The 56,909-nt window shown below is 68.8% G+C and carries 52 protein-coding genes and 1 pseudogene (1 of these 53 cut by a window edge); 25 read left to right on the forward strand and 28 right to left on the reverse strand.

The features are described 5' to 3' along the window. The 4 genes from HEB94_RS34110 to HEB94_RS49720 form a co-directional block, all read right to left on the reverse strand. On the reverse strand, window positions 1-1,169 hold the 5' portion of the coding sequence (locus HEB94_RS34110; RefSeq protein WP_192753648.1) for a flavin-dependent oxidoreductase. It extends 124 nt beyond the left edge of the window; only the first 1,169 of its 1,293 coding nucleotides appear in the window; its start codon is at window positions 1,167-1,169; its stop codon lies off the left edge, out of view. A 97-nt stretch (window positions 1,170-1,266) separates the two neighbouring features. After that, the gene (locus tag HEB94_RS34115; RefSeq protein ID WP_192753649.1) at window positions 1,267-2,040 is read right to left on the reverse strand and encodes an ATP-binding cassette domain-containing protein; all 774 of its coding nucleotides are present in this window, start codon (window positions 2,038-2,040) and stop codon (window positions 1,267-1,269) included. 11 nt (window positions 2,041-2,051) lie between these two features. Beyond that, window positions 2,052-2,876 (reverse strand): ABC transporter permease, encoded by an 825-nt coding sequence (locus HEB94_RS34120; protein ID WP_192753650.1) that lies wholly within the window; start codon window positions 2,874-2,876, stop codon window positions 2,052-2,054. After that, window positions 2,873-3,124, reverse strand: a complete 252-nt coding sequence (locus HEB94_RS49720; RefSeq protein ID WP_202896720.1) for a hypothetical protein — start codon at window positions 3,122-3,124, stop codon at window positions 2,873-2,875. Before HEB94_RS49720 ends, HEB94_RS34120 begins: the two co-directional genes overlap by 4 nt. 170 nt (window positions 3,125-3,294) lie before the next feature. Between HEB94_RS49720 and HEB94_RS49725 the strand changes: the two genes are divergently transcribed. Continuing rightward, the gene (locus HEB94_RS49725) at window positions 3,295-3,468 is read left to right on the forward strand and encodes a hypothetical protein (protein ID WP_202896721.1); all 174 of its coding nucleotides are present in this window, start codon (window positions 3,295-3,297) and stop codon (window positions 3,466-3,468) included. A gap of 181 nt (window positions 3,469-3,649) precedes the next feature. Here the strand turns inward: HEB94_RS49725 and HEB94_RS34130 are convergent, their stop codons facing one another. The 5 genes and pseudogenes from HEB94_RS34130 to HEB94_RS54935 form a co-directional block, all read right to left on the reverse strand. Continuing rightward, window positions 3,650-4,630 carry an ABC transporter substrate-binding protein gene (locus HEB94_RS34130; protein ID WP_192753651.1) on the reverse strand — a complete coding sequence of 327 codons (981 nt, stop codon included), beginning with the start codon at window positions 4,628-4,630 and terminating at the stop codon, window positions 3,650-3,652. A 213-nt stretch (window positions 4,631-4,843) separates the two neighbouring features. After that, complete coding sequence (locus HEB94_RS34135) at window positions 4,844-6,847, reverse strand: ABC transporter substrate-binding protein (protein WP_192753652.1); 2,004 nt, start codon at window positions 6,845-6,847, stop codon at window positions 4,844-4,846. A gap of 175 nt (window positions 6,848-7,022) precedes the next feature. Further along, entirely contained in the window at window positions 7,023-7,910 is an 888-nt protein-coding gene (locus HEB94_RS34140) for a phytanoyl-CoA dioxygenase family protein (RefSeq protein WP_192753653.1), read from the reverse strand. Between the two features lie 251 nt (window positions 7,911-8,161). Next, the gene (locus HEB94_RS54930; protein WP_420481614.1) at window positions 8,162-8,524 is read right to left on the reverse strand and encodes an aromatic-ring hydroxylase C-terminal domain-containing protein; all 363 of its coding nucleotides are present in this window, start codon (window positions 8,522-8,524) and stop codon (window positions 8,162-8,164) included. Window positions 8,525-8,605: 81 nt separating this feature from the next. Then, window positions 8,606-9,585: pseudogene (locus HEB94_RS54935) on the reverse strand (FAD-dependent monooxygenase); the annotation flags it as partial. 47 nt (window positions 9,586-9,632) lie between these two features. Between HEB94_RS54935 and HEB94_RS34155 the strand changes: the two are divergent. The 3 genes from HEB94_RS34155 to HEB94_RS34165 all read left to right on the forward strand — a co-directional run bounded on the left by HEB94_RS34155 (window position 9,633) and on the right by HEB94_RS34165 (window position 14,522). Beyond that, a complete protein-coding gene (locus HEB94_RS34155; protein WP_192753655.1) occupies window positions 9,633-10,235 on the forward strand; it encodes a TetR/AcrR family transcriptional regulator in 603 nt (200 codons plus the stop codon). A gap of 221 nt (window positions 10,236-10,456) precedes the next feature. Continuing rightward, window positions 10,457-11,209: an orotidine 5'-phosphate decarboxylase / HUMPS family protein gene (locus tag HEB94_RS34160; protein WP_192753656.1), complete on the forward strand. Its 753-nt coding sequence runs from the start codon at window positions 10,457-10,459 to the stop codon at window positions 11,207-11,209. 310 nt (window positions 11,210-11,519) lie between these two features. Further along, entirely contained in the window at window positions 11,520-14,522 is a 3,003-nt protein-coding gene (locus HEB94_RS34165) for an eCIS core domain-containing protein (RefSeq protein ID WP_192753657.1), read from the forward strand. A gap of 145 nt (window positions 14,523-14,667) precedes the next feature. On the opposite strand, the gene HEB94_RS34170 is transcribed toward HEB94_RS34165, so the two are convergent. Beyond that, window positions 14,668-15,504, reverse strand: coding sequence for an SMP-30/gluconolactonase/LRE family protein (locus HEB94_RS34170; RefSeq protein ID WP_192753658.1), 837 nt, complete (start codon window positions 15,502-15,504; stop codon window positions 14,668-14,670). A gap of 266 nt (window positions 15,505-15,770) precedes the next feature. Here HEB94_RS34170 and HEB94_RS34175 point away from each other — a divergent pair, with 266 nt between their 5' ends. Continuing rightward, window positions 15,771-16,559, forward strand: coding sequence for a nucleotidyltransferase domain-containing protein (locus tag HEB94_RS34175; protein ID WP_192753659.1), 789 nt, complete (start codon window positions 15,771-15,773; stop codon window positions 16,557-16,559). A 203-nt stretch (window positions 16,560-16,762) separates the two neighbouring features. Here the strand turns inward: HEB94_RS34175 and HEB94_RS53830 are convergent, their stop codons facing one another. Then, entirely contained in the window at window positions 16,763-17,263 is a 501-nt protein-coding gene (locus tag HEB94_RS53830; RefSeq protein ID WP_202896722.1) for a DUF302 domain-containing protein, read from the reverse strand. Window positions 17,264-17,639: 376 nt separating this feature from the next. Between HEB94_RS53830 and HEB94_RS34185 the strand changes: the two genes are divergently transcribed. The 6 genes from HEB94_RS34185 to HEB94_RS34210 all read left to right on the forward strand — a co-directional run bounded on the left by HEB94_RS34185 (window position 17,640) and on the right by HEB94_RS34210 (window position 21,562). After that, window positions 17,640-18,050, forward strand: coding sequence for a lipocalin-like domain-containing protein (locus HEB94_RS34185; protein WP_192753661.1), 411 nt, complete (start codon window positions 17,640-17,642; stop codon window positions 18,048-18,050). Window positions 18,051-18,059: 9 nt separating this feature from the next. Beyond that, a complete protein-coding gene (locus HEB94_RS34190) occupies window positions 18,060-18,899 on the forward strand; it encodes an MBL fold metallo-hydrolase (protein WP_192753662.1) in 840 nt (279 codons plus the stop codon). A 117-nt stretch (window positions 18,900-19,016) separates the two neighbouring features. Continuing rightward, a complete protein-coding gene (locus HEB94_RS53835) occupies window positions 19,017-19,574 on the forward strand; it encodes a WHG domain-containing protein (protein ID WP_192753663.1) in 558 nt (185 codons plus the stop codon). Window positions 19,575-19,606: 32 nt separating this feature from the next. Then, entirely contained in the window at window positions 19,607-20,296 is a 690-nt protein-coding gene (locus HEB94_RS34200) for a hypothetical protein (protein WP_192753664.1), read from the forward strand. Between the two features lie 123 nt (window positions 20,297-20,419). Further along, complete coding sequence (locus HEB94_RS34205) at window positions 20,420-20,980, forward strand: dihydrofolate reductase family protein (protein WP_192753665.1); 561 nt, start codon at window positions 20,420-20,422, stop codon at window positions 20,978-20,980. A gap of 201 nt (window positions 20,981-21,181) precedes the next feature. Then, window positions 21,182-21,562 (forward strand): VOC family protein, encoded by a 381-nt coding sequence (locus HEB94_RS34210; RefSeq protein WP_192753666.1) that lies wholly within the window; start codon window positions 21,182-21,184, stop codon window positions 21,560-21,562. 39 nt (window positions 21,563-21,601) lie between these two features. Here the strand turns inward: HEB94_RS34210 and HEB94_RS34215 are convergent, their stop codons facing one another. The 8 genes from HEB94_RS34215 to HEB94_RS34245 form a co-directional block, all read right to left on the reverse strand. Next, a complete protein-coding gene (locus HEB94_RS34215; RefSeq protein WP_202896724.1) occupies window positions 21,602-22,132 on the reverse strand; it encodes a hypothetical protein in 531 nt (176 codons plus the stop codon). Continuing rightward, window positions 22,132-22,338: a hypothetical protein gene (locus HEB94_RS49730; RefSeq protein WP_202896725.1), complete on the reverse strand. Its 207-nt coding sequence runs from the start codon at window positions 22,336-22,338 to the stop codon at window positions 22,132-22,134. The genes HEB94_RS34215 and HEB94_RS49730 overlap by 1 nt, the downstream gene beginning before the upstream one ends. Then, window positions 22,335-23,243 carry an ATP-binding cassette domain-containing protein gene (locus HEB94_RS34220; protein ID WP_192753667.1) on the reverse strand — a complete coding sequence of 303 codons (909 nt, stop codon included), beginning with the start codon at window positions 23,241-23,243 and terminating at the stop codon, window positions 22,335-22,337. The genes HEB94_RS49730 and HEB94_RS34220 overlap by 4 nt, the downstream gene beginning before the upstream one ends. Before the next feature lie 59 nt (window positions 23,244-23,302). Then, window positions 23,303-23,974 carry a response regulator gene (locus HEB94_RS34225; protein WP_192753668.1) on the reverse strand — a complete coding sequence of 224 codons (672 nt, stop codon included), beginning with the start codon at window positions 23,972-23,974 and terminating at the stop codon, window positions 23,303-23,305. Further along, complete coding sequence (locus HEB94_RS52890; protein WP_192753669.1) at window positions 23,971-25,116, reverse strand: histidine kinase; 1,146 nt, start codon at window positions 25,114-25,116, stop codon at window positions 23,971-23,973. Before HEB94_RS52890 ends, HEB94_RS34225 begins: the two co-directional genes overlap by 4 nt. Before the next feature lie 906 nt (window positions 25,117-26,022). Further along, window positions 26,023-27,201: a glycoside hydrolase family 5 protein gene (locus HEB94_RS34235; protein WP_337918576.1), complete on the reverse strand. Its 1,179-nt coding sequence runs from the start codon at window positions 27,199-27,201 to the stop codon at window positions 26,023-26,025. A gap of 529 nt (window positions 27,202-27,730) precedes the next feature. Then, window positions 27,731-29,095, reverse strand: a complete 1,365-nt coding sequence (locus HEB94_RS34240; RefSeq protein ID WP_192753671.1) for a hypothetical protein — start codon at window positions 29,093-29,095, stop codon at window positions 27,731-27,733. Between the two features lie 198 nt (window positions 29,096-29,293). After that, window positions 29,294-32,374, reverse strand: coding sequence for an AfsR/SARP family transcriptional regulator (locus HEB94_RS34245; protein WP_192753672.1), 3,081 nt, complete (start codon window positions 32,372-32,374; stop codon window positions 29,294-29,296). A gap of 142 nt (window positions 32,375-32,516) precedes the next feature. On the opposite strand from HEB94_RS34245, the gene HEB94_RS34250 reads away from it, so the two are divergent. The 6 genes from HEB94_RS34250 (at window position 32,517) to HEB94_RS34275 (ending at window position 40,328) form a co-directional block, all read left to right on the forward strand. Then, window positions 32,517-33,413, forward strand: coding sequence for an NAD(P)-dependent oxidoreductase (locus HEB94_RS34250; protein ID WP_192753673.1), 897 nt, complete (start codon window positions 32,517-32,519; stop codon window positions 33,411-33,413). Next, window positions 33,406-34,296: an NAD(P)-dependent oxidoreductase gene (locus HEB94_RS34255; RefSeq protein WP_192753674.1), complete on the forward strand. Its 891-nt coding sequence runs from the start codon at window positions 33,406-33,408 to the stop codon at window positions 34,294-34,296. Before HEB94_RS34250 ends, HEB94_RS34255 begins: the two co-directional genes overlap by 8 nt. 305 nt (window positions 34,297-34,601) lie before the next feature. Further along, window positions 34,602-35,738 (forward strand): 3'-5' exonuclease, encoded by a 1,137-nt coding sequence (locus HEB94_RS34260; RefSeq protein ID WP_192753675.1) that lies wholly within the window; start codon window positions 34,602-34,604, stop codon window positions 35,736-35,738. A 367-nt stretch (window positions 35,739-36,105) separates the two neighbouring features. After that, window positions 36,106-38,388 (forward strand): tetratricopeptide repeat protein, encoded by a 2,283-nt coding sequence (locus tag HEB94_RS34265; protein ID WP_192753676.1) that lies wholly within the window; start codon window positions 36,106-36,108, stop codon window positions 38,386-38,388. A gap of 169 nt (window positions 38,389-38,557) precedes the next feature. After that, on the forward strand, window positions 38,558-39,040 hold the full coding sequence (locus HEB94_RS34270; RefSeq protein WP_192753677.1) for a hypothetical protein: 483 nt from the start codon (window positions 38,558-38,560) through the stop codon (window positions 39,038-39,040). 46 nt (window positions 39,041-39,086) lie between these two features. Continuing rightward, the gene (locus HEB94_RS34275; RefSeq protein WP_192753678.1) at window positions 39,087-40,328 is read left to right on the forward strand and encodes a serine hydrolase domain-containing protein; all 1,242 of its coding nucleotides are present in this window, start codon (window positions 39,087-39,089) and stop codon (window positions 40,326-40,328) included. Window positions 40,329-40,388: 60 nt separating this feature from the next. Here the strand turns inward: HEB94_RS34275 and HEB94_RS53840 are convergent, their stop codons facing one another. The 3 genes from HEB94_RS53840 to HEB94_RS53845 form a co-directional block, all read right to left on the reverse strand. After that, the gene (locus HEB94_RS53840; RefSeq protein WP_337918100.1) at window positions 40,389-40,514 is read right to left on the reverse strand and encodes a hypothetical protein; all 126 of its coding nucleotides are present in this window, start codon (window positions 40,512-40,514) and stop codon (window positions 40,389-40,391) included. A gap of 113 nt (window positions 40,515-40,627) precedes the next feature. Next, a complete protein-coding gene (locus tag HEB94_RS34285; protein ID WP_192753680.1) occupies window positions 40,628-41,440 on the reverse strand; it encodes an SAM-dependent methyltransferase in 813 nt (270 codons plus the stop codon). 69 nt (window positions 41,441-41,509) lie between these two features. Continuing rightward, complete coding sequence (locus HEB94_RS53845) at window positions 41,510-42,433, reverse strand: restriction endonuclease (protein ID WP_202896726.1); 924 nt, start codon at window positions 42,431-42,433, stop codon at window positions 41,510-41,512. A gap of 487 nt (window positions 42,434-42,920) precedes the next feature. Here HEB94_RS53845 and HEB94_RS34295 point away from each other — a divergent pair, with 487 nt between their 5' ends. Beyond that, window positions 42,921-43,940: a protein kinase family protein gene (locus tag HEB94_RS34295; protein WP_192753681.1), complete on the forward strand. Its 1,020-nt coding sequence runs from the start codon at window positions 42,921-42,923 to the stop codon at window positions 43,938-43,940. On the opposite strand, the gene HEB94_RS34300 is transcribed toward HEB94_RS34295, so the two are convergent. Further along, on the reverse strand, window positions 43,937-44,083 hold the full coding sequence (locus HEB94_RS34300) for a hypothetical protein (RefSeq protein ID WP_192753682.1): 147 nt from the start codon (window positions 44,081-44,083) through the stop codon (window positions 43,937-43,939). The two genes, HEB94_RS34295 and HEB94_RS34300, sit on opposite strands and share 4 nt — an antisense overlap. 645 nt (window positions 44,084-44,728) lie before the next feature. After that, a complete protein-coding gene (locus HEB94_RS34305) occupies window positions 44,729-46,615 on the reverse strand; it encodes a calcineurin-like phosphoesterase C-terminal domain-containing protein (RefSeq protein ID WP_192753683.1) in 1,887 nt (628 codons plus the stop codon). A 296-nt stretch (window positions 46,616-46,911) separates the two neighbouring features. Between HEB94_RS34305 and HEB94_RS34310 the strand changes: the two genes are divergently transcribed. After that, on the forward strand, window positions 46,912-47,481 hold the full coding sequence (locus HEB94_RS34310; protein ID WP_192753684.1) for a 3'-5' exonuclease: 570 nt from the start codon (window positions 46,912-46,914) through the stop codon (window positions 47,479-47,481). Between the two features lie 154 nt (window positions 47,482-47,635). On the opposite strand, the gene HEB94_RS34315 is transcribed toward HEB94_RS34310, so the two are convergent. Then, a complete protein-coding gene (locus HEB94_RS34315; RefSeq protein ID WP_192753685.1) occupies window positions 47,636-48,190 on the reverse strand; it encodes a hypothetical protein in 555 nt (184 codons plus the stop codon). 273 nt (window positions 48,191-48,463) lie between these two features. On the opposite strand from HEB94_RS34315, the gene HEB94_RS34320 reads away from it, so the two are divergent. The 5 genes from HEB94_RS34320 to HEB94_RS34340 all read left to right on the forward strand — a co-directional run bounded on the left by HEB94_RS34320 (window position 48,464) and on the right by HEB94_RS34340 (window position 52,901). Then, window positions 48,464-49,504: a sensor histidine kinase gene (locus HEB94_RS34320; RefSeq protein WP_192753686.1), complete on the forward strand. Its 1,041-nt coding sequence runs from the start codon at window positions 48,464-48,466 to the stop codon at window positions 49,502-49,504. Further along, on the forward strand, window positions 49,501-50,154 hold the full coding sequence (locus HEB94_RS34325; RefSeq protein WP_192753687.1) for a response regulator transcription factor: 654 nt from the start codon (window positions 49,501-49,503) through the stop codon (window positions 50,152-50,154). The genes HEB94_RS34320 and HEB94_RS34325 overlap by 4 nt, the downstream gene beginning before the upstream one ends. Window positions 50,155-50,277: 123 nt before the next feature. Then, the gene (locus HEB94_RS34330) at window positions 50,278-50,883 is read left to right on the forward strand and encodes a TetR family transcriptional regulator (RefSeq protein WP_192753688.1); all 606 of its coding nucleotides are present in this window, start codon (window positions 50,278-50,280) and stop codon (window positions 50,881-50,883) included. Next, window positions 50,883-51,479, forward strand: a complete 597-nt coding sequence (locus tag HEB94_RS34335; protein WP_192753689.1) for a GNAT family N-acetyltransferase — start codon at window positions 50,883-50,885, stop codon at window positions 51,477-51,479. Before HEB94_RS34330 ends, HEB94_RS34335 begins: the two co-directional genes overlap by 1 nt. Before the next feature lie 252 nt (window positions 51,480-51,731). Continuing rightward, complete coding sequence (locus tag HEB94_RS34340; RefSeq protein ID WP_192753690.1) at window positions 51,732-52,901, forward strand: hypothetical protein; 1,170 nt, start codon at window positions 51,732-51,734, stop codon at window positions 52,899-52,901. 6 nt (window positions 52,902-52,907) lie between these two features. On the opposite strand, the gene HEB94_RS34345 is transcribed toward HEB94_RS34340, so the two are convergent. Next, window positions 52,908-53,180 carry a hypothetical protein gene (locus HEB94_RS34345; protein WP_192753691.1) on the reverse strand — a complete coding sequence of 91 codons (273 nt, stop codon included), beginning with the start codon at window positions 53,178-53,180 and terminating at the stop codon, window positions 52,908-52,910. 19 nt (window positions 53,181-53,199) lie between these two features. Here HEB94_RS34345 and HEB94_RS34350 point away from each other — a divergent pair, with 19 nt between their 5' ends. Then, entirely contained in the window at window positions 53,200-56,304 is a 3,105-nt protein-coding gene (locus HEB94_RS34350) for an alpha-mannosidase (protein ID WP_192753692.1), read from the forward strand. 74 nt (window positions 56,305-56,378) lie between these two features. Here the strand turns inward: HEB94_RS34350 and HEB94_RS34355 are convergent, their stop codons facing one another. After that, window positions 56,379-56,549 (reverse strand): GMC oxidoreductase, encoded by a 171-nt coding sequence (locus tag HEB94_RS34355; RefSeq protein WP_202897564.1) that lies wholly within the window; start codon window positions 56,547-56,549, stop codon window positions 56,379-56,381. Continuing rightward, window positions 56,512-56,673 (reverse strand): methyltransferase domain-containing protein, encoded by a 162-nt coding sequence (locus HEB94_RS54940; RefSeq protein WP_420481554.1) that lies wholly within the window; start codon window positions 56,671-56,673, stop codon window positions 56,512-56,514. Before HEB94_RS54940 ends, HEB94_RS34355 begins: the two co-directional genes overlap by 38 nt. Window positions 56,674-56,909 lie beyond the last annotated feature (236 nt).

Here is a 56,909-nt window from a genome sequence, read left to right on the forward strand (position 1 = left end):
TCCTGCTCCGACAGCACCTCGTCCACGCGGTCGAAGCCGTCGGGCGCCCGCCGCGCGACGGTCTCCATGATGGTGTCGCCGCGGTTGGTGCGGTTGGCCAGCACGATCGCGTTCACCGTCGTGCGCCGTACCGCCTCGTAGGCCGCGAGCCCGGCGGCCGGGGAGTCCGCCCGGGTGAGCTCGTAGGCGAGCGCCCGGGCGTCGAGGATCGCCTGGGATCCGCCGTTGGAGCCGACCGGGTACATCGGGTGCGCTGCGTCGCCCAGCACGGTGACCCGGCCCCGGCTCCAGAACGGCAGCGGGTCCCGGTCCACCATCGGGTACTCGAGGATCTCTTCGGCGCCGCTGATCAGCCCGGGCACGTCGAGCCAGCCGACGTTCCAGTCCGCGAAGTGCGGGAGCACGTCCTCGAGCCGGCCGGCTCGGTTCCAGTCGGGCATCTCGGTGAGCGGCCCGGTGGCTGATTGGACCTCGCCCAGCCAGTTCAGCGAGGCCCGGGCTCGCTCGTCCGGCCGGGAGATCGGATAGACGACGAACTTTGCCAGGAACCTGGTGCCGAGGATGGCCATCGTGTGGCCGTCGAGGAACGCGTCGGCCTCGGTGACGCCGCGCCACAGCCGAACGCCGTTCCACAGCGGAAGGCCCTCGCCAGGATGCAACTGGGCGCGCACCGCGGAGTACAACCCGTCCGCGCCGACGAGGGCGGCGGCCGTCTCGACGAACTCTTCGCCGGTGGCCTGGTCCCGCAGCGTGGCGGTGAGCTGGTCGGGTCCGTCGGTGAACCGGACGAACGCGGTGCCGGTCCGCACCGCGTCATGGCCCAGCCGCTCCCGCACTGTCGCCAGCAGGAGCATCTGGAGTTCGCCGCGGTGGATGCTGTACTGCGGCCACCGGTAGCCGAGGGTGAGCCCGCGCGGCTCGCCCCAGACCCGGTTCCCGTGCCGGTCGAAGTGCGCGAACGACTCCACGGGCAGGCCCGTCTCGGCGAGCGCGTCGCCCAGGCCGAGTTCGATGAGCTCCCGGGTGGCGTGCGGGAGCAGATTGATGCCCACGCCGAGCGGGCGCAACTCCCGGACGGAGTCCACCACCTCGACGTCGACTCCGGCGGCGTGCAGGCTGAGGGCGGTGGCGAGCCCTCCGATCCCGGCGCCCACGATCAGCACTCGCATGGTGGCGGACCTCTCATCGATCGGAGGGGCCGCGGCCGCCGGAACGGTCGGAGGTGCGGCCCGGGGACGGGCGGTGCGGCGGTGCGGCGGTGCGGTGTCAGGACGTCGGCTCGTCGACCGCTTCGCGGCCGCGTACCAGTCGGCCCACCTCGGCGCGCAGGTGGACGAACTCGGGCAGCTCACGGGTGGTGATCTGGTCGCGCGCCGTGGGCAGCGCGACGGACAGGTCCGCGCGGATGCGTGCCGGCCCCTTGCTGAGGACGACGACCCGGTCGCCGACATAGACGCTCTCGTCGATGTCGTGGGTGACCAGCAGGATCGTCATGCCGCTGTTCCCGCGCACCCGCAGCAGCAGGTCCTCGAGGTCCTCGCGGGTCTGCGCGTCCACGGAGCCGAACGGCTCGTCCATGATCAGGAACTCCGGTCCGTAGGCCAGGGCGCGGGCGATCGCCACGCGTTGCTGCATACCGCCGGACAGCTGCCAGGGATACTTCGCCGCGGCGTCGGGCAGCCCGACCGATTCGAGCGCCTTCAGGGCGTTCTCCTGGCGCTGCGCCCGGTTCATGCCGCGGCGGCGGAGCGGCAGCGCGACGTTGTCGCGCACCGACATCCATGGGAACAGCGAACGGCTGTAGTCCTGGAAGACCACGGCGAGGTTGTCCGGGACCCGGGCGACGGGCTTCCCGTCCAGCCGGACCTGTCCCCCGGTGGGTGCCTGCAGCCCGGCGACGCAACGCAGAAGGGTCGACTTTCCGCAGCCGGAGGGGCCCACGATGCTGACCAGCTCGCCCGGCTTGACCTTCAGGTCGATGCCGGAGAGGACGGGGGGCGCATCGCCGTAGGCGTGGGTCAGGTTCTCCACCTCGAGCACTCAGACCACCCTCACGCGTCGAGTCCGCGGGCACTGCTGTGCCAGGACAGAAGGCGGCGCTCCACCAGGACGAATGCCGCGTTGAACAGGCATCCGAGGATGCCGAGCAGCAGGATGCCCGCCCACATCTCCGGCAGCTCCATGCCCTGTTGGGAGCTGATCAGGTGCGCGCCGATTCCGGTGGTGCTGCCGATGAGCTCGGAGATGACCATCAGGATCAGGGCGAACCCGAGGCTGACCCGCAGGCCCGCGAAGATCTTGGGGGCGGCGGCGGGCAGGATGATTCGGCGCAGTCGGACGGCGCCGGTGATGCCGAACACCTCGGCCGTCTCGAGCTGCAGCTTCTCCACAGTGCTCACCCCGTCGGCGGTGTTGAGCAGCACCGGCCAGAGCACGCCGAAGGCGATCGTCGAGATCTGCATCTGGGCGCCGAAGTCGAACACGACGATGAAGAACGGGATCAGGGTGGGCGGCGGGACGGACCGGCCGAACTGGAGCACCGGGTCCAGGATCTCGCGCGCCACGCGTGAGCGGCCGAGCAGGACGCCGAGCGCGAGGCCGACGACCGCGGCGAGCGCCCAACCACAGAACAGGTTGACAAAGCTCGGCGCGAAGTCGTCGAGCGCCTTGTCGGTGAGGAACAGGTGCGTGGCCGGCCCGGAGAACCACAGCTCGTGGAAGACCCGCACGATCGTGGACGGCGGGGGGAAGTAGGCGTCCTGCTTGATCCGGGTGAGGATCTCCCAGCAGCCGACCAGCAGCGCGACCAGCCACAGCCGGGCCACGCCGCCGGTGAGGATCCGCAGGCCCGGCACGCTGTTCTCCCGCCTGGTCATGCCGACGCCTCGGTCCGGACCGTGTGCCACCGGAACGCCCGGCGTTCCAGCGCGACGAGCCCGACGTTGATGAGTGCGCCCAGCACGCCCGCCCAGACCGCGCCGGCCAGCATCAGGTCGCGGCGGCCGCCCCCGGACTGGGTCTGCAACAGGTAGCCGCCGATCCCTTCGCCGTTGCCCGCGACGAGTTCGAAGCTGACGACCACGACCAGGCCCACCACGGCGGAGATCCGGACGCCGGTGGCCACGAACGGCGCGGCGCTCGGCAGGCTGACCCGCAGCAGGATGGCCGCCTTGCCGAAGCCGAAAGCTGCGCAGCGTCTCCTTGGCCAGGGGGTCGACGTCGCGCAGAGCGTAGAGGGTGTTGATCAAGATCGGCCAGCAGGCCGAGTAGAACACCAACGAGACCTTCGACCCGGTGATCGAGCTGAAGCTCACGATGGCCAGCGGGATCAACGCCACCGACGGGATCGGCCGCATGAACTCGACCAGCACGCGGGTGGCGCGGTTCAGCCAGGGCGTGGTGCTGAGTGCGATCCCGACCGCCACCGCCGCCACGGTGGCGAGCAGCAGCCCGAGGACCCATGCCTGAAGAGTGCTCGCCACGGCGGTGAGGAACTCGGTGTCGCCGAAGAACTCCGCGGCCCGCAGCAGCACGGTGGACGCGGGTGGCAGCGTGGTGGGGTCGGCGAGCCCGGCCCTGGAGACCAGCTCGGCGACCGCGACCACTCCCGCGACCCCGATCGCGCCACGGGCGATTCGCGCCCGGTTCATCATCCGTTCGGCAGGACCATCGACTTCACGTCGACGTCGTTCTCCAGGTAGTCGAACTGTTTCATCACGTCCGCGACCCGTTGGATCCGGGAGGCGCTCGTCGACGTGGGGAAGTTGTTCAGCGTGACGACGCTGATGACGGCCGGTGGGAGCTTGGTGTACTTGGGCACGACCTCCTGGAGAACGGCGCGGTCGGCGGCGTCGGCCTGGGCCTTGACGATCGCGCGCTGGAAGGCCGCCACCGTCTTGGGGTTCTCCTTGACGAAGTCCTCGGTGGCCGCGTAGCCGGTGATCGGGATGTCCTTGGTGGCACCGGTGGAGAAGTCGGTCAGCAGCCGCGCGCCGAGGTTCTGCTGGATCTGGGTGACGAAGGGCTCCGGGACGACGACGGCGTCGACCTTCTTCTCCTTCAGCGCCGCCTCCTGGTTGGGAAACGGGATGATCTGAAAGTCCTTGTCCTCATCGATCTGGACCCCGTAGGGCGCGAGGGCGGAGCGGACGAGCAGGGCGATCTGGTCGTGCTTGGCGTTGGTGGCGATCTTCTTGCCGACCAGGTCCTTCGGGCTGGTGATGGTGGAGTCCTTGGCGACGAGGATCGCGTTGAGGTTCTTCGTCATCGAGGAGGCCTCAGCGACGATCTTCGGCTTCAGCGTGCCGCGGTCCGCCGCCAGCAGCCAGCCCACGTGCCCGCCCTGGCTGATGTCGAGCTGCCCGCTCTTCAGCTGCGGGATGGCCGCGGCGCCACCGGTTATCTGCTTGAGGTTGACGGTCAGTCCCTCGGCCTTGAAGTAGCCCTTGGTGATGGCGATCTGGACCGCGGCGCCCTCGATGATGGGCATGACGCCGACGTTGAGGGTTCTCTTCTCCAGCCCGTTGGCGGACTTCTCCGAGTCGCTGCCGCCGCAGGCGGCACTCGCGAGGGCGAGCGCGACGGCCAGTGCCCCGACGAGTGAGGCGCGGCGTAGACGAGCGAACTTCATGAACGCTCCTTCGAAGGAAGGTAGGGGGAAGTAGGCCGCCCTGGGCGACTCTAACCGTCGGCTACTTTCTCGGGAAGGTTACCGAGGCCGAGACAGGCATAGGTCATGTGTCGCGCGTGTTCGGTCGACAGCCGCGGTCACCGCGCAGTCCGGTACGGCTGACGCCGCGCAGCCGTGACCAGGGCGAGGCACCATGCCTGCCGCGAGGTGGTCTCAGGTCGCGCTGGTGAAGTACTGCTCCGGATGCGTCGGACCGGGTGTCAGGTAGCGGTAGGACGCGATCATCGACTTCGGCACGTTGTGGAAGTCGTTCTTCACCAGGCCGAAGGTTCCGACGGGGAGGGCGACACCGATGACCCAGAAGTGTTCGGCGGCCGACTCCAGGAGCTGCACGAGCAGTGTCCGCTGCTTGTCCGGGTCGGGCTCCACCCTGATCTGGTCGTAGATCGCCATCTGGCGCTGGGCGTCCTCGGGCGGCTCCTGTCCTGCCGTGCCGTCGGAGTTGTACCAGTCCGACCAGGCGATCGCGTAGTTCGACTCGCTGGTCACCGGGACGTACCAGCGTGGGTCGATGAGGGCGTCGGCCAGGCCGCCGTCTCCGGTCCACACGCTCGCGTCCGGCTCGTAGCTCGCCTTGCGGGTGTAGAAGAGGTCGCGGTCCATCGTGTTGACGTTGATGTCGATGCCGACCGCCTTCCAGTACCCCTTGATCAGCTCGACGGTGCTGATCTGATTGGGCTCCTGGGTGACGACGTCCACCTGGAAGAAGAGGCGTTTGCCGTCCGGACGGAGGCGGAAACCCTCGCTGTCACGTCGGGTCAGGCCGGCCTTGTCGAGGTGCTCGTTCGCCGTGGCCGGGTCGTAGGCGGTGTACTGCTTGGCCAGCTTCTCCGAGTACAGGTCGGACTCCTTGCGGGGAGCGGCCTGCCACGGTTCGCCCTGGCGCTGGAAGACCGTCTTGATGATCTCCTGGCGGTTGATGGCGTGGGACAACCCGATCCTGAAGTCCTTGTTCTGGAACACCTGGCGCAGGTTCTGGTCCTTGTGCGCCAGGTTGAACGCGATGACCGCGTAGTTCATGGAGGAGGACACGCCCTCGATGAAGCGGTAGTCGCCGGACTCTCGGCTGCGCGCCAGGACGGGCTTGTTGCGGACCGTGCAGATGCCGCCGGTGAACGTGGGGACGAGCAGATCGAACTGGCCGTCGGTCGACTGCAGGAGCGCGGTCTCCAGGTTGGTGACCGCGACGAAGGTGACGCCGTCCAGGTAGGGCAGCTGGCGGCCGTCCGGGTCGGTCTTCCAGTAGTACGGGTTGCGCTCGAGCACGAGCCGCTGGCCCTGCTCGGCCACTCGGGCGGTGCGCCACGCGAACAGGTTGGGAACCTCTGGCTGCCAGAAGTCGGTACTGGAGATGCTGCCCGCGCCCTTGGCGGGGAACATCTCCACCCAGCTGGCGAAGCCTTCCTTCTTGGCAAGGGCTTCGACGTCGGGGTTGTACTTCGGATGGAACTGGGAGAAGTGGTGCTTGGCGGCCGAGAGGAGTTCGTGTGCGCCGGCCGAAGCGAGGAGCGTGAGGAACAGCCCGTGCGGGGTGTCGAACACGAACCGGACGGTGTGGTCGTCGATCTTGTCCAGCCGTCCCGGCTTGCCTCCGGAGGTGTACAGCGACGGGGGAACCGGGAAGAGCTCCTTGTTCATCACGACATCGTCGAAGGCGAACTTCAGGTCGTCGGCGGTGAACGGTTCACCGTCGGACCACCTCACGCCCTCGCGTAGGTGGAAGGTGTACTCGCGGCCGCCGTTGCCGATCTCCCAGGACTCGGCGAGGTTGGGGAGGATCTTCGTCCAGTCCGGGCTCCAGCGGACCAGGTAGTCGTAGCCGCACTCACGTGCCGCGTTGATCGGCGGGTTCTCCTCGAACAGGGTCCAGGAGCCACCGTAGGTTCCGGGTCGCTCCAGGGTCTGGACCACGACCGGCTTGGCGGGAAGGCGGTCCTTGAGGGGTGGCAGCTTGCCGGCCTTGACCTGTGCTGCCAGCGCCGGTGCTTCCTTCTCCTCGGTGGTGGCCTGCTCGCCGCTCTCCTTCGAAGGGTCGGTCGAGAGCAGGTCGCAGCCGGTGAGCGACCACGCCGAGACCGCGGCGAGGCCTCCGGCGCCGGCCTGCAGAATCCTCCGCCGTGACACGAAACTGCGTGACATTCCCGTCCCTGCTGGCATGCTTGGACACCTCTCGCGCGTGGGTGCCGTGCTGCGCCCTCGATTGCTCGGTGACTGCGCGGCGGCTTGTCAGGAAATGCCTCGAGCACCTGCTTCGTCGAATCGCACCGGCACCCCCGCGCACCAGCGTCACGTCATGAGTCAGCGGCCTGGTGATCCCCGTCGGGCCAGGAGGTCAGAGCTTGTCCTGGTAGGGGCTCATGTCCATGCCCGGGTAGCGGAGTCCGACGTTGGCGATGGTGTCCTTGTCCCAGTAGGGGTCACCGACGCGCGGGAAGCCGACGAACTCGCGTTCGCGGGGAGTGGCGTTCTCCAGGAAGTGGTTCATCTCGGCGCTGCCACCGTCGTGCTGGAAGGTCTCCTGACCGGCCCAGGATGTGTCGACCCGCTTGAAGCCGATGTTCTGGGCGTACCGAAGCCCCTCCGACGCCTTCAGTGCCGACCCCCGGTGGAAGGTGTTCATGGAGTAGATCAGCACCGAGCCGGCGGGGACGACGACGGGGAACTCGTGTGCGTAGAGCTCGGGGTGGTCCTCCCGGCTGCGATGGCGCGGCTCCCGCGGTTCGTCGCGGGTGTACTCCTGGGACACGACGTAGGTCGGGCTCAGGTCAACCGTCACGTCGGTGTAGTAGATGATCGCCGGCAGGTCGACGATCTCCTCGTCCGGCTTGGGGCAGACCAGGGTGTTGTTGCCGTAGTCCAGGTGCAGTCGCTGTTCGAAGTCACGGGTGCCGGCATACTTCCCGCCGAGCTGGCCGTGGCTGAGCATGAGCCGGTCGGTGCCGATGACCCGTTCGGCGAAGGCGATCAGCTCCGGATGCAGCGTCGACGCGTTCAACGCGTCCCCGACGAAGGGGAACGTGGCACGAGTACGCGAGCGGCGTCCGCGGTAGGCGACGGAGTCGGCGTACCACCGCGGGTGGCGGACGTACTCCTCCCAGGGTGGCATGTACTCGTGGATGTTCTCGACGGTCGCACGGACCTGGTCATCGTCGAGCAGGCGCACGATCACGTACCCGTGCCGGCGCCAGTGCTGGTAGTCCTCTTCTGAGATGCCGGTCATAGCTCGATCTCCCTTGCATCGGGGGGACGTGCGGTCAATGTAACGACGGGTCCGTGAGGAAAGAAACAGCGCTGTGACTATTCGGTCAGGATGCGGACGCCTGGCCGGAAGAGGCCGCGAGCGCCGGCCACGCGGCGGGTGATGTGTGTGTTGCGCTTCCACCATGGCGACGTCGGAGGCCATTGGCGCGTTCCCTGCGTAGAAGCCGATGTGGGACACCGCTGCCGTGGGACCGGGGAATGCCCCACTGGTTACGACGCAGCTCCGAACCAGGTCGTGAGGGCGTCCTCGAGTCCGTCGCTGCCGGCCCAGGCGACGATGCCGTCCGGACGTACGAGCATGCCGGAATGGTCGGCCTTCACGCTGTCGACGCGGTCGGCGTATCCGTCCACCTCGGCGCTGACCAGGAGCCCCTTGCCGTCGTGGAGGTGCTCGCCGAGTCGGGTGCCGTCAGCGAGTACCAGGTCTGGAGCGGTCCGGCCGATGACCGGGTCGTCGCCGTAGCCCTGCCAGTAGCCGGAGATCTTCCTGGCCATGTAGGTGGTTCCGGTCGTGGTGTCCAGGAGGTCGGAGACGATGTCGCGGAGGGCGCGGCTGCGCGGATCGGTGCGCATCAGGGCGACCTGGGCGCTGGTCCAGTTCAACACCCACGCGCCGATCGGGTGACGTTCGCTGGTGTAGGTGTCGAGCAGCCCGTCGGATGACCAGCCCTGGACGGCGGCCGCGAGTTTCCATCCGAGGTTCATGGCGTCACCGATGCCGAGGTTGAGTCCCTGGCCACCGAACGGGGAGTGCACGTGTGCCGCGTCACCGGCAAGAAGTACGCGGCCCAGACGGTAGGTGGTGGCCTGGCGGGCGTTGTCGGTGAAGCGCGTGGCGGACCTGACCGCCGTGATCCGCACGTCGGCGCCGGAGACGTGGCGCAGGCTCTTCTCCAGCTCCTCGCGCGTGATGGGTGCGTCACGGTCGATCGGAGGGCCGTCGAACTCCACGGTGAGGATGCGGCCGGGCCCGGACCGTGGGCGTACGTCCCGGTCGGGGTGGTGTTCCAACCTCTCCCCAGCTGGTCCGAGCCCTCCATGTCCACCACCGCCTGGTGGCCGGTGATCTCGGGGTCGGTTCCGGGGAACGCGAACCCCGCCAGCTTGCGCACCAGACTGCGGCCACCGTCGCAACCGACCAGCCATCCCGCTCGAAGCCTGAGGTCGCCGGCATGCACGGTGATGCTGTCGTCGTCGGTTTCGAAGCCCGTCACCTCGACGCCGCGGCGCAGGTGAACGCCAAGCTCGCCGGCGCGCTCGGCGAGGATCGCCTCGACCTGCTGTTGGGAGACGATGCCGAGGCCGGCCGCGGGACCCTCGATGGCGAAGACGGTCTCGTCCAGCTTGTCGCTCCACATGAAGATCCCGGCGAAGTGACCGACGGGCTTCGGGCCCTCTGGCAGGGAGCCACCGAATGCCTTCAGCATCTCCTGCTGTGCCTGGTTGACCTTCGACAACAGGCCGCGGCGGTAGAGCGCCTCGAGTGTGGGCAGGTTGATCGATCCTGCCTTGATGGTCAGGTCAGGCTCGGCGAGCCGTTCGAGGACGGCCACCGCGACCCCGCGCAGCCGCAGCTCGCAGGCGAGCATGAGGCCGACCGGACCGCCCCCACAAATGATCACGTCGTAGTCCATGCCGTTCACTTTACTCGACTCAATTTTTAGTTAGGTAAAGTAGGCCCATGGATTCTCTACGGGAGCGGAAGAAGGCAGCCACCCGCCAGCGCATCGCCGACGTGGCCACCGTCCTGTTCCTCCAACGCGGCTTCGACAACGTCACGATCAGTGAGATCGCCGAGGCGGCGGAGGTGTCGAAGGTGACGATCTTCAACTACTTCCCCCGCAAGGAGGACATCTTCTTCGACCGCGCGCCCCAGGCCGAGCAACTGCTCACCGCGGCCATCCGCGACCGCACGCCCGACCAGTCACCGCTGCGGGCGTTGCGCCGGCTCCTGCTGGACCTCGCACAACAGCACCACCCGCTCGGCGGCTTCCGGGAGACCTACGCGCACTTCTGGCGGACCGTGCAGGACTCCCCCGCCCTGCGCTCTCGCGCCCGGGAAGCAGTCGAGGAGCTGGAAGCCCACCTCGCCGCCCTGCTGGCCGCGCACAGCGACGACCCCCACCCCCGTCTGACCGCGGCCCTGGCACTGGCCGCCTACCGCAGCGTCTATGTAACCGGCATGGCCCGGATACTCACCGGCGACGATGCCGCCGGGGTCACCCGCGACCACATCGCCGCCCTCGACCGCGCCTTCGACGTGCTGGAGAACGGGCTACGGTGAGCACACCCCGACGCGGCTCCAAGCACCAGGGCCTGCTCAGCTCGAGCTTGGTTCGGTCAGTCAGTGCACGACTGGCCAGATGAGGCCGAGGGCGCCGCCACCGTTCGCACCGATCCAGGCCACGGTGATTCGATGCGAGGAAGCCGGTCGACGAGCGGTCCGTGCGCGTCCGGACATGTCGGCTCCGCAGTCGGTCCCCGAGCCCACCGAAGGGAAGACAGATGAGCGGCACGAAGATACGAGGCCTGAGTCGCGAACAGCTCACTCACGGGCTGGTGCAGGTCTCACTCGACCTGACCACGATCGACGAAGCGCTACGGACGGCCGCGATCGCGGTGGAGGCCGGCGTGGACTGGCTCGAGGTGGGGACCCCGCTGGCACTGGCCGAAGGTACCCGCGCCGTACGTGCCCTGCGCAAGGAGTTCCCCGACCATCCCCTCGTCGCCGACCTGAAGATCATGGACGGCGGCTACGGCGAGTCGAGAATGTACGGCGACGCCGGCGCCAACGCGGTCGTGGTCATGGCCCGCGCCCATGACGCGACCATCGAGCGCGCGTGCGCGGCCGGTGAGGAGTACGACCTACTCGTGATGGCCGACGACATGGGCTCCACCGACCACGCGGCCGAAGCCCGTCGCGTCGAGTCGCTCGGGGTCGGGATGGTCATCCATCACCTCGGCCACGATCACCGCTCGGTGAACCGGCATCTGAACCTGTCGCCGCTGACCACCCTGCCCGACGTGGTGGCGGCGACGACCGTCCCCGTCCAGGCCGTGGGTGGCCTGAGCATCGAGCAGGCGGTGGGATGCCCCGCCATCGGCGCGGGCGTCGTCGTCTTCGGTGCGCCGCTCGTCATCAGTGAGGAGAGTGCCCGCACCGTGCCGACTGAGGACCTGCTCGGGGTGCTAAGTGGCGCGGTGGCCCGTGTGCACGCGGCCGTCGTCGCGCATCCCACACCGACCAGTACGTCGTGAGAGTCGGCGCCACTGCTGCCCTCCTGGGCGGCGAACCCTGCCCGTTCGGTCGTACGTGCGGACCACGACAGCCTCTCGGTGACGAACTCAAATAGCGGAAAGCGGCGCGGCACCCGGCCCGGGGTCTCGTGACTCGTCAAGCACGACGACGAGGTCCGGGCGGTGGTGCCGGCGCCCGGCGGTGGCACGGGGGCGTGCTGGCCAGTCCGCACCTTCGACGACCAAGGTCAACGGCGGACCCGTGCACTCCCCCGCGCCAGCAGTTTCCGCACCTTCGGCACTGCTAGGTGTTTCGGGAAGGTCCAGCCATATGACTGAGAACCACATTCGCGGCCTGCTGGGTGGCGGCGACATGCTCGACGCGCGCCTGCGGGCGGGGTTCGAGCGCGCGTACGGAACAGACCTGTCCGCCATCCGGATCCACACCGACGAGCGGGCCAACGCCCTCTGCCGCAGCTTCGCGGCCGAGGCGTTCACCGTCGGCTCGGACATCTTCTTCGCTGCGGGCGCCTACGCCCCGCACGCACCCGCGGGCCTCGAACTACTCGCGCACGAGATCGCGCACGCCGTCGACCAGGGCGGCGTCCGTCTGCCCGCAGCGGCGGGCGCGACCGTATCGGAGCCCGGCGACGCCTGTGAGGCGGACGCGCGTACGCGTGCCGCGGCGTTCCTGCGAGGGACGGCTGTGACCCCGTCCGCGTCGCGTGTCCGTCCCCTCGCAGACGACGAGCGGCTGGTCCTGCAGCGGCACGCCTCCTGGGAACACCGGCTGCTCGGCGACGCGCCGCCCGCCGACCTGAACGTGCTCACCACCACGCGGGGTCAGGACCGGATCCTGAAGCTGCAGCAGCTCCGGGACTTCCTGGCCATGTGGAAGGACAACCCCGACAGCGTCACCCCCGACCGGATCAAGGCCAGGTACCCGACCATCCGGACGGTTCAGCTCGGGACGAGCGGGCTGCTCGTGACCTACGGCGAGCTCAACACGCTGGCCGACTACCTCGCCACCCCGGCCGCCCTCGACAGCCAGCCCAGGGCGATCCTCGAACCGATCCTGCAGTCGGTGCGGCAGGAGTCGTTCTACTGGGTCAACAAGCTGCTCGGGACCGACGTGAGCGGGGCGGCGGGGAAGTTCAGGAACTCCGTGGTCTCCAACATCGGTTGGGAGTTCCTCGACCTGCTGACCGAGACGAAGGCCATCGACAACCTCACCGTGAACGTCGGGTGGAAGGGGATCGACCACTACAGCGCGCTCGTGGGGCGCAACGCGTGCCACTTCGCGCCGTTCTCCTGGTACCGGTGGGAGCAGTCCCATCTGATCGCCCGTGACTACGCGACGCAGGCGTACCACTCAACAGGTTCGGCGAAGGAGAAGCTGACCCACCTGGCGTGGATCAACCACGGCTACGCCGACCACTTCCTGCAGGATTCCTTCGCCTCCGGGCACCTGGTCAACAAGACCCTGATCATGCAGTGGTTCCTCGAGTGGGCCAACACCGGGATTCTCGGCAACGCCATGCCCGTCGCCGACTGGCAGATGGTCCGGCGGATGATGACCACCGCCGACCAGGACGGGCTCGCGGCCCGTGCCCTCTACGACGGTTTCGCCGACCCGGCCAAGCGTGGCGTCGTCCGCGACCCGCAGACCGCCGAGGAGCAGTGGGCGCTGGAGCGGCGGATCACCGTCTCCGGGGTGCGGCGCGCGGACTTCAGGAGTGACGTCGACGCCTACAAGCACTACCTGCGGCTGATCAACAACGCGGGCGTCCAGCTGTCCGGCGGGATCCTGCACGACCACTACACCGAGGAAGGTCTCTACGTCGCCTCCGTCGACCACCCGACGGCGTTCCAGATCTTTGGCGACTGCACGATGATGAACGGCGGTGACGGCGTACGGGTCGCCGCCGAGACGGCGCAGATGTCGCAGGCCGCCCTCAACGACCTCCTCGCGCGTGGCACCACCAGCATCACCACCCAGCAGATCTTCAACCGGTTCCCCACCCGCGTCCGGGGCGCGAGAAGAGCCGGCGCGGCGGAGGAACTGCTCTCGCTGCAGGAGTGGAACGAGACCCGGCGCGACACCGCGATCTCGCTGTTCCCCAGCCCGAAGATCGCCGCCGCCCGCGGCCTCGTCCAGCGCATCGGCAAGATCTCCATCGACGTCACCGGTGGTTGGGGCTGGCAGCAGGTGACCGGTGCGAGCGCCAACGACATCGCCGTCGGCGGTGACGGCTCGGCGTGGATCATCACCACCACCAAGGTGGCGGGCGGCTACACCATCAAGAAGCTGCAGGGCAGCACCTGGACACCCGTCGACGGCGGCGCCACCCGCATCGCTGTGGACGGCGCCGGAACCCCGTGGGTCGTCAACGACGTGGGCGCGATCTACCGCCGGGTCGGCGGCAAGTGGGAACGCGTCGCCGGCGACGGGATCCTCAGCGGGAAGAACACAGCCGGCCAGGACGTGAGCGGCGCGAGCGACATCGGGGTGGGCACGGACGGAACGGTCTGGGTTCTCGGCAGGACGGCCGTCGTAGGCGGCCACCTGATCTACCGCTGGAACGGCCAGAAGTGGGAACAGTCCCCCACCGGAGCCGCGGTCTCGATCTCGGTCGCCCCCAACGGGCTGCCGTGGGTGACCAACGACCAGAACTCCGTGTACCGGATGAAGTCCGGTGCCACCCTCGGCACCGGATGGGAACGCCTCCCCGGCAAGGCGATCGACGTCGGCGTCTCCACCGGGGTGATGCCCACGGCGTGGTGCCTCGGTGACACGAAGATCAACGACGGCGGCAACACCATCTGGGCGTGGAACGGCGAGGGCTGGGACATGACCAGCGGCGCGGCGACCAGGGTCGCGGTCGGCCCCGACGGAATCCCCTGGGTCGCCAACGGGCTCGGCAACATCTACCACCTCGTTCCCACGAACGCGTCGGTGGTGGAGTTCACCACCCAGGACGCCGGGACGATCCGGGGCAGGGCCGTGGCCAAGGCCGGCTCCCTGTTCCCCGGCGACACGGTGATGATCAACGGGTCCACGGACCTGAGCAGGGTCATCGTCGGGAACAGCCGCGCCTGCATCTACTCCCTCACGATGGACACCACCGCCGCGTACTACGACTTCATCGTCCAGGCCGACGGCAAGGGACCGAGCGGCCCGTTCTCCGGCATGCTGTGGCTGAAGTTCGTCGACGAGACCGGCGACACCTACAGCCTCAGCCTGTTCCTGTCCGAGCGCAACACGCACGTGGTCCGGTTCGACAGCGCCAAGCCCGGTATCCGGGAGATCCAGTGGAGCGACAGCATGTTCTGACCCGCCGGGTCGCTCGCATCGCCGGGCTCGTCCTGATCGGCCGGCTCACTTCGGCGTGACGGCGACGTCGCGGTACCTCGAGGGTCGTGCCCCCTTCGGTGGGGGCACGACCCTTCGCCGTATCTCGTTGGGCAGCGGCCCGGGCCTACGGCCTCCCGGCGCCGGGCGCGGGTGCCGGGAACGCCACCACCTGCCCGCTGGGTTGCGTCTGCTCGGGTCCGCCGTAGTTCTGGCCCACGACGTAGAGGTGCGGGTCGTCTCCGCGGCTGAGTGCGCAGGCGAACGCGCCCCGGTCTGATTTGACGGTGTCGAGGACCTCGCCGCCCTCCCGAACCCGTACGCAGTGCTGGTGGGCGACGTCGGCGTACCAGACCGCACCCTCGGCATCCACGCAGATCCCGTCCGGGTGGTCGCCCGGAGTTTCCGCCCACACCCGGGGATCTCCCAGGTCACCGTTGGCGGCGATGTCGTAGCCGGTGAGCCGGTTGGCGTAGGACTCGGCGACGATCAACGTCGCGCCGTCTGCCGTGATGGCCATGCCGTTGGGGAACGCGAGCTCGTCGGCGACCTGGCGGACGTCCCCCTCGGGGGTGACGCAGACGACCAGGCCGGGCGCGAAGTCACCGCCGGGGAAGTCGAAGCCGATGCAGTTGACGTAGGCGTTGCCGTGGTCGTCGACGACGATGTCGTTCCACGGCTTCTCCGACACCTTGGCCAGGTCGGCGTGCGGGACCAGCGACCCGTCCCGGTCGCGGCGCAGCAGCCGCCGCTGAGCGGAGTCCACCACCAGCAGCCGCCCGTCGGGCAGGAAGTCGATGCACATCGGGAACGACGGGACACTCGCGACCACCTCGTGGCTCCCGTCGGCGTTCACGGCGATGACCTGGTTGGCGCCCCAGTCGGAGAACCAGAGCCGCCCGTCGTGCCAGCGCGGCGACTCGCCGAACACGACACCCTCCATCACGACCGTCGGTGCGCTCATGTCGTACTCCCTCTGCTCGGTGGTACCCCAGCAGACCGACCGACGACCCGAAACTCATCGCTCGGTGGCCCTCCGGGCGAGAACTTCGGGCGTGCGGTTCGCACCCGACGACAACCGACTGAGCGCTCCGCCCTTTGCGGGGAGAAGCGCTCAAGCGCCTGGGTGCAGCCCAATCGATTTGGTCCAGGGTTCGGCCGGACCGACTGGATCAGGTTGTGTGCCCGGATCCTGTACCGGGAGCGGCAACCTGGATACCTTGACCCTCCATGCAGCATCATCAGGATTCGCTGGACACATACGTCCGAAGGGTGAAGGACGACCCTGACGCGATCGCGGTCATCCTCGTCGGATCGGTAGCTCGTGGCACGGAACGACCCGACTCGGACGTCGACGTCTACCTGGTCGTCCCCGACGACGTATTCGATTCGGCCATTGCCGCTCATCGTGTGATCGTCGAAGAGCGCTCCGACGCGACGTATCCAGGCGGCTATGTCGACGTCAGGCTCGCCACCGTCACGTTTCTGGATGCTGCCGCCGAGCGTGGGGACGATCCTGTTCGCGCATCGTTCGAAGACGCCCGGGTAGCCTGGGTCCGCGATGGCTACGACATCGCTGGGCGGGTCGCAGCGATCCCCGTGCTTCCGCCGAAGATCTGGGAAAGCCGAGCGATCTCGTTCATGTCCGAGGTTTGGTGGCACGGAACCGATTTTCTGCCACAAGCTCTCGCCTTGGACAACACGTTCCTGCTGCATCACGCCGCGGTACATACGGTGAACGCCGGCGGGCGGGCCCTACTCGCGTTGAATCGGACGCTCTTTCGCGGACCGAGGTATCTCGACGCCACGCTCGCCACGCTGGACCGAATACCGGACGGATACAGTGACCTCGCTCGACAGCTCATCACCCAACCCAGCCGAGAAAGCGCTGACGCATACGTGCAGGCACTAGAGACCTTCCACCCCTGGCCAGTGGATCGTGCAGCGAGTGCCTCGATATTCATTCGAGACAACGAACTCGCCTGGCTCACCGGGATACTCCCACCCGAGCTGAGCTGACCGGGACATCGCATTCGCCGCAGCCGAGCGCTCGACCAGTCTCTGAGTCGCTGGGTGAACAAGAAATCCCGAGAAGGACTCAGCGTGATCGCCGACCAGCCGCGTGTCCGGGACGACCTGCGACGGAACAGTGTGGCCGCGAGCATGACATCGCGTCGCGTGTGCTGACAGGTTCGAACACGTCCCCGGTCGGGTGTTCGACGTCATGCGTTGTGGGAGGTCAGTGCTTCCGGTACCGGCAGGTCGAGGTACTCCAGCAGGGCGGCGAGTTTCTGGTCGAGTTCGATTCCGACCTTGGCGATGTTGGGATCGCCGAAGCTGGAGAACCGGGTGCTTGGCTGGTCTACGGTGAACCAGGTCCCGCCTTGTGTGTCGTCGTAGATGGCCGTGCGGAGCGGGGCGTAAAGCAGGATCGCGGGGTTGTGGTGGAACATTCGCTGTGCGATCGTGTGGTTTCCCATCAGGTACTCCTTGCAACGCCGCTCATCACCGGCAAGCCGCATGACCGGACCAAAGTCTTGGCTCCAATAGATGATGAAGTCGTGCGGGGCGTTCTCACTCGTCGCTTGGAGGACTGTGTCCCAGTCGGCCTTGTCCTTGGCGAGTTGCGCGAAACGTTTGGCGTCGAATTCAGGCACGGCACTTTCGTATCGAGCGCAGAAGACGTCGAAAGGTTCGCCGACCGCAACCTCGAGGCGGTTCACCTCGTGGGGGACGCTCCTCACCCTGTCCTGCACTGATTGGGTCATTTGGTCTCCAAAACGTTGAATACGCATTGATTGCGCGTCGACCGCTGGTCGAGGTGACGCGAGGACCACCACTACGATGGCGAGCGGCCCAGTAGCCGACCATCCCCCATGAGTCACCAGCCCTGTTGCGAAGTGCACCACCAAGGCGAACTCGACCGCACCGACCAGGTGACCGACTCTCTCAGGTATGCAACCTGCACGTGTTACAGCAGGGGGCAGAGAATGAGAGAGAACGGCGACACCGGGGACACCGGGGCGCACAGCCGGGTCAGCGAACAAGCCGATGAGTAGCGCTCGTACCGCGCCCATCTCGTGATCAACGGGAGTACCGATGGCTGAGCCGAAGATTCGCGACCGCCTGATAGGGGGTTGGCGACTGACAGGGTACGAGGAGACCGCCGACGGCAAGCCCGAGCACCCGCTGGGCGACGACCCGTTGGGGGCGATCCTGTACACGCCGGACGGCTACATGTCTGCCCAGTTGGCCCGGCCGGGACCCTACGAAGATGACGACAAGCCGGATGCCTACTACGTCGCCTATTCAGGGCCATACGACGTCGACCAGGCCAACCAGACCGTGACCCATCACGTGCAGGTGTGGGTCATACCGAGTTGGAAGGGCACGACGCAGATCCGGCAGGTCCGCTTCCCTGACCCGGACACACTCGTGTTGTCCGCCGAAGGGAGCCCTCGCGAGGGTGAGACGACCACGATCACTTGGTCGCGCCGGCCGCCACGATAGGAGGAACCCATGCCCGCCACCCGATCGGCGCTGAGCTACGACGTGTTCACCGCGCCAGAAAAGCCGTTCCGCGCCCCGCCATCCAAAGTCGGAGATCCGCCCGCGTGGGACCCGACGACATCGACGTTGATCTTCGGCGACCGCGATGCTGTGCTGGTGGACCCGCTGATGACCGTCGCGGAGGCAACCGCGCTGGCACAGTGGGTAGCGCTGCACGACCGCAACCTCACCACGATCTACATCACGCACGGGCACGGTGACCACTATCTCGGCCTGCCGGTAGTCCTCGAACGGTTCCCGGACGCGCAGGTGGCTGCCGCCCCCGGGACGGTGCAGCACATGCAACAGCAGGACAACTTCCCGCCGGAGAACTCGATCAGAGCGCTGTTCCTCGATCAGGTCGCCGGCGATGTTCCCCTACCCGAACCGCTCGAATCGCGAGAAATCCCGCTTGAGGGTTCGGTCATCAGGGTGATTGAGACCGGTCACACCGACACCGTGGACACGACCTCGCTGCACGCGCCTGACCTTGGCCTGATCGTCTCCGGCGACGTCGCCTACAACCACTGCCACATGTACGTCGGGGACACCACGGCCGACGGCCGGGCCGAGTGGATCGCCGCGCTCGACCAACTGGCCGCACTCAACCCCGACTCCGTCGTCTGCGGGCACAAGGACCCAACCCAAGGCAACCCGCCCAGCGTGCTGGCCGAGTCCCGCGGCTACCTCGAGTACTACGGGCAACTACGCGAGGCAGCCCTGTCCGACGAGGAACTGTTCGACGCCCTGGTGGACCGCTATCCGGACTGGGTCAGTCGGCAGCAGTTCCTGATACTCGGGGTCGGCTGACACAACGCACGCACCGCGCCGCCGGACGCGCATCAAGGGGCCGCGGCCGGTTGACATGCGAAGCTACGCCTATTAGCTTTGCAGCTATGTTAATTAACCATCCTCGGCGGTCCCTTCGTGCCTAGAGCGGGACTCGGCACCGAAGCGGTTGTCGGGGTCGCGCTCGAGGTCGTCGACGAGTGCGGCGCAGACGCCCTGACGCTGTCCGACGTGGCCGCCCGGGCCGGCGTCGCGACACCGTCGCTGTATCGGCACGTCGGCAGCCTCGCGCTGTTGCGCTCGCGGATCGCCGCGCGGGTGCTGTCGGAGATGACAGAGATCGCCACGAGCGCGGTGCTCGGCCTGAGCGGCGACGCCGCGGTCGCCGCGCTGATGCGGCGGATGCGGGCGTACGCGGTGGAGCACCCGGCCCGGTACGCGTCGGTGCCGTCCGATCCCCTCCACGATCCGGCGCTGGTGCAGCCGGCCACCTGCCTCGTCGAGGTGTTCCTCGCCGTGTTGCGCGGCTACGAGCTCGAAGGTCCGGCCGCGGTGCACGCGACGCGATGCCTGCGCGTCATCGTCTACGGCTTCGCTGCCATCGAATCCGGCGGCAGCTTCGGCATGGCCGAGGACCCGGCGGACACCTACGAGGACCTCATCCAGATGTACCTCGCATACCTCCACCGGCGCTGAAGCGCCGTACCCACCCACCACGGGAGGACCCGATGTCCACGTTCCATGCCCGCACCCGTCTCGGGGCGGTCGCGCTGGCGGTCGCCGGCGTGCTCTTCCTCGCCTACCCCGCCCTGCGGCCCTGGCACGACGAGGCCACCGTCAGCGGCGCGACGGCGGCCCTGAGTTCGGCTGCCTGGGTGGCCGCTCACCTGTTCGCGATGATCGGCTTCATCCTGCTGCCGCTGGGCCTTCTCGCACTGCTCGGCGTCGTCGCGACGACGAGGTCGCAGCGCCTGGCGCTGGTCGCGACCGTGATCACCTGGATCGGCGCCGGGCTCACGCTGCCGTACTACGGCGCCGAGGACTTCGGACTGCACGCGATCGCGGGTCCGAAGGGCAGCCCGTCGCACGTGCTCGACCTCATCGACGCCGTTCGCTACCAGCCGGTGGCGGTCACCATCTTCGGCACCGGCCTCATCCTGCTCGCGATCGGCGCGATCGTGGCGGCGGTCGCCGTGTGGCACTCGGGTGTGCTTCCCCGATGGAGCGGCATCCTGTTCGCGGCCGGGCTCGCCCTGTTCCTGCCGCAGTTCTTCACACCCGCGCCGGTACGGATCGCACACGGTGTACTGATGGCGGTCGGCTTGATCGTGTTCGCCGTCGCGCTGTGGCGCAGCGCCGACCCGGCGCGCGCGGCCGTCGACCCTCACGACAAGATCGTGTTGCGCCCGACTCGCTGAGCGAACCTGCCCGCAAGCCCCGTTTGACGCGTGACCCTGTCGGCGCGGCCTCGTAGTGTGTGCAGTCATGGCTGCACGATGCCCAACGAGCGGCCAGAGCTCAATGACGGTGGAGGTTCTGACGTGGCCAAGCTGATCTACTCTGCTCTCGCGTCTCTGGACGGATACGTCGCGGACAAGAGCGGCAACTTCGACTGGGCGGCGCCCGATGAGGAGGTGCACGCGTTCGTCAACGACCTCGAGCGGCCGATCGGCACGTCCCTCAACGGGCGTCGGATGTACGACATCATGGTGTACTGGGAGACCGAGGGCACCGGAGACGACGACTCGGCGGTGAGCAGGGACTTCGCGCAGATCTGGCGAGCGGCCGAAAAGATCGTGTACTCGCGGACGCTCCAGACGCCGTCGAGTGCGCGGACCCGGATCGAGCGCGATTTCGATCCGGCGGCGATCAAGCAGCTCAAGGAGTCCTCGACCCGCGACATCTCGATTGGCGGCGCGGAACTCGCTGGCCAGGCACTGGCCGCGGGCCTGGTCGACGAATGCCACCTGTTCCTCAACCCGATTGTCATCGGTGGTGGGACGCGCGCACTGCCGGATGACGTTGCCGTCCAGCTCGAACTCCTGGACGAGCACCGCTTCCGAAGCGGTGTCGTTCACCTCCACTACGGGGTCCGCGTCTGACCAGCAGACCCAACGCGACGGGGCACGGGAGCCGGGTCGCCCCATCGGATGATGACCCCGGCTCCCCGGACAGGGTCGGCGCTGACCTCATTTCGGCCGTGCTCGCCTCGTCGGGTACGGTCGCCGGGTTGTCTTCACTGCTGGGAGCCCATGAGGTTCGCGTGTGGCACCGGCAGTTCCAGACTGAGAGCAGGTTTCGTTATGGCATGTCGTATCAGTGAGCTCGTGCTCGGTTGCCGCGACCCCGAGGTGCTGGCGCGGTTCTGGTGCGAGGTCCTGGACTTCGTCGTGCTCGATCGCGAGGACGACGGCACGCTGGAGATCGGGCCGCGCGAAGGGTTCGGTGGTCCGCAGCCGACGATCATCCTCAGTCGCAGGGATGAGCCGGAGAAGGGAAAGTCCCGGCTGCACATCGACGTCAACGCCACCGACCGCGATCAGGACGCCGAGCTCGAACGCCTTCTGAAGCTTGGTGCGCGCCCGGTCGACATCGGCCAGACGGGGCAGGAGTCATGGCATGTCCTGGCCGACCCCGAAGGCAATGAGTTCTGCCTGCTCAGGACCCGCCTCGACCCACTCTGATGATCATCGGTCACGCCTCGGCACCGGGTACCTGTTGCCCTAGGCGTCGCGGGAGCGCAGTAGCCACCCTGCGATCCCCAGGGCGATGATCGTGTACCCGCACACCAGCGCGAGCGTGGGCCAGGCGCCGATGCCTCCCATCGTCTCGGCTGTCGCGTCTGAGCTCTGGGCGAGCTTCTGCAGCGCGGTCGTCGGTGCGGCGGCGACGACCCACCGACCCCAGGCGCCCAGGATCGGTCCGAGTATCGCCGGCAGCAGGACGACGCCGATCGCAACGGTGAGGGCGCCCGCGGTGTGCCTGAGGATCACCGCGGCGGTGAGTCCCAGCAGGCCGGTGGCGGAGAAGGTCAGCGCTATTCCGAACAGGGCCGGCACCGGTTCGCCCGGGCGGTAGCCCTCCTCGGCGAGCAGGACGCGACCAGTCGCGTACCCGAGCGTGCCGGCGAGAAGGCCTCCGACGTACGTCAGGGTCACGACCACGGTGGCCTTCGCGCCGAGCACGGTCAGGCGGCGCGGTGTGGCGGTGAGGGTGGTGCGGATCAGGCCGGTGCTGTACTCCCCCGACATCATCAGGACACCGAGGACGCCGCGCCGAGTTGCCCGACGACGGCTCCGGTCAGGGCGCCGCCGAGGATCGTGTCGTCTGGTTGCAGGCTTCGGGTGAGCGCCACGAGCGCGGCGAGGGCCGGTACGGCCGTGAAGGCGGCCACCGGGGCCCACCGCGTCGCCGAAACCGTGCGCAGTTTGGTCCATTCGCTGGCCAGCACGCTCATCATCGCTGCTCCCCGCGGAACTCGACGCTCGCTTCGGTCATCCGCAGGTACACCTCCTCCAGGGTGGAGCGTCTGGTGCTGAGTTTGTGCAGCGTGATCTGGTGGGCGGCGGCGATGTCGCCGATCTCGGCCCGAGGAAGTCCGCGGATCTCAAATTCCCCGTCCACGCCCGGTCCTACGGTGGCGCCGGCCTGCGCCAGCTGCTGGATCAGGATGGCTGCCTGGGGTGAGCGGATGAGGGTGGCCGACGGGGAGTTGACCTCGATGAAGTCGGTCATTGGTGCGTCGGCGAGCAGCCTGCCCTGTCCGATCACGACGAGATGGTCCGCGGTGAGTTCCATCTCGCTCATCAGGTGGCTCGACAGGAGGACGGTGCGGCCCTCGCGGGCGAGTCCGCGCATGAGGTCGCGGATCCATCGGATGCCGTCAGTGTCCAGGCCGTTGGCCGGCTCGTCGAGGATCAGCACCGCCGGGTCGCCGAGCAGTGCCGCCGCGACGCCGAGGCGTTGGGCCATGCCGAGCGAGAACTGCCGTGCCGGGCGGTGGGCGACGTCGGCGAGTCCGACGAGTTCGAGGACACGGGCGACTCGGCTCCGGGTGATGCGGTTGCTCTGGGCGAGCCACAGCAGGTGGTGGTAGCCGCTGCGGCCGCCGTGGACCGCGCGGGCGTCGAGGAGGCAGCCGACCTGCCGCATGGGGTCGGTCAGGGAGGCGTAGGCGAGGCCACCGACGGTGGCGGTGCCGGAGTCGGGGGTGTCCAGGCCGAGGATCAGCCGCATGGTGGTGGACTTGCCGGCTCCGTTGGGGCCGAGGAATCCTGTCACCCGCCCGGGTTTGACCTGGAACGACAGGCGGTCGACCGCGACCGTGCGGCCGTAGGTCTTGGAGAGCTCGTTCACCTCGATCATGTGGCCAACCTAGGAAGGACGGCGGTGTTGGGCATCCGCCGCGAGGAGTTGGCTCGTACTCAGTCGGGAGTATCGCCCGCGCGGGCCAGTCCGGTCTCGTAGGCCAGGACGACCAGCTGGGCGCGGTCCCGCATGCCGAGTTTGATCATCGAGCGGCTGACATGGGTCTTGGCGGTCAGCGGGCTCATGAACAGTCGTGCGGCTATCTCCTGGTTGGACAGTCCCGCGGCGACGAGCCTGACCACGTCACGTTCCCGGTCGGTCAGCACATGGAGCCGGTCTGCGCCGAGGACCTGCCCGCTGAGCCGGGTGAACTCGGTGACGACCGTGCGGGTGACGGTCGGCGACAGCAGCGCCTGGCCGGCGGCGACGAGGCGCAGCGCCGTACGCAGGTCATCGGGTTCCACGTCCTTGAGGAGGAAGCCGCTCGCGCCGCTGCGCAGCGCCTGGAACACGTACTCGTCGATCTCGAAGGTCGTCAGGACCAGCACGCGTACGTCGGCCAGGTCCGGGTCGGCCGCGATCTGCCGGGTCGCCTCCAGCCCGTCCATGCCGGGCATCCGGATGTCCATGAGTACGACGTCGGGTCGGGTTCGGCGGGCGTGCGCCACGGCCTCCTCGCCGTTCCTCGCTTCGGCGACGACGACGAGATCGTCGGTCAACTCGAGCAGCGCCCGGAATCCGGCCCGGACCACCGTCTGGTCGTCGGCCAGTACGACCCTGACTGTCACACCGTGCTCCCCGCCACCGCGTCCATCCCGTTCGTGGGCAGGATCGCGCGTACCCGGAAGCCGCCTTGCGCGGTTCGTCCGTACTCCGCTGTGCCGCCGACACTGGCCGCGCGCTCGGTGATCCCGGTCAACCCGAATCCGCCCGCACCGGTACCGGTACCGCGGCCGTCGTCGGTGACCTCGACGAGGAGACGGTGACCGTCCTGGCGTACCCGGATCTCCACGCGGCGGGCATCCGCGTGGCGGATGACGTTGGTGAGCGACTCCTGCACGATTCGGTACGCGGCCAGCTCGACCCCGGGTAACACAGTGGTGGTTGCGGCATCGTGATGCAGGACGGCCGACAGGCCGCTGTCGCGGACGCTGTCCACGAGACGGGCGAGGTCGGCCAGGCCGGGCGCCGGGGCGGTGGAGACACCGGTGTGCCCGTCACGTAGGACGGCCACCATGCCGCGCAGCTCCGCGACCGCGCCACGGCCCAGCATGCGGGCCTGGGCCAGCGCTTCGCGGGCGACGTCGGGGCGTCGGTCGAACGCCTCTGCCGCGACGCTCGCCTGCACGGTCATGGCGGCAACGGTGTGCGCGACCACGTCGTGGAGTTCCCGTGCGACGTGCAGGCGTTCGTGTTGTGCGCGGCGTTGGGCCTCGGCTTCCCGCTCGGCTCGCTCCTGTTCGGCTCGCCTCGCCTGTTCGGCTACCAGTTCCCGCCGCCCGCGTACGGTCTCACCGAGCAGGAGCGCGGCTGCGGGGAGCGCGACTTCGGTCACCGGCAGGCCGGCGTCGCCGACAGCGATCGCCAGCGCCCCGAAGAAGACGACCGTGCAGGCCCCGGCCAGCAGAGTGCGACGCCGGTCGCCCTGGACCGCGATCGTGTAGAGCGCGACCATCGTGGGCAGCCCGGTCAGCTCACCGCGGTGACCCACCGCGTACCAGGTGGCCAGCGCCGCCGCGCAGACAACGGCGACTGCGACCGGGAAGCGCCGACGAACCAGCAACGCCACGGCGGGGACCAGCACCAGCGCGTAGGAGGGTGCATCTGCCTGCCGGGTCCCAGCCACGTTCCACCACGCGTCCAGGCAGGTGGGCACGGCGACCGCAACCGCGACCACCACGTCGACCAATCTCGCTGGAGTGCGTTCCACGACAGCAACCGTATGGTCGAGGCGCCACGGTCCGCGTACTCCTGCGGGAGTACGTTCACGTGGCGGGCCGCCACATCGGGAGATAACGGACACCTCTCGATGGCACCAGGAGCCCAGGAGTGCACGTCAGCACGGCGACCAGCGCCGGTAGGTCTGGGCAGCCGAACGAAGACTTCACGCCAGACGTACGGCCGGCACCGAGGACTCTCCGGCTGGGACGATCAAAAGGGTACGGGGGGGAGCCACACCCCCTACCGAGGAGCTGGCGTGATGGTTCGCCCGCTGTGGCGCTGGCATCGTCTGGGATATGCCTCCCTCTTCAGTACGCGTGGCCACCGTCGGATGGTCGGTGGCGGTCGGCGCGGGCGTGGTCGAATCGGCGCTCGCCGTGGCTCAGATCGTCGCGCACGGCCAGCTCACCGCCGGCGAATGGGCGAACATCGGCCTGCGTGCCGTCGTGTACGCGTTGGCGATGCTGCTTGTCGTGCAGTTCAACCGGGGCCGCCGCTGGGCCCGGCTCGCGCTGACCGTGTTGCTGAGCTTCATCGGCCTTGGCACTCTGGTGGTACCAGCGGTCGCGGACTCGCCGACGGGCAGAGCGTCGTCGCGGCACTCGGCGACAGTGGCAGGCTCGGCTGGGCCTTCGTCAGCGTCCGACTCCTCCACATCGCCTGCGTGCTCACCGCCTCCGTTGCCATGTACCTCCCCTCCGCGAACCACTTCTTCACCTCCACCCGAGGCGCCGCTGTCCCGGCCCACTGACGCGGGCCTGGACGTTCCTCGGCGCTGTCGTAGTCATCCCGGTGCAGCAGGATCACGACGTCGGCGTCCTGCTCGTTCCAGCCGTCGACGAACACCTGGATCGCGGGTTCGGGTGAAGTGCAGCTTGATCCGGGGTGAGGGTTCTCACCTGCATGAAGGCAGGTGGATCGGCTGCCAATCGCAGTAGACGGCGAACTGGTCTGCTTTCAGGGAGCCGTCACTGTCGAGTGTGCCATCTGGCCCTTGGCCTGGCCGGTATCCCCATCGCCACCAGGTTGTGCTGATCCCCTGCTGGTTGCGAGCGAAGGTTGGCCCACCCAACGCGCCGTCGTTGCCGTTGACGTAATCGGTGAGGGTTGTTGCCCAGTTCGTGTCGTCGGGGTTGTTCTGCATCGATGAGCCGGCCTCACCGATCCACACTGGTGCAAGGTTCTTGGTGACGACGTAGCCCCAGGCTCCGTTGAAGCGAGCGACCGCAGCTGGACCGCTGTCGGGGTCGACGCCGCTGATCTCGTTCGGGTACTCGTGCACCGAGTAGACGACCTTGTCCACAACCCGGTGTCCGTTGACGGTCAACGTGACCGGCTTCGAAGCGACCGCGGTCAGGTCGCCCTCGGGCGTTGTGATGCCGGGCTTACCCGCGAAGTTGCCGCCGTAGTTTTGCGGTCCCTCGCAGATGATCAATACCCCAGGGTCGATCGCCTCCAAAGCGCTGCCAACCGTGGAGTACATCGCTTGAATGTCAGTGACGCTGCCGTCGCCCCAGGTGCTCATCCCAGGGTAGGCGAGCGGCTCGTTGTGCAGGTCGAACCCGATGACCGTGGTATTTCCGGCGTAGTGGAGGGCGATCTGCTCCCAGTCGGCGCGGAACACCTCCTGGGTAACGGTGCCCGGATTTCCACACCCGTCGGTGCCGTCGGTGCCCGGACCAGAGTCGAACCACAACCCGTTCGCCTGCTGCGCAAGACAGTTGCCGTTACCGGCGAGCCCCTCGTCGGCGTGATGATTCAGGATGACCTTCATGCCGGTGTTGCCGGCGGCCCGCACCACGGCGTCCAGTTGCCGCCAAAACGTCGCCGGATCACGGTCCAGGTCACGGTTGTACCAGCCAATCGTGATCGTGTTGAACCCGGCCCGCCGCATCTCCGCGACGTTCCGCGCACGGGTCTGGAACGGAGCGATCTCTCCCATGTCCCAACCGACCGCGGCGATTCGCACTGATGGCTCTCGCCGGCCCTGCGGCACGAGCTGATTGCCCGCAGTGCTCAGATACCCTGCCGGTAACAAGACCGCCGAGTCGGCGTGAGTCGACGTACCGGCCATCGCGCCAGTACTGGCCAAGCCCGTCAGTACCCACGCGAAAAGCGTCACGATGAAGCTGAACAGAACTCGCCGCACCACGATGGACTCCTCTTGTTCGGCACGGTAAACGACCAGACCGTGGCTCAGTACCAGCAGTCCGTCCGGACGATGCCGGCGTACGACCGTGACGACCGGCCAGCTCCCAACCTCGAGGTAGCGCTCTTCGAAGGCGAAGGCTCCTCAACGTCCTGCCGCGTCTGATCGTAGACTTCAGGCTCTGACGGTAGAAACACTTCTGGATGGCCGACTTCTCCCAGGTGTCTATAACAGCTCGATGCCTGTCGAACCGCCTGCGGCGGGCCAGGCGTCGAGATCGCCCGGGCTGCACTGACTGGCCGAGCCCCCGGAAAATGCGAAGGCCTCCAGCACAACAGCGTCGCCGAGGCTGGAGACCTTCATCGTGTTCGAACTGGTCAGCACACCAATCGGGGCCTGCGGAGGTTCAGCGAGAGGGCGACCCTCGCCCTTCTCCTGTTTCTTGACCGCGATCTCATTGACCCTGGGTCGGCCTGTACTCCCGCAGCCTGGTGGCCATCGACTCGGGCACGACGCGAATCCAACTGCGGAGGAACCTGCGCGGTACGTCGTCGGGCAGCGGCGGCGGCTGGTCCTTCTTGAAGTCCGCGGTGCTCGCCTGTCGCTTGAGCGGCGGGCTTCCCGGTTCGTTGACCGGGGAGAGGGTCGGCGCCTGGGGGATGCTCGCCGCGTAGAACCCTCCGACGCCCCTGCGCTGGGCGCCCGGCCACGAGCCGACCGTGTGGAGCATGAGATCGATCTCGTCGGACGTCATCGTCGCCGCGAAATGCACGCGCGTGTACAGGTTGGCGTCGCCGGTCATCCCCAGCCAGTTCAGCCACTTCGCGATCTCGCCCTCGGCGATGATCGTCTTGTTCACGTACGTCGAGTACGCATACAAGGCGGCCGGCCAGCGGGAGGCCTGGTACTCCTTGTCGGCCCGAGTGATCTCCGCGAGCTCGGCGGGGTACTTCTGCGCCAGGTACGCCCTGAACTCCTTGCCTGTGATGAAGCGATGCCCGTAGAGGGGCGTCGCGTGATGGATCGCCTCGTCGACGAACGCGACGTATCCGTACGGGTTCACGATCCCGGTCCTGATCTCCGTCGGCTTCCCCAGCGTCCGACGGATCTCGTCGAGGTCGTCTGTGAACACCTTGGGCAGCGTGCCCGGCTTCCCGTCGGTGCCCTTGATCAGCGCGTCGTGCTCCGGGGATGGGGCTGGGTTGAGCACGTACTCCGGGCCCATCACCTTGTTGTCGCCGACGTGGTAGTTCAGGTTCACGAAGAGCGTCTCGCCTTTGGTGTCCTTGTGGAGCCCCGTCGCGTCCTTGGGACGCGAGCGGATGTAGTGCACCTCGACAAGGATCTTCCATTCGCCGTTGGGCAGTCCGACGAGGCGCAGGTACTCGAGCTGCTTCGCGTCGATCATGGTCTTCAGGGTGTTCTCGATCAACGCCGGGCCGAGTCCGGCCTGGATGACCAGACCCGCCCGTTCGCTTCCGCCGGAGCGGGCCCCCAGGATCGTCCCCGGTAGCTGCACGAGCTTCGCCTGCTGGACCGCTTTGGTGAAGAGATCGTCGTTCCCGTCGTATCGGTCAGGGAGACGCTCGATCAGGATGCCGCCGAGGTTGATCTCAGTCGAGGCCTCGCTCTGGAAGAGCTTCTCGAGGTCCTCGACGAGCTTCTTCTGGACCGCGATCGCCGGTCCGTCTGCGATCTTGGGGACGGCGAGCTGCTTCAGCAGCGCCACCGACTCCGCGTTGCGTTGCGTTGCCCCCTGCGATTCCCTGCCCTGCGGCGCTCCTGAAGCGCGACTCACCTGAGACGAATCGTCGTCCATGCCGACCCCCCTTGTCCTAGATCGAGAGTGACTCGAAAACCCGGGTCCGACAAGGTCGATCTCGCCTTCACCTAGGCCGTGGACGCCGATTGGCGGCAGGGCTCCTACCGGGGCTGTTCCCAGGGCGCCGGCGCCGCAGGAGAGGGCGATCCCCCGCCCCTGGCGATCACAGTGCCCTGGACAGGGCCGCCGTCGAGGTCAGGAGCGCTCGTCGGCACCCGCTGAGAACGCCGCGGCGAACGCCTCCGCGCCCAGTGCCCCTCGTGCCCTCGCGGAGATGCGGTCCACGTCGCCGCGTTCGGCCTCCGGCAGCGGAGCGCCGACGGATTCGCGGGCGCGGGTGGCGGCGCCCAGCAGGCGGGCGGCCCGTACCGGCTCTTCCATCAGGGCATAGGCACCTGCCAGCCCTTCCTCGGCGAGGGCCACCGCGCGCGGGTCCCCGGTGGCGCGGGCGGCCTCGGCGCCCTGGTGGTGCAGGGCGAGGGCGCCGGCGGCGTCGCCGCGCTGCTCGGCCAGGAAGCCGAGTTCGGCGAGCAGCAGCGCGGGTCCTGGGCCGAACTCGACCTCGCGGTGCCAGGCCAGGGTCGCGCGTAGGTGCCGCTCGGCCAGGTCGAAGTCCCCCTGGCGCCGCGCGCCGAGCGCGAGGCCGATCTCGGCATGGACCTTGCCGGCCGGGTAACCGTGCTCGGCGGCCATGGTCATCGCCCTGCGATGCAGTTCGGCGGCGCCTGCGAGGTCGCCGGTCAGCAGGGCGACCCTGCCGAGCGCGGTGAGCCGGTCGGCGGCGTCGGTCCAGAAGCCCAGCTCCTCGGCCAGGTCGAGACCGCTCTGGTGCAGTCGCGCGGCGTGTGGGTAGTCGCCGGCGATCGTGGCCAGCGCCGCCAGCGGATAGGCGGTCTGCAGCCGGCCCCAGCGGTCGCCGAGCGCTTCGAACAGTGCGTGGCCGTCGGCGGCGCTGGCACGGGCCGACGCGAGGTCGCCGCGGAGCAGCGCCTGCGTCGCGCGGGTGCTCTGTGCCGCTGCGGTGCCCCAGCGGTCGCCGTCCGCGCGCAAGTCGGCGAGTGCGCGCTCCACCAGGCTCTCGCTACGGGCCAGGTCCTCACCTGCGCTCAGCAAGGCGTAGCCGAGGAACCACCTGGCCCGGGCGAGACCGGCGCGGTCGTCAGCGGCCTCCTCGGCGGCGGGGAACCGACCGCCGCCCCCGGCTCCGGCTCCCGCTCCGGCCAGCAGGGTGAACCCGTCGCGCCAGCGGACGGCCTGCGCATGCGGGGAACCGTGGTCGTCACCGGTGATGAGCAGGGTCTCGTCCAGCGACCGCCGGGCCTCGGCCAGCCGTCCGCGCAGGAACCAGTACCAGGTCAGGTCGAGTGCCATCCGCAGCGCTCCGGCGCCGTCCCCGTCACGCACGGCCTGCTCCAGGGCGGTGCGCAGATTGGCGCTCTCCTGGTCGAGACGGGTCAGCCGGTCCTGCTGGTCGGGGCCGTGCAGCGCCGCCGCCGACCGCTCGGCCAGCTCGGCGTAGTGGGCGCGGTGCCGTAGCCGCAGCGCGTCGGACTCGCCCGCCTCGGCCAGCCGCTCCACCGCGTAGGCGGCGACTGACTCCGGCAGGCGGTACCGGGGGCCTTCGGCCACGGTGACCAGTGAGCGGTCCACCAGTCGAATCAACGGGTCCAATACGTCGTGGCCGCCGCACACCGCCTCGGCCGCGTCCAGGGTGCAGCCGTCGGCGAAGACGGCCAGCCGGCGCAGCACCATCCGCTCGTCGTCGCCGAGCAGCTCCCAGCTCCAGTCGATCATCGCGCGCAGGGTCCGCTGCCGCGGCGGCACACCGCGGTTTCCCCCGGCCAGCAGCCGGAACCTGTCGTCGAGCCGGGCCGACAGCTCGTGCACGCCCAGTGCGCGGACCCGGGTGGCGGCGAGCTCCAGCGCCAGTGGGATGCGGTCCAGGCGGCGGCAGACCGTCGCGACGGCCGCCGCGTTCTCCTCGGAGACGGAGAATCCCGGCACGGCCGCGGACGCGCGCAACTCGAACAGGCGCTCGGCGTCAGCCTGCGGCAGCGGCGGCACTGTCCACACGGTCTCACCGGCCAGCCCGAGTGGCTCTCTGCTGGTGGCCAGGACACTCAGGCCTGGAGCCGTGGCCAACAACCGCCCTACGACGTCGGCCGCCGACTCGATGACGTGCTCGCAGTTGTCCAACACCAGCAGCAGCCTCCGGGGACGCAGTGCGTCCTCAAGCCCGACCGATGCCTCCTCGCGAATGCCCAGCGCGGCGCTCAGCTGCTCGGCCACCTCCGCCGACCCGGCAAGGCCAACCACCCGGACACCGTCGGGGTAGGCGCCGGCCGCCTGACCGGCCGCCTCCTCCGCGAGCCGGGTCTTGCCGACCCCGGCCGGGCCGGTGAGCGTCACCAGCCGGTGGGTGGTGAGGAGCTCGCGCACCGCCGCCACCGCCTCCGTCCTGCCGACCAGGTCGGTGAGCGGACGGGTGAGATTTCCCTGGCTCCGCCTGGGCGGGGCCGAGGCCGCCGCCAGCGCCGTGTCGTGTTCGAGGATCGCCTGGTGGAGGGCGGTCAGCTCCGGCCCGGGATCCACTCCCAGCTCGTCGGCCAGCCGTCGGCGCAGCTCCGTGTAGGCAGCCAGCGCCTCGGACTGGCGGCCGGCCAGGTACAGCGCGCGCAACTGCAGGGCGCGCAGCCGCTCGCGCAGCGGGTGGCGGACCGCCAGCTCGCCGAGCTCACCGATCAGAGCATGGTGCTCGCCCAGGTCGAGACGGGTCTCGGCGAGCGCTTCGAGCGCGCTCAGCCGCTGCTCGGCGAGCCGCTCGGCCGCGGTCCTGATCGACTCCGCGTCGCCCACATCGGCGAAGGCGTCGCCCTTCCACAGCGCCAGGGCCTCGGTCAGCAGCTCCGCCCTGACCCTGAGGTCCTCGGTGCGGTGTGCCGCCGCTGTCAGATCGGCGAACCGGTGGACGTCCACGTCCTGGCGGGCGGCCCGCAGCAGGTATCCCGGCGCCCGCGACTCCACCAGCGCCTCGGCTCCAGGTTCGGCCAGGGCCAGCGCGCGACGCAGCCGGGAGACCTTCGTCTGCAGCGCACCGGCCGGGTTGGCGGGGAGCCGGTCGCCCCACAGGTCGTCCACCAGCCGGTCGACCGAGACCGGGCGCCCCTCGTGGACGAGCAGCGCGGCCAGCAGTGCGCGGACCTTCGCCTCGGGAACCTCGACCGGCCGCCCTTCGGCTGTCGAGGCCGTGAGCGGCCCGAGCACGGAGAAATACATGGGTGCACGGTATCCGCCCCGCCGCACCGGGTCCGCCTACGAACCGACAGCGGCTCGACAGCATCCCGCCAGCCGCGATCGACACAGTGAGGATCACGCCGAGCGCACGGGCTCAGCGGCCGAGAGATACGGGAGCACGAACATGCCGGAGAACGAGAACCACAGGCGGTCCACGGTGTCGGTGATCGGCCTTGGCCAGATGGGGTCCAGGCTCGCCCGGGCGTTCCTCGCCACCGGACACCGCACGACCGTATGGAACCGCAGCGGCGCGAAGGCTGACGCGCTTGTCGCCCAGGGCGCCGTCCGTGCGGCGAGCGCCGAGGCGGCGATCGCGGCGAGCCCGCTGGTCGTGGTCTGCCTGCCGGACTACGCCACGGTGCGGGAGCTGCTCGACCCGCTGGCCGAGGGCCTGCGCGACCGGGTCCTGGTGAACCTGACCTCCGGCACGCCCGAAGAGGCCTCGCAGACCTCCGAATGGGCCGCCGCCAACGGCGCCGACTACCTCGACGGAGCAGCGATGAGCGGCACCCGGCTGGTCGGGCGGCCCGAGGCGCTGTTCGTTTTCAGCGGTTCCCCGCACGCCTTCACCACGCACCGCGAGGTCCTGGCGAGCCTGGGCAAGGCCATGCACCTGGGCGCCGACCCGGCCCTGGCCTCGGTATATGACACCGCGCTGTTCGGCCTGGCCTGGGGCGCGCTGGCCGGCTTCTACCACGCGGTCGCCCTGGTTGGGGCGGCCGGCGTCGAGCCGTCCGCCTTCGCTGCGGTGGCCACCGGGCACATGCCGTTCGTCACCTCGCTGATGGCCGACCACGCCCGTCAGATCGAGGGCGCCCGCTTCCCCGACGACGACGGCACCGTGGAGGTGCACGCGGCGGCGATGGGGCACCTCGTGGAGGCCGGCAGGTCCCAGGGCATCGGCACCGAGGTGCCGGAACTGATCTCCGCCCTGCTGGAGCGGGCCGCCGTCGGCGGGCACGGCGCCGACGGGATCGCCAGTGTCATCGAGACGATCACCAAGGGGAAGCAGCATGTCTGAGCGGGAGAAGCCGCAGGTGACGGTCGTCGGCCTCGGCCGGATGGGGGTGCCGATCGCCACCGCCTTCCTCGACGCCGGATACGCCACGACCGTGTGGAACCGCAGCGCGGAGAAGGCCGACGCGCTCGTCGCGCGGGGCGCCGCCCGCGCGACCACCGCGGCAGAGGCGGTGCGGGCCGCGCCGCTGGTCATCGCCCCGCTGCTCGACCACGACGCCGTACGGCAGGCCCTGGAGCCGGCCACCGAAGCGCTGCGCGGCCGGACCCTGGTCAACGTCGCCAACACCAGCGCCGGCCAGGCCCGCGACCTGGCCGCCTGGGCGGCCGGGCACGGCGCCGACTACCTCGACGGCGCCATGATGGCCCTGCCGAGAACCGTCGCCACCCCGGACGGGTTCTTCCTCTACAGCGGTTCCGAGCGGGCGTTCACCGCCTACCGGTCCGAGCTGGAGGTGATGGCGCCGGCGCACTACTTCGGGACCGACCCCGGCGCGGCCGAGATCCACGACCTCGCCCTGCTCGGCACCGGATACGCCGCCCTCACCGGTTTCCTGCACGCCGCCGCCCTGCTGGACTCGGTCGGCACTGCCCCGCAGGTCTTCGCCCCGCTGGCGGCACGGTGGCTGTACGGGATGGCCGACTTCCTGCCCCAGCTGGCGGCCGAGGCGGGAGCGCGTACGTACACCGAGGGCGTCTCCACCATCGACCTGAACAGGGCCGGGGTCGACAGCCTTGTCGGACTCAGCCGCGCCCACGGCATCGCCACCGACGTCCACGAACCCCTGAAGGCCCTGCTCGACCGCCGTTCGGCCGACGGCCACGGCCACGACAGCTTCTCCAGCGTGTTCGAGCTGCTCAGGGCCACCGGGCACCCGGTGACCTGAGCACGGTCCGCCCCTTGATCATTTTGTCGGTGGCTTCCAGTACATTCCCTCCGCACGCCCCTCGACGCGAGGTCGACGGGCTGATCCACAGACCCGGGGGGGACTGCATGGAAGTAGTTGTTGGCCTGCTCGCCTTGGTATTGCTGGGCTGGCTGTGGTGGCGGCACCGTGCACGGAAGGGTAAGGCGCTTTCCACTTCGTCTGAGAAGACAGTGGCCCGCCGTCCGCCTACCAGGACGATCGCGCGGCCCGATTTTGCTGCCTCACCACCGCGCTCGGAGGGCCCGAGGTTCGCGGTTCCGGGAATGCGGGGGCCGCTGTTCATGTATGGGGGTCCAGCGGCTGGTGCGCCGGGCTATCGACATGACGGCCCCTACGCCATCGTCGATGTGGAGACCACCGGGTTCTCTCCGAACCGTGGCGACAGGGTCATTGAGATCGCGATCGCTCGCGTCGACGCCTTCGGCCGGATCGAGGACGAGTATGCGACGCTGCTCAGTCCGGAAGGCCGAGACACCGGCCCCGTGTTCGTCCATGGCATCAGCAACGAGTCCGTACGAGACGCACCTACCTTCCGCGATGTCGCCGGGGACATCCTGGCTCGCCTGGAGGGTGCCGTCCTGGTCGCTCACAACGCCATCTTCGAGGAGCGCTTCCTCGCCGCCGAGTTCGCTCGCGCGGGCATCAAGACGGGACCGGTTCCCGCGTTGTGCACGCTGTGGCTGGCGCAACGCACATTGGCCATGCCGAACTACAAGCTCGCCACTCTCGCCAGACATCGGAATATCCCGTTGGCCGACGCACATGCGGCACTTGGGGACGTGCGAGCTGTGGCAGGTCTGCTACCGGACATGTTGTCTCGTCACCGCACTCCCCTTATTTATGGCTGCGGTCCGCTCATCGGTGCCCAGCTGACGGCTTGGCCCCGAGGAATCGTCCGCCCGCGCACGCGTGCGGTGGCCATGCGTAGAGGCACTGAGGGATGGATGGCGTCGTTGGTCGCTCGGCTACCGATGAGCGGTGCCGACGTCTCTGACGTCGACGCCGCGGCCTATCTGGACGCACTGTCCGTCGTACTCGAGGACGGAAAGATCATTGGGGACGAGGCGAAGTCACTCGCTCGACTCGCAGGCTCGGCCGGCCTGGGTGCAGCCCAGGTTGCCGCACTCAACGAGCGCTATCTCGAAGCTATGCGTGAAGCTGCCCTCGACGACCAGGTCTTGACCGTCACCGAGTTGCGTGAGCTCCGTAACGCGGCAAAGGCGCTGGGGGCACCCGACTACTTCGACGACCTGCATCCCCACGACACGACTCAAGCCCAACATGCAGCGTCTGCGCATGGCCCGAACCCTGCCAGCACGCCCCGCCCGACTAAGCAGCGACGCTGCGGACACTGCCGCGAGGTCGGTCACTACCGGCCGAAGTGTCCGCAGTTGGTGTAGCCATCGCGTGAACGATCACAGGCGCTGCGCGGCGTCAGGACGACGTTGACGCCACGGATCTCAGCGTTCGTCGACGACCTTGAAGATCATCTATTCGGTGAACTGGCGACCGTAGGAGCTGGTGGCCTTCACGGTCGCGCGGTGCGTGCCCGCCTCGAGGTCGGTGGGAGCTTCAGCCCCGCAGGTGGATCATCCGGTCGGCCAGTCTGCCGCCGTTCACCAGTTGCTAGTTGCTCGGCGACGCACCAGGGACTACTTTGCGTGACCGACGGCAGAGGTCAACATCTCCTCGTACTCGGCCACGGCTTCGGCGTCGCGCGCGTGGATCCTAGGATCAGCGCGTGAAGTTGGAGAAGGACTGGCAAGGGTGAGCGAGGAGTTGGCGTGGAGGCTACGGCAGCTGCGTGACCTGACCGGACGGAGCCTGCGCGAGCTCGCCCGCGACGTCCACGGCAGCAGCTCCTCGTTGTCGCGCTACTTCGCCGGCCAGGCCGTTCCACCCTGGCCGACGGTGGTGGCGCTGTGCAGGACAGCCGGTCGTGACCCCAGGCCGCTGCGCGAGGTGTGGGAGCAGGCCAAGGAGGGGCCCCAGACGAGCACGGCTGTCACTGCGCCAGTGCGTAACGATCTGCCACATGACATCACCGCCTTCACCGGTCGCCGGGCGGAGTTGGACGCCCTCCTCGGCGCCGCGCGGAGCACGTCGGTGGTCGCGATCGACGGCATGGGCGGGGTGGGTAAGTCCGCGTTGGCCGTACACGCCGCGCATCTGCTGACCGCCGACTTCCCCGGTGGTCAGCTCTACCTGGACCTGCATGGGTTCACGCCTGGCCGGGAGCGGGTCGAGCCCGCGGAGGCGCTGCGTGTGCTGCTGGCCGCGCTCGGGTTGCCACCCGGCAGGATTCCCGACGGCGTCGCGGAGCGGGCCGCGCTGTGGCGGTCGGAGCTGGCGACGCGGCGGGTGATTGTGCTACTGGACAACGCCGCCGACGCCGATCACGTGCGCGATCTGCTGCCCGGCGCCGGCCAGAGCTTCGTGGTGATCACCAGCCGCCGGCGGATGGTGGAGCTGGACGGCGTCCAGCCGATCTCGTTGGACGTCCTGTCGACCCAGGAGGCGGCGCAGCTGTTCGTCACATCCGCGGGCGGGGCACGGCCCGGTGACGTCGGCGAGGTCCTGCGCCGATGCGGGAACCTGCCGCTGGCCATCCGGGTGGCCGCCGCGCGGCTGCGGCACCGGCCCGCGTGGACGCTCGACACCCTGGTGGAACGGCTGCGCGAGGGCGAGCTGGCGGTGTCGGACGTGTTCGAGATGTCGCTGCGGCAGCTCGACCCCGCCCAGCGGCGGATGTTCGGGCTGCTGGGGCTGGTGCCGGGCGAGGACATCGACGGGTACGGCGCGGCCGCCCTGGCCGGGATCCCGCTGGCCAACGCCCGTTCCCTGCTGGAGGACCTGGTCGACGTCCATCTGGTCCAGGAGCCGGCGGCGGGTCGCTACCGGATGCACGACCTGCTGAGGCAGGCCGCCCGCGCCGGCGCCGCCGCGGCCGACCCCGTACCGGCGATTGCCCGGCTGGGCGACTACTACCTCAGGGGCATGCTGGCCGTGAAGAAACTGGTCGAGATCGTCATCTCCATGCCGGTCATCGTGCCGCAGCCCCCTCCCGCGCTTCCCGACCTCGCCGACCACGACACGGCCGTGGACTGGATGGACACCGAGTGGGCCAACCTCACCGCGACGTTCTCCCTTGCCGTGGAGCTGCGCATCGACGCACCGGCGGTCGGTCTCGGACAGCTCGCCCTGATCGCTCACGCGCGACGCGGCGGCACGGCGCAGCTGCGCCGCGGGCTCGAGGTCAGCATGCCCGCCGCTGAACGGCTCGGGGAGCCGCGCATGCTCGCCACGCACCGGTACCTGCTGGGCGCCGCGCTGATGCGCATCGGCCGACTGGAGGAGGCGATGCCAGAGCTCGAGGCGGCCCGTGTGCTGATGGCCGCGGAAGGCGACATCGTCGGCCAGGCCATCACCCTCGAACAGCTGGCGGAGATCCGGCTGTACGCCGGCGACGCCGCGGGCGCCGCTGACCTCCTGCGTCAGGCGACCGCGCTGCTGCCACCCGCCGAGGCCGCCGCCCGCGTGGCTGTGTGCACCGGCCTCGGCCAGGCTCTGGTGCAGCTGGAGGAGTACGAAGAGGCTCGCGAGATCGTCTCGGAGGTGATCGAGGCCGCGCGCGGGCTGGACCGACAGAAGGAGCGCATGTGCCTGGACGTGCTCGGCCGGGCGGCACTCGGCCTGGGTGACGCCCAGACCGCCCTCGACCTCTCCGAGCAGGCCGTCGCACTCAGCCGGGCGACACGCCACCCGATCTTCGAGGCGACCAGCCTCACCGACGCCGCCGTCGCCCTGCGCCGCCTCGGTCGCGCCGAGGAGGCAACGGCCACGCACGCCGAGGTCATGCGGATTCTCGAACGGGCCGGTGAGCCGCATCGGATGGTGCGCGGCCTCCTCCCCTACGCGCAGGCATGCCTGGCCGCGGGCGATCGGGACACCGCGGCGGGGCACTTCCAGGCGGCGCTGCAGCTCGCCACCGCGCACGGCCTCACCTATCTGGTGTCGGCGGCGCGTACGGGTCTGGCCCAGGCGTCCTGAGCCCGTCCCAGGGGTGGTGCCGGTGTCCCGTCCCGTCCCGGGACACCGGCGCGACACTCGCCCGCTGAAGTAACAGCGCAGGTCAGCCGGGTACCGGTGGAGCGTCGCGGGTCCCGGAGGGCGCGGCACGGGTTGTCCCGGACAGGCCGCCGCGCCGAGGCTCTTCGCCATGCACACGACGCCTTCCCTGCTCGCCGAACTGGACGTGCTGCCCGCCCGTTGGGAAGTGCAAGGAACCCTCGACGCGCCCGTCGCAGCGGTCGCCGCGCTGCTGCTGACCGTCGCCGAGGGGCGGGTCGGCGATGACAACCTGCTGGTACTGGCCAGGGCTTCGGCGGCACGGCAGGGGGCGATGACCGTCGTGGCCGGGTCCGGCGATGGCGCCTACCGCGCCGAGCTCGCCGGGTCGGTCGAGCCGGTGGAGATCCAGGTGGACCGGGCCCGATCCAGGGTGGCGGTGCAGAGCTGGTACGCCGGGGTGTATGCCGCCACCGCCTGCCCCTCGGGCACCAGGGTGACCCATCGCGTCCACCGGGTCCTCCCCGACCATCCGGGGTTCGCGGCCGGGATCGCCGAGATCGACCTGCGTACCCGCATGGCACGCGATCTGCGACAAGTGCTGGATGTGATCGCCGACCGGCTCGGCTGCTGACAGTCCGCTCTCCCGTCGTCCGTTCAATCAGAAGGAGCACACAACCATGTCCATCACCCTCACCGAGCAGCGCAGCGGCTTCTCTGAAGCCGGGCTGCGCAGACTGCGCGAGGTGCTGGCCCGGCATGTCGATTCCGGAAAGATCCCCGGGCTCGTCGCGCTGGTCAGCCGGAACGGCCAGACCCACGTCGAAGCAATCGGGACGATGCGCCATGACGGTGGCGCGCCGATGCGCCGGGACACGATCTTCCGGATGGCCTCGACGTCCAAGCCGCTGTCAATGGCGGCGGCGATGGTGTTGCTGGATGAGTGCCGGCTGCGGCTGGACGACGTGGTCGAGCCGTGGCTGCCCGAGCTCGCCAACCGGCAGGTGCTGACGCGGCCCGACGGCCCGCTGGACGACACCGTGCCGGCGCGGCGGCCGATCACCGTACGGGACGTGCTGACCTCCACCTTCGGGCTCGGCATAGACTTCACGGCGCTGGGCAGGCCGATCATGAACGCGGTCTTCGAGCAGGGGCTCACGCCCAACCTGCCGGTGGAGGTGCCCGAGCCGGATGAGTGGATGCGCCGCCTGGGCGAGCTGCCGCTGATGTACCAGCCCGGAGAGCAGTGGCAGTACCACATCAGCAGCGACCTGGTAGGCGTGCTCGTGGCCCGCGTCAGTGGCCAGTCGTTCGAGGAGTTCCTGCGCGAGCGCATCTTCGAGCCGCTGGGCATGAAGGACACCGGCTTCCACGTGCCCGCCGACAAGATCGACCGGCTGCCCACCCTGTACGCCCCCGACCCGGCCACCGGCGAGTTCCTCGCGTGGGACGAGCCCAAGGCCGGACGGTGGAGCCAGCCGCCGGCGTTCCAGGGCGGCGGCGGCGGGCTGGTCTCCACCGCCGATGACTACCACGCCTACTTCCAGATGCTGCTCAACGGCGGCACCCACCAGGGCAAGCGGATCCTGTCCCGGGCCGCGGTCGAGCTGATGACCACTAACCGGCTCACGCCCGAGCAGAACGCCGCCCGCACCGCCCTGGCCACCGGCAACGTCCATATCTCCTTCGGTCAGGGCCAGCAGGGCGGCTGGGGCCTCGGCATGGCGGTGCGCACCTACCGGGGCGACTACGCGCCGATCGGCCAGTTCGGCTGGGACGGCGGCAGCGGCACCTCGGCCTACGCCGATCCAGCCAACCAGCTCACCGGTCTCCTGCTCTGCCAGCTCGGCTACACCGTTCCGAGCCCGGCGCACCTGATGAACGACTTCTGGACCACGCTCTACCAAGCACTCGACGACTGACACTGAGCCCACCGGGGGTGAGATTCCCACGGTGGGCTTGGTCATCCCGGTGCAGCAGGATCACGACGTCGACGTCCTGCCGATGCGCTGCGAGTCAGAGTCGGTCTGGGCCAACTGCCGCTGGTGCGTCAAGCCCACCTTGCGCCCGGCGGCGACCAGGCCCTGGCCGATTTCCTTCTCGGTCACTTCCAGCGAGACGAACAGGGCGTCCTTCGCCGCCTGAGATGCGACTCGAGCGAGGTCGGCTGCCAGGGCCGTCTTTCCATCCCGGGGCGGGCCACCGAAGTGACCTGGGCCAGTCAACGATCGGCCTGTGCCAGTCGAGCAGTTACCAGATGTGGCCAACCGGGGTGTGGACCACTGCCGATCTCTGGAAGTCGTCCGTAATTGGCGTCAGGAGCGCCGGCCGCGGTGATCCGCTCTGGTGCCCAGCCGCCGGTGGTGAACAAGGTGGCCGGGTCATCACTACCGAACGGGAGTGGGAGGTTGTTGCGTACGCAGTGGTCACGGTAGGCGCGCATGGCAGGGGCATGAAGACCAGCCGCACCCATGACGTCGGCAAGGAACAGGCTGTCGGGTGGACACAGCGTCGCGGTCTGGCGTAGGAGCCCGAGTACCGACTCCTCGGCCAGGTAGAAGAACAGGCCCTCGGCCAGCCACAGTGTGCACCGAGTTGAGTCGAAGCCGGACGCGCGCAGCGGCGTACCCCAGTCGCCGGCCAGGTCGGCGGCGACGGTGTGGCGGCGGCAGTGCGGCACTGTGGTCGCCAGTACCGGATCCTTGTGGGCGAGGATCTCTGGCCGGTCCAGTTCGTACCAGTCAACATCGGCTGGCAGGTCCAGACGGTAGGGCCGGGTATCCAGGCCCGCGCCGAGTAGTACGACCTGCCGGATGCCAGCGGCCGTCGCAGCAGCGGTTGCATCGTCGAACCAGCGCACCCGCACCGGTATGAACCGGTTCTCGCCGCCGCTGGCCTGTTCTGAGCGGGCCATCATCGCCGCACCGTGCTCGCCGGCCAGCGCCTCCGCGAGGGGATCGGCGAACAACCGGTCGTGCCTACGGGTTTCCCGTGCTCTAACGGCCGCGATCCAGTTCGCCGTGCTCGTCACCACGGCGGGACCCTAGCAGCGCTCCGTAGACGTCTGACTGGCAAGCGGCGTCGCGGAACCAATTTCCATCGCTCACCCAGTCTCCTCGTCCAACACCCAGATGCGCTTGAGGGGGACACGGGCGCGAGTCTCGTCGGGCAGGTGGTCGTAGACGCCGAAGAGGTGGTCAAGAACGTCTTCCGCGTCCCAGACCCGAATGGACAGGCGAGCAGTGCGGATCTCGTCGGTCGCGGCTTTACTCAAGCCGCCCCAGGCGACCAGTAGACCCTGGTCGGCCTTGTGAGCAACCATGGCTCCCCTGAGTCCGCGGACGATCGGCGCACCAATGGATCCGGCTTCGGATTTGACCTCCACGATGAGCGTGGGTGGGTCGAGGCCGAGGGGTCCGCATCCAGCGATGATGTCGACACCGAAGTCCGGGCCTGGGGGCGCCACGTCGCAGGTGTAGCCCTGAACCCGGAGGATGTCAGCGATCAGGTGAGTGAGTTTGTGCTGACCGAAGTGCTCGACGAGATGGGTTCGGACCCGGTCGCGGATCACTTCAAGAGTCGGCACAGAGGTGGGGTCGACCACATTGTCGTCACCGCCGGTCGCCGTGCCGGAAGTCAGCTGACCGAGCGTCGGTGTCGCCCCGCTACCGTTACCCGGGTCGACACCGGTCTTCATGACGATACGCAGACGCGCTTCGGCGTTGTTCTTCGACGCCTGGAAGATCGTCATTGCACCGTTGATGGTGTTGAGCAGGTCATCCTTGATGCCAGCGCGGGAGACTTCGGTTGTCGACCACTCCACACCAATGGTGTGGCGCCGGGACAGATCCGGCTCGTCGCCGCGGTACTTGTATCCGGACGTGCAGACGCCGAAGACGATTTTCTTGCTGGTCTTCATCGGCATCAGGATGAGGTCGCCCGGTTTGATGGTGTCGCGCAGCGCCCACAACTGACCGGCGAAGTTGGCGCGCCGCCCAAGGGAGTCGGTGGGGAACCCCGCGTCCACAGTCGCCCGCACACGTTCCTTGCTCGTGCACGGCGTCAGGTCGAAGACCGCACGGAAACCACCGCCTGAGACTCCCTTGTCCAGTGCCCACTGCTCACGTTCACCGTTTCGTCCTGCTCTGATGATCCAGGCGCTCACCAGCACTCCTCGTCGCTCTTCGGCATCTCAGGTTCCCTGCGGGGCCAAGTCGAAGGCAGGGCCACCCAGCCATCGTCCGCACGCTTGCACTGCGGTTCTCGATGGCGCCGTGGCCGATCACCACCGTGTCGCCAAGATTCTAAAGTCTTCCTTGCCTGCCCAGCGCTTGAGGCTGCGCTGTCGTCAGCGGCGCGTACGGGGAGGCCCGGTGTCCGGTTTCGATGCTCGGGGTATCGGGTCAAGCTGCACGAGGCCGTGTGCCGCCCAACCGACCTACTCCTCGACCGCGACCATCGGCATCCAGCGGTATGGCCTCGACGCATGCCACCGGAAGGCCCATGCTCTTGTCATGGAAGCGGACCGCGGGCCTGAGTCGTTCGAGGAAATCAGCGACACCGAACGGGCCGTTCACGGTGCCGTGACGTTACCCGAGCTGCACAGATTCTTGGACGCGTGGGCCCAGGACCGGTTGGGCAGCGCGATCGCCGAGGTGCGCTTCCGCGCCGGCCGCATCGACGCGGTCTGGGGAGTCGAGCTGCAGGACGGTCGTGCCGCCGTCATCAAGGCGCATCGGACCCCGGCAGACCTCGACGCTGCTCAGGCCACTGTCGACGCCCAGCGCGCGCTGGCGGCAGCAGGCTTTCCCTGCCCGGTTCCGCTGGCAGGACCCGAGGAGGTTGAAGGCCGTGTGCTGACGGCGGAAACCCTGATCGTCGGCGCAAGCCCCGACGGCCGAGACCCGGCCGTCCGGCGGCTCCTCGCCGACGGGCTCTCCCGCCACATCGAGATGCTGCGCGCCAGGCCCGACCTCCTCCAACGCGCGGGTTCCGGACCGTCGTGGTGCCACTACCAGAGCGGACCGTGGCCGGTTCCCCACGACACGATCGTCGACTTCCGAGCGACCCTTGCCGGCTTCGAGTGGCTGGACGCGTTCGGCCAACGAGCCGCGGACCAGATCCTCAACAACCGCGAAGCTGAGAAGACCGTCGTGGGACACGCCGACTGGTACGCCGGGAACACCGCAGTGGTCGAGGGTCAGCTCGTCGGAACCTTCGACTGGGAGCTCGTCGCCGATACCGAAGCAGTCATCGCCGGCTTCACGGCATCGTCCTACGCCTCGAGCGCGACCACCGGTGGCGGCCTGTCAACCCCAGAAGAGGTCGCTGACTTCCTACACAACTACGAGGAGGTACGGGGGCAGCCGTTCTCCACGCGTGAACGCCGTACGGCTGCCGCTGCGGCCGCCTGGATCCTCGCCTTCAACGCCCGCTGGCAGGCCGCGCTGATCGTCCACGGCATCTGTGACTACGCCACCATCGCCCTGGTGCAGGAACACCAGGAGGACTACCTGTCACTGTCTTGGCACTAGGTCGTCCTGCGGATCATGGTCAAGTGGTGAGGGGTCATCTGCCCCCGGATGGCGAGGTGGGGGTGGTGTACCGAGAGTCCGCGCGCCACGCCGAGTTCGGTGAGCCGCCCGATTGCTGCGATGCTCAGCGCTCGCGCAGTCATCGAACACCTTGGCGCTGCCACCACCATGGCCCGGAGGGATTACGTGTCGGATCCGGCAACGTCTTCTCGAGGAACCTCTGATCCCACGGCGTCAGCGCTGCTTGCAGCTGGCGGCTCAGCTGCGGTGGGAGAGCCTGGATGGCCCGTTCGAGTTGGTCCCGTGCCACGGGCCCGATCAACCCGGACCAGTCGTTGTGCTCCCTGCTCAGGGTTCTTCTCGGCTGCTGACACACCGTGATCCACTGGCGGTATGCGACGGCGATTTCCTGCGAGTTGAGCTCCGGGAGCTCAAGACGGTCCAAGGCTCGGGCCACGCGCGGGCTGACGCCGGGAATCCTGACTACTGGAGCAATTTCCTGCACACGGCGCAGCCGTGCTGGGCGCTTACGCGGCATCGGCTCCTGGACAGGTCATAGCGGCAGGCTACCCCAGCCCATCCTCTGGATGCTCAGGCCTTCGGCCCGCCTGCGGCTCGAAGAGCAGCTGGTCGCGTCATCGCCGACGGGCGGGTCTGCAAGAGCCTCCCGCACACCGGCCCACACCGGGGCTCACCCACGTTGACAGCAAAGAGCCGGGGCCACCGCATCCGTGGCGACCCCGGCTCCCCCGTTTTCACTTCTACAGTTCACGAAGCGCGCGCAGCTCTCAGCGTTCGTCGACGACCTTGAAGATCATCGACTCGGTGAACTCGCGGCCGTAGGAGTCGGTCGCGGTGACCGTGGCGCGGTGGGTGCCCGCCTTGAGGTCGGTGGGCAGCTTCAACCGCCACAGGTGGATCGCCCGGTCGGCCAGGCTGCCACCGTTGACCAGCTGCTGGGCGATCGCGTGCGGGTCGGAGAACTCCGGACCGACCAGCTGCCCCTCGCCGCGTGCTTCCTGGGTACGGACTGCGTTCTGCGCCTTGCCACCGTCGATGCTGACCTTGACCTTGGATCCGGTCGCGCCCATCCAGAAGTTCGTGGTCAACCAGGTGGTGCCGGCCAGGTCGGCCTTGCTGACGACACGGCCGTCACCAAGCTGCGGCGCCTCGCCCTCCTCGTCCCGGTTCCACGCCTGGCGGGCGACGTACCAGTCGCGGTAGTGCGGAGAGTTGATGCCGAGCTGCATCTGGAAGTCGTCGGACTCCCCGGTGACGGTGAAGCGTTCCTTGAAGGTGTTGCCCTTGATGTTGAGGGTGAGAACGCCGGGTCGGGCGCCGTCGCGACCGGTGGCGATCGGGTAGCCGTCCTCGGTCAGCGCACCGGAGTACCAGTCGCCGGAGATGGCGCCCGCGACGATGTGCGGGAACGGCAGGCCTTCGATGCCGAAGATGTCGTTCCAGCCCTTGAACAGGTCGCCGGTCTTCATGTTCTCGATCGTGTGGGTGTGACCGGCCACAGCGACGGCCTTGCGGCCCTCGAGCAGCTCGTGGACCTCGTTCACCTGGTCGACCTGGTGCACGGGGCTGCCCTCGTCGGCGAAGGTCAGCAGCGGGATGTGGCTCGCGACGACGATCAGCTTGTCCGAGGGGGTGGTGGCGATGTCGCGCTCCAGCCAGGCGAGCTGGTCCTCACCGAGGCGGCCGTTGTAGGCGGGGCGGTTCACCGGGTCATTGCAGTTGGGGTGCTGGCCGTCGGCGTTGTCGACGTCGGGGGTGCAGGGGTAGCGGACGGTGTTGAGGGCGATGACGTGGGTCTTGCCGACGTCGTAGGAGAAGTACGCCGGGGCGAGCTGCTCGCGGAAGGTGTCGAAGGAGTGCTCGGCGGTCTCGGCGTCGAAGTCCAGGTCGTGGTTGCCGGGCAGGAACCGCACGGGGCCGTTGAGCTGCCTGGACAGGTCCTTGACCTCGGAGTAGAGCGAGAGGTCGTCGCCCACCACGTCGCCGATGAACAGCGGGCCGCAGCCCTGGTAGTCGTCGCGCTTGGCGAGGTCGGCGATGGCGCCGTCGCGGGCGTAGCCAACCTCGCGCATGTTGTAGAACTGCAGGTCGCCGGCGATGACGCAGTTCTGCTCGGCGTCCTTGGTCTCTCGGCTCTGCGTCAGCGGGAAGTTGACCGCCGAAGGCAGCGGTCCGGTCGGCTCGATGCCGCCGTAGCGGAGCTCGGGCGAGCCTTCGGGCAGGTGGTTGTAGTGGAACTGCGCGATGTTGAACTCGTCGACGGGCACCTGGTAGCCGGCGGGCTGGGTGATGAAGACGGTCATGTTGTCGTACGCGGGCAGCTCGTAGTTGCCCTGCCGGTCGGTCTTGACGACCTCACGGCCGTTGGACACCACGACGCCGGACAGGCCGCGCTCGCCTGCGTCGGTGCGGCTGTCGCGGTCCCGGTCGACGAACACCCGGCCCTTGAGGACCGACTGGTCGTTGTCGTTGCTCGGAATCACCTCGACCTGGCCCCGGTAGGCGGTGGCGTCCCAGTCCGCGGCCTTGGGTGCGGGTGCGGCGGTCGCACTCGGTGCGGTGAGGACGGTGACGCTGGATGCGGTGAGGGCCATCGCGCCGAGTGCCGTGACGACGGCACGCCCGCGCCGGGGTATGGCCTGAGAAGGCGACATCTAGTGGTTCCTCCCCTGTCAAGGTCCAGCCGGCCCCCTCGGGCCGGCCACGATGACCATCCCCGTCAAAGTCAAAATTCCGGCAAAACTAAGTAAAAGAGTTAAAGAGCATCTAAAGGCACCTTGCGATGACGTGACCGGCGGGTGGACGGATGACGCGTCGTGAACCCGACCGTGCGCCCCGCGACGACGACGGCGCGAGACGCGTCCGAACGAGGGGCGACCGGTGCATGATGCGGGTCACCAGCACGGGCCCCGACGACACGCGCGGGCCGAGGTTGGATGGGAGAACGTCGATGGGTGAGAAGTGGTCCGACCTGCGCTACGTCGCGGTCGACGTCGAGGGCAACGGCCAGCGCCCTCCGGACCTGGTGGAGGTGGCCGTTGTCCCGATCGACGAGGGAACGATCGGGCCCGCGACGTCCTGGCTGGTGCACCCGCCCCGGCCGATCACGCCGATGGCGCGCCGCTTCCACCGCATCAGCGACTCCGACGTTGCCACCGCGCCGACCATCGCCCAGCTGGCGGAGCAGATACGCGGGTTCCTCGACGGTGCGGTCTTCTCGGCGCACAACGCCCCGATCGACCTGGGGGTCCTGACCAGGGAGCTACCGGGTTTCGAGCCCACCCATGTCGTCGACACGCTGAAGTTGGCCAGGCAGGCGCTCCCGGGCCGCCAGTCCTACAAGCTCGGTGACCTGGCCGAGGACTTCGGCCTGGCCGAAGGGCTCCCCGACGGGCTCGCACCGCACCGCGCGACGTGGGACGCGCTCGTGTGCGCCCGGCTCCTGGTACGGCTCGCCGAGCACATCGACACCGAATCGTTCGAACCACAGGCCGACAGCGAGCCAGAGGTTCTCTTCTAGCCGAGGACTTCATCGCCGTCGACGGCCCTCGGCGTAGCGCCGCGCACCGTTCACGGCGGCCGGTGTAGCCCCCAAGGAGTTCGGGGGCCACACCGGTGTACGTCCGCGCGCCCGGCGCGGGCTCGGTTTCCCGCGCCACGGCCGGGCGACTGCCTCAGCCGCGGACGACGAAGTTGCCGTTCTGGATCTCAGCGACCGGTGCGGTGCTCATGCAGGGTGGTGGGGTGCCGTTGAAGCCCATGTCCCAGGTGGCGTTGAACCGGTCGTGGCGGCCGTGGTCATAGACCGTGAAACCGACCTCCCAGCCGTCCATTTCCGCGTAGTTGGACTCGGTGACCGTCCCGCTGGCGACGGCGACCGGGCCGCCGACGTTCAGGCACGTGATCCTTCCCGTCGCCCAGAAGTCCACCTCGCCCTCGGTGTGCTCGAACCGGAACGTGCCGGTCGCGTCTTTCGCGTGGTCACGCACCGCGCGGGCGTCGAACGCGAAGTGAAGACGCGCACCCGGGATCGTCTTGAGGTCGGCAGCTCCCACAAGACGCATCTCCGTGGGCTCCGCGCGCCCGATCGACGGCACAACTCGCGGAGCGGGCTCGGCGCGACTCGCCGATGCGGGGAGGGCGGCGCCGAGCAGCGCGAGCGCGGCGAGTCCGACCAGCGTGACGCGTGAGGTGGCGCGGCGACGCGACGGCCGATTCGAGCAGATCATGGATGCTCCTCAGGTTGTGCCTCGCCCCGGATGAGCGTCGGCAACAACGAGCATTCGCGCCCACTCCGCGGCTGGGTATCTCCCGATCGGCAGAGGCGACCCGGCCCAGGTCCGATCTAGTTTGGGGACATGTCGCCCACCGGCGTACCTGTTGAGACTGCGCGGAGCCACGCCCGGCGCCTTGCTGCCCGGGCACTCCTGGCCGCGGGGGCTTTGGTGCTCGTCCTCACCGCGGCAGCTGCAGTGGAACCAACCGGGAGCCCGCTCCTTGCGGTGCCGGCCGCGCTCACACTCGGCGTGCTCGCGGTGGTGGGCGGCGGTTGGCCGCGTACCCGCCGGATCGTCGCACCCGCCACCGGCGCGGTGTCCGTGGTCTCGCTGACCGGCACCATGGCCTGGATCACTGGACCGACCGCCGCCGGCGGCGGTCCGTGGCCCCTGCTGCACACCGTCGCGCTGATGTTCCTGGTCGCGTTCGTCTGCCGGTGGTCGCGAGGCTGGTTCGCCGTCGTCGTCGCCGGGTCGACCGTACTCGCCGAGGCGGTGCTGGGGATCCCGATCACTGCCCTGCCACATGGCAGCGGCGAAGGCGCGATGCGCTCATGGTGGGATCCAGTCGCGGTCTGCATGTTCTGGTCGCTGGCGGCGCTCGTGGGCGCAGGTGCGGGCGTGTACCTGCGCTGGCTGGACGCCAGGCGCGCCCACGACGTCAGCGCGATGGTCATCCAGGCGCAGGCCGCGGCGGTGTTGCTGCGCAGCGATCCCGACGCGGTGGAGCAGGTGCTGAGTCGGATCGAGGCCGACGGCACCCGTGCCCTCGCCTCGATGGATCGGACCATCCGGATGCTGCGCGACCTGGACCATGGCACCACCACCTCCCACACCACGTTGCCCGGAGCGGCCGACCTCCCCGAACTGGTCGAGCGGTACGCCGGTTCCGGCGAGGGTCCGATCGAGCTGCACGTCGAGCCCGAGCTTGTCATGGCGCTCCACCGGGAGGCGGGCACCACCGTGTACCGAGTGGTGGTCGAGGCGCTGACCAACGTACGCCGACACGCCAGCGTCGGCGCCGTGGTCACCGTCAGCCTCGCGAGATCCGCCCGCGGGGTCGTGCTCACCGTGACCGACCAGGCCCAGCCCGACCACCGGGTCCAAGCCGAGCCCCTTGGCCAGCGTCGCAGTGGAGTCGGACTTGCTGGACTCGCCGAGCGGGTCGAGGCGCTCGGAGGCACGTTCACCGCGGGCCCCTTGCCCCCGGCGGGCTGGCGGGTCCGCGCGACCCTTCCGCGCGATCTCCTGGAGCCGGCGCGATGACCATCCGAGTACTCATCGCGGACGACCAGGAGGCGGTCCGGTTCGGGTTCCGCACGATCCTCGGTTCGGTGCCGGACGTTGCGGTGGTCGGCCAGGCGGCCGACGGGCTGGAGGCTCTCGAGCGGGTCCGGCAGCTACGTCCGGATGTTGTGATCGCCGACATCCGGATGCCGCGGATGGACGGGCTTGAGCTCACCCGAATCCTCTGCGCTCCCAACGCGCCCACGCCCGTGCGGGTCGTCGTCGTCACCACCTTCGACTTGGATGCTTACGTGCACACCGCGCTGCGGCACGGGGCATGCGGTTTTCTGCTGAAGCACTCCGGCTCGAGTCTGCTGGTCGAGGCAGTGCGTGCTGCGATGGTCGGCGACTCGCTGATCAGCCCCGCGGTGACGGTACGACTGTTGCGGGAGCTGTCGAGCGTGCGCGACGTGTCGGAGGCGGCGCAGCCACTGACGGACCGGGAGCTCGACATCGCGGCTCTGGTAGCCGAGGGCCGTACCAATCCGGAGATCGGCGCCGAACTCTTCATCACCGCCGGCACCGTCAAGACGCATCTCACCCATATCCAGCGCAAGCTTGGCGTGCGCAACCGGGTGGGGATCGCCGCCTGGGCCTGGGAGACCGGCCACCGAAGCCCGAACCGCTGACAGGCACGTCGCGTCGGCGCCGGCTGAGCGTCGTCCCGGCAGTGCACGCGACTGCCCGCCACCACGTCGTGCAGCGGCTCCCTATAGGATGAACATCAGTTCATTTTATGGGCGGGAGAGAACGTGGCACGTACCGCCGAGCAGAATGCCAACCTGTCCGCGGCAACGCGGGACGCGGTTCAGACCGCGGCAGTGCGCGTCTTCGCGCGTCGCGGGTATGCCGCTTCGTCCATCCGTGACATCGCTGCCGAGGCGGGCGTGAGCGTCGGCACAATCTATCGCCACTATCCGACCAAGGAAGCCCTGTACGCCAACCTGCTCGATCAGGCGCTGACTGGCCTCGTCGCCCTGGCCGAGGAACTGTCCGGGCCGGGCCGCCCGGTCGAGCTGATCCGGGATTTCACGACTCGCTACCTCTCCGACCTCACCGCCGATGATGGTGCCGCCGAGTTCGTGGTCGTCATCAACCAGGGATTGACGGCCCGGGTCCAGGCCGGAGAGGCCGACCGAGCCTTCGGCGCCCATCGCTCGATGTGGCGCGCCTTCGAGGATCTGATCCGCCGGGGTCAGGAGGTCGGTGAGCTCGGTGACGGTGATCCGGCTCAGCTCACGACCTGCTACTTCGCCACGCTCGGCGGTCTCACCTCGATCCGGGTCGCTCTCGGGCCCGAGTTCACGGCTCCGGACGTTGACGTCCTGCTCAGACTGCTGACGGAAGGACGGACGTGATGATCGTGATCAAGCGTGGTGACGAACTCGGTGAAGGTCACCGCAGACAGATCACCGAGGTGCTGGCCCGCGGCTTCGCCGAGGACTTCGCCTTCTTCTCCTCCGACCCGGAGCAACTGGCCGCCACGTTCGAGCACATGCTCCTCACGGAACGCTTCTTCGTGGCGCTGGCCCAAGGTGAACCCGCGGCCATCGCGTCGGTCACCTCCGGCGACCAGGAGTGCTTCGCTCCGCGACTGCGGGAGTTCCGCCACCATCTTGGGCTCCTTCACGGGACCATCAGCTACCTGGTGGTGCGCTCGCAGTTCCTCGGCGCCCCCGACGAGGCACGGGACGGACTGGCCGAGATCGGATTCGTCACGACCTCGCCCGCCCACCAGGGACGTGGCGTGGCGACCGCGCTCATGCAGCACATCGTCGGTCTTCCCGGCTACGACGAGTTCATCCTGCGCGAGATCAAAGACACCAACGCGCCCGCACTCGGTCTCTATCGCAAGCTCGGCTTCACCGAGTACCGGCGACGCCCGCTCCGCTTCGCGCGCCGCGCCGGCTTCAGTGCGTACGTGTCACTCCACCTCAGAAGGGAGCAGCCGTAGCAGCTGCGATCGACCGTGTCACCGTGCGGGTCGCCAACCGCGCCGCCACAACACCTTGTGCTGTCGACGATCCGGCGCCCCAGTGTGCGGGTGGGACAGGTCCGAGCAGCACGACCGACGGAGTAGTCGCTGAACGCGCCCACCGGCCACCTGGCTGAACGGCTGTCGGGCATGAGTAGGTGCGTCGTCTCGGTCACGTTCGCGCGATAGCGTGCCGAGGCGATGGCGAGACAAGCGTCCTGGAGGCACAGCATGCCTGACAGACCGGTGCAGGTGAGTTCGAAGAGCCTCCTCAAGACGGGGGTCACCATGGACGTCGTCGCCGAGCAGCTAGCCGAGCTCCGAAAGCTGATCGACCAGGACTGCCGACTGCCCGCCCTGGCACTGGGTGGCGTAGGGATCTTCGCCTGCGGCCGCTACAACGGTGGCTGTGACGACGTTGACGCGAAGGTGAACGCCCTGCGGACGGAAGCCGTCACCATCGCCGAAGGGATGGGAAAAGCCGCGGTCGGATACGTCTCGGCCGAGGTCGCCAACCTGCAGGCGATCGAACAGGCTGCGGAGTCGGCGGACTCCGCAGGCGTCCCGTACATCGGACGCGTAGCCAGTGATGCGGCTGGCGGCTTCTTGTCCGCCTCCTGGTTGGCCAGGCTCGGATTACACAAGGCGCTGCAAAGACAAATGGCAGAGGCGGCTGCCCACATGGACTCTGTGAGCGGCGAAGTCGACGACATACTCAAGGCGGCGACAGCGGTCTGGAAGGAGCAGATGGAGAAGGCCGCGGAGTCCTGGTACAAGGACTTCGGGAAGGACATGATGGACCCTCCCGTCGGCGAGAAGCTCCTGAAACAGATAGATGCCGAGGACAGGATCTCCAGGATCGCTGAGCTGAGCCAACGGACCGAGGCCGTCCTGAAAGCGACCCGCGGGTTCAACATCGCCGCCACCGCCGCATCCATGATGTGGACCGTCGAGGCGTTGGTCATGGCGGACGACCTGATCGACAGGGCGATCGGGTCCTGGCACGGCGTCGCGGCCGGAGCACGGACGATCTTCCACGAGTGGATGCCTGCGATCCGCCTGTCGATGTTCCCGGAGTGGACCGGGAAGGCAAGCACTGCTGCCGAGCGGCGGTTGGACGCGTTCATGTCCGACGGGACGGCACTTGTGGATCAGGCCGAGCAGATGGCGTCCTCCCTCGACACTGTCGTCGTCAGTCTCAACGATCTGCACGGGATTGTCTTCGCCTTCGCCATGACACAGCTCGCCGTGATGCTCGCGTTGGTGGCGACGGCCTGGGCCAACCCCACGGTGGCCGTTCTGCTTCAGTCCCTCGGCGCGCTCCTGAATGTCTGGGTGACCATTGGTGTCAACGCGATCCTGGCCGTGCTCGGAGCCCTGGTCGCCTTGGCGGCCGCCTGAGGCGACTCAGCTGTCGTCGTTCTCGTCATCGTCGTCGAGCCCGACCACCATGCGGTCCGCGCCAGCGGGCCTGCACACCGCAAACCGTCGCGCCACCGCACCGGGAAAGCGGTTGTCAGGGAGCTGGGAGAGTATGCACGGGTGACCCGCGCTCCCGCCGCGGATCGGCGTACCGCGTCCGATCACCGCTTCGAAGGCCCCGATGCCGTGGCCGACGTGACCTGGCCGTACGGCACCCGCGATGCCGTCCGGCTTCCGGCGCCCACCAGCGCCGACCACCTGTGGAGGTAACCGCCCCATGCATGACGACCGCCGAATCGTCGAAGGTCGGATCAGCAAGTTCCGGCGAAGGCACCTGTCCCCCGCGCTCTACAGCGACACCCGCGCCCTCACCCTCGAGGCCTGGCACGTACCCGGGGAACCTGTCCCGGTCACCGAGGCGCTGACCGCCTCCTACGTCCCGATGCGGCTCGGTGAGAGCTGGGGCGGCCCGTGGGCCACCACCTGGCTCCGAGTCACCGGGGAGATCCCGGCGGAGTGGGCGGGCCGGCGCGTCGAGGCGGTCTTCGACCTCGGCTTCGACCTGACCCGCGGTCCTGGCGGGCAGGCCGAGGGGCTGGTGCACGACGTCAACGGCTCCCCGATCCAGGGGCTGCACCCGCACAACCGCAGCGTGCTGCTGGCCGCCGACGCGAGCGGTGGGCAGACGGTGCACCTGCTGGTCGAGCTGGCCGCCAACCCCACCATCTCCGGGAGCCAGGCGATCGGGACCCAGTTCGGGTCGAAGGAGACGGCCGGGCAGGAGCACCTGTACGTGCTCAGGACGGCCGAGCTCGCCGTACGGGAAGAGGCCGTCTGGCAGCTCATCCATGACATGGAGGTGCTGGATGAGCTGATGCACGAGCTCCCCGAGACGTCATCGCGCCGCCACGAGATCCTGCGCGCCCTGAACCGTGCGGTCGACGCCGTCGACCCCCGCGACGTGGCGGGCACCGCTCAGGCCGGCCGCGACCAGCTGGCCGAGGTGCTGTCGCGTCCCGCGCACGCCTCCGCCCACACCATCACCGCCGTCGGGCACGCCCACATCGACTCCGCCTGGCTGTGGCCCGTCCGGGAGACGATGCGCAAGTGCGCGCGGACCTTCACCAACATGACGACGCTGGCACAGGAGTATCCCGAGCTGGTGTTCGCCTGCTCCTCGGCGCAGCAGTACGCCTGGATCAAGGAGCGGTGGCCGGAGGTCTTCGACCGGATGCAGAAGGCCGCGGCAGCCGGTAACTGGGTGCCGGTCGGCGGTATGTGGGTGGAGGCCGACGGCAACCTGCCCGGTGGGGAGGCGTTGTCCCGGCAGCTGGTGTACGGGCGGCGGTTCTTCGCGCAGGAGTTCGGCATCGACCAGGACGGGGTGTGGCTGCCCGATTCCTTCGGCTACACCGCCGCGTACCCACAGCTGGCGCGGCTGGCTGGTGCGAAGTGGTTCCTGACGCAGAAGCTGTCCTGGAACGAGACGAACCGGTTGCCGCACCACACCTTCGACTGGGAGGGCATCGACGGGACCCGGATCTTCACCCACTTCCCGCCGATCGACACCTACAACGCTCAGTTGAAGGGCAGCGAGATCGCCCACGCCGAGGCGAACTTCGCGGACAAGGGCGCGGCCACGCGTTCGCTGGCGCCGTTCGGCTACGGCGACGGCGGCGGTGGTCCCACCCGCTCGATGCTGGAGAAGGCGCGCCGGATGCGTGACCTCGAAGGCTCGCCGAAGGTGGAGGTCACCAGTCCGAGTGAGTTCTTCGCCGCGGCGCGCGCGGAGTATGAGGACGTGCCGGTGTGGCGGGGTGAGCTGTATCTGGAGACCCACCGCGGCACCTACACCAGCCAGGCGCGCACCAAGCGTGGCAACCGGCGTAGTGAGTCGCTGTTGCGTGAGGCCGAGTTGTGGGCGGCGACCGCGTCTGTCCAGGCGGGTGCCGCGTATCCGTACGAGCGGCTGGAGGGGATCTGGCGGCGGGTGCTGCTGAACCAGTTCCACGACATCCTGCCCGGGTCCTCCATCGCCTGGGTGCACCAGCAGGCCGAGCAGGTCTATGGCGAGCTGCGGGCGGAGCTGGAGGAGATCATCGGTGAGGCGGCGGGCCAGCTGGCCTCAGCCGAGGGTCTGTCCCTGTTGAACGCTGGGCCGTACCCGCGCCGTGAGGTGGCGGTGCTTCCCGCGCAGGGGCCCGAGGCGGCGGGCGCGCAGGTGCTGTCGGATGGTCGGCGTGCGGTGGTGGTGGAGGCTCCCGCCCTGGGCGCTGGTGGCACGGTCAGCGAGTCGACGGCGCCCGTCTCCGCCCGGGCCGAGGGCGACGGCTTCCTGCTGAGCAACGGCCTGGTGTCGGTGCGGATCGACGCTGCGGGTCTGGTCAGGTCGGTGTACGACCACGGCGCGAGGCGGGAGGCGATCGCTCCGGGCGCGGCCGGGAACCTGCTGCAGATCCACCCGGACGACCCGAACATCTACAGCGCCTGGAACATCGACCGCTTCTACCGCGACGTGGTGCGGGACCTGAGCGACGCGACGTCGGTGACGTTGAGCGAGGACGGGCCGTTGCTCGCCTCGGTCCGCGTCGAGCGGGTCTTCGGGGACTCCCGCATCGTCCAGCACCTCGAACTCGCCGCCGAGAGCAGGCAGGTGACCGTTCGAACCGACATCGACTGGCAGGAACGCGACGCGGTGTTGAAGGCGGCCTGGCCGCTCGACATCCACGCGGAGCGGGAGAGCGCGGAGATCCAGTTCGGGCATGTGCAGCGACCCACGCACGAGAACACCAGTTGGGACGCCGCACGGTTCGAGCTGTGGGCGCACCGCTGGGTGCACGTCGGTGAGCGCGGCTGGGGTGCGGCCGTTGTCAACGACTCCACCTACGGGCACGACGTCGGCCGCGACACGAGGCCGGACGGTGGCACGACCACGACGGTGCGCCTGTCGCTGCTGCGTGCGCCGCACAGTCCCGACCCCCAGGCCGACCGGGGCGCGCACTCCTTCACCTACGGGCTGATCGTGGGCGCGGGGATCGAGGAGGCCGTGGCCGGTGGCTACGCCATCAACCTGCCGCTGCGGCCGGCTGGCTCGGGTGGCGCTCCGTTGGTCGCGGTCGACAACTCCGACGTCGTGGTCGAGTCGGTGAAGCTGGCCGATGACCGCAGCGGGGATGTGATCGTGCGGCTGTACGAGGCCTTCGGTGGCCGGGCGGTCGCTGCCCTGTCCGCGTCGTTCCCGCTGGCGGGTGTGGACGAGTGTGATCTGCTGGAGAACCCGGAACGTCAGCTGGACCTGACCTCTGACGGATCGGCGGTGGAGCTTTCGCTGCGTCCCTTCCAGATCCGTACGCTGCGGCTGCGACGCGCTGCCTCCAACTGATCCTGCGTACGCGGGCCGTCGTCCCCTCACCTGGGGGCGGCGGCCCGGCGTGCTTGGGGGCTGTGGCGTGGACGTCAGGATGCGGTCAGCTCTGCTGCCCGTTCGGCGAGCCCGTAGACGGTCGGGCTGGGGGAGCCGGTCACGATGGACCGCATGATGGAGCCGTCAGCCACCCGGAGCACTTGGATCCCGTGCAGGTGGAGTTCGCTATCGACGTCGGACAGTCGTCTTCTCCGATCCTGCAGGTGCCCACTGGGCGATTGATGCTTCCCACCAGTGCATAGCGTTGACGGTCACCACGGCATCGAAGGACGCGTCCGGCAGCGATATCGCCGCGGCGCTACCCGGCAAAGCATCGGCGCCCCGCATACCCGGGCCACAGCAAGCGGAAGCCCCGGCGGGTCAGTGCTTGTAGACGTCACGGCGATGGCCGATGTGCATCACCACAACGTGCATGGTCGTCGGCGTGTAGATGATCCGGAATCGCCGACACGGATGCGGAGCGCGCCCGAAACTGTACGCTCTGTACAGCCTGTACAGAGCCGATCCGGCCACCGCGGTGCCAGGGTGGCGGACGAACCGAACCATCCCACTCCGTCGCGTAT

Origin of the sequence: Actinopolymorpha pittospori, assembly GCF_014873875.1 — a bacterium.
Taxonomy (GTDB): Bacteria; Actinomycetota; Actinomycetes; order Propionibacteriales; family Actinopolymorphaceae; genus Actinopolymorpha; species Actinopolymorpha pittospori.

Bases quoted from the DNA above. Each gene is read 5' to 3' on its own strand.
- HEB94_RS34120 (WP_192753650.1), bottom strand. From the start codon at position 2,876: ATGACCAGGCGGGAGAACAGCGTGCCGGGCCTGCGGATCCTCACCGGC.
- HEB94_RS34130 (WP_192753651.1), bottom strand. From the start codon at position 4,630: ATGAAGTTCGCTCGTCTACGCCGCGCCTCACTCGTCGGGGCACTGGCC.
- HEB94_RS34135 (WP_192753652.1), bottom strand. From the start codon at position 6,847: ATGCCAGCAGGGACGGGAATGTCACGCAGTTTCGTGTCACGGCGGAGG.
- HEB94_RS34140 (WP_192753653.1), bottom strand. From the start codon at position 7,910: ATGACCGGCATCTCAGAAGAGGACTACCAGCACTGGCGCCGGCACGGG.
- HEB94_RS54930 (WP_420481614.1), bottom strand. From the start codon at position 8,524: ATGCGCACCGATCCGCGCAGCCGCGCCCTCCGCGACATCGTCTCCGAC.
- HEB94_RS34155 (WP_192753655.1), top strand. From the start codon at position 9,633: ATGGATTCTCTACGGGAGCGGAAGAAGGCAGCCACCCGCCAGCGCATC.
- HEB94_RS34160 (WP_192753656.1), top strand. From the start codon at position 10,457: ATGAGCGGCACGAAGATACGAGGCCTGAGTCGCGAACAGCTCACTCAC.
- HEB94_RS34165 (WP_192753657.1), top strand. From the start codon at position 11,520: ATGACTGAGAACCACATTCGCGGCCTGCTGGGTGGCGGCGACATGCTC.
- HEB94_RS34170 (WP_192753658.1), bottom strand. From the start codon at position 15,504: ATGAGCGCACCGACGGTCGTGATGGAGGGTGTCGTGTTCGGCGAGTCG.
- HEB94_RS34175 (WP_192753659.1), top strand. From the start codon at position 15,771: ATGCAGCATCATCAGGATTCGCTGGACACATACGTCCGAAGGGTGAAG.
- HEB94_RS34185 (WP_192753661.1), top strand. From the start codon at position 17,640: ATGGCTGAGCCGAAGATTCGCGACCGCCTGATAGGGGGTTGGCGACTG.
- HEB94_RS34190 (WP_192753662.1), top strand. From the start codon at position 18,060: ATGCCCGCCACCCGATCGGCGCTGAGCTACGACGTGTTCACCGCGCCA.
- HEB94_RS34200 (WP_192753664.1), top strand. From the start codon at position 19,607: ATGTCCACGTTCCATGCCCGCACCCGTCTCGGGGCGGTCGCGCTGGCG.
- HEB94_RS34210 (WP_192753666.1), top strand. From the start codon at position 21,182: ATGGCATGTCGTATCAGTGAGCTCGTGCTCGGTTGCCGCGACCCCGAG.
- HEB94_RS34215 (WP_202896724.1), bottom strand. From the start codon at position 22,132: ATGATGTCGGGGGAGTACAGCACCGGCCTGATCCGCACCACCCTCACC.
- HEB94_RS49730 (WP_202896725.1), bottom strand. From the start codon at position 22,338: ATGATGAGCGTGCTGGCCAGCGAATGGACCAAACTGCGCACGGTTTCG.
- HEB94_RS34220 (WP_192753667.1), bottom strand. From the start codon at position 23,243: ATGATCGAGGTGAACGAGCTCTCCAAGACCTACGGCCGCACGGTCGCG.
- HEB94_RS34235 (WP_337918576.1), bottom strand. From the start codon at position 27,201: ATGGCCGGTACGTCGACTCACGCCGACTCGGCGGTCTTGTTACCGGCA.
- HEB94_RS34240 (WP_192753671.1), bottom strand. From the start codon at position 29,095: ATGGACGACGATTCGTCTCAGGTGAGTCGCGCTTCAGGAGCGCCGCAG.
- HEB94_RS34245 (WP_192753672.1), bottom strand. From the start codon at position 32,374: ATGTATTTCTCCGTGCTCGGGCCGCTCACGGCCTCGACAGCCGAAGGG.
- HEB94_RS34250 (WP_192753673.1), top strand. From the start codon at position 32,517: ATGCCGGAGAACGAGAACCACAGGCGGTCCACGGTGTCGGTGATCGGC.
- HEB94_RS34255 (WP_192753674.1), top strand. From the start codon at position 33,406: ATGTCTGAGCGGGAGAAGCCGCAGGTGACGGTCGTCGGCCTCGGCCGG.
- HEB94_RS34260 (WP_192753675.1), top strand. From the start codon at position 34,602: ATGCGGGGGCCGCTGTTCATGTATGGGGGTCCAGCGGCTGGTGCGCCG.
- HEB94_RS34270 (WP_192753677.1), top strand. From the start codon at position 38,558: ATGCACACGACGCCTTCCCTGCTCGCCGAACTGGACGTGCTGCCCGCC.
- HEB94_RS34275 (WP_192753678.1), top strand. From the start codon at position 39,087: ATGTCCATCACCCTCACCGAGCAGCGCAGCGGCTTCTCTGAAGCCGGG.
- HEB94_RS34295 (WP_192753681.1), top strand. From the start codon at position 42,921: ATGGAAGCGGACCGCGGGCCTGAGTCGTTCGAGGAAATCAGCGACACC.
- HEB94_RS34300 (WP_192753682.1), bottom strand. From the start codon at position 44,083: ATGACTGCGCGAGCGCTGAGCATCGCAGCAATCGGGCGGCTCACCGAA.
- HEB94_RS34305 (WP_192753683.1), bottom strand. From the start codon at position 46,615: ATGTCGCCTTCTCAGGCCATACCCCGGCGCGGGCGTGCCGTCGTCACG.
- HEB94_RS34310 (WP_192753684.1), top strand. From the start codon at position 46,912: ATGGGTGAGAAGTGGTCCGACCTGCGCTACGTCGCGGTCGACGTCGAG.
- HEB94_RS34315 (WP_192753685.1), bottom strand. From the start codon at position 48,190: ATGATCTGCTCGAATCGGCCGTCGCGTCGCCGCGCCACCTCACGCGTC.
- HEB94_RS34325 (WP_192753687.1), top strand. From the start codon at position 49,501: ATGACCATCCGAGTACTCATCGCGGACGACCAGGAGGCGGTCCGGTTC.
- HEB94_RS34335 (WP_192753689.1), top strand. From the start codon at position 50,883: ATGATCGTGATCAAGCGTGGTGACGAACTCGGTGAAGGTCACCGCAGA.
- HEB94_RS34340 (WP_192753690.1), top strand. From the start codon at position 51,732: ATGCCTGACAGACCGGTGCAGGTGAGTTCGAAGAGCCTCCTCAAGACG.
- HEB94_RS34350 (WP_192753692.1), top strand. From the start codon at position 53,200: ATGCATGACGACCGCCGAATCGTCGAAGGTCGGATCAGCAAGTTCCGG.
- HEB94_RS54940 (WP_420481554.1), bottom strand. From the start codon at position 56,673: ATGCGGGGCGCCGATGCTTTGCCGGGTAGCGCCGCGGCGATATCGCTG.